The following is a 57,671-nucleotide window of genomic DNA, read 5'->3' as shown; positions in this document are numbered from 1 at the left end:
GCAGTCCTGCGATAATCAAGTTAACCGCAATTAAGTTAAACATGATAATGACAAAACCGATCACCGCAAGCCATGCCGATTTCTCACCTTCCCATCCTCGGGAGAGCCGAAGATGTAGATAGGCTGCATAGAATAACCAGGTAATAAGCGCCCATACTTCTTTCGGATCCCATCCCCAAAATCTGGACCAGGCTTCATGTGCCCAGATCATAGCGAAGACAAGAGCACCAAGGGTAAATACCGGGAATCCGATCAGGACAGACCTGTAACCAATTTCGTCCATAACTTGGGAGTTTGCCTTTTTGGCGAACGGTTGAAATAATGCTGCAATCGGACGACGCAAAATAAGTCTTAGCAATATATAAAGGACTATGCCTGTTGCAACTGACCAAACAAAGGTCGTTAGCGTCTTCGCATTTATGATTGGAGGCATTTCAGCCAGTGGTGTCATCTTGTCAGGAGTAAGTGATTCATACTCATTCATCCCAAATAATGGCGGATAATTATATACTATTTGAGCTGCTTGTTCATTTTTATTAATATATGTGAATTTCGCTTCATACCCCATTATTGCGAAAGTCGAAGACGACAAAATGAATCCGACAACAAGCATAAGAGTGAACATCACTGATTCCAACCAAAAACGTTGTTTGGATTTTTTCGTCAGGTCTATGTTTTTCAATAGAAATACAAGACCTGCAACCGCACTAATCGCAAGTATAGCCTCACCAATTGCAGCTGTTATGACATGAATCGTCAACCAGTATGTTTGCAGCGCAGGTATTAATGGACTGAGCTCCCTTGGGAACATGCTTGCATAACCGATCATTACAACTGCTAGCGGCAACGCAAATAAGCCAAGTGATGGGGTTCGGTAAAGGAAAAACAGCAAGATGAACGCGCCAACGACCATCATTGCAAATGCAGTAATAAATTCAAACATATTACTAACAGGTGCGTGAGCAGAAGCGATCCATCGTGTGATGAAATAACCTAGATGAGTTAGGAATCCCATTATCGTAATAACGATTGCAATTCTTCCCCAACGATTATTTTCATAGGACTCTTGTGTTTTTGCCCCCTTGACCGCGCCACCAAAGAAGAGCGTTGCGACAAGATATGCGATAAATGAAATGAACAGTAAGTTACCACTTAAAGATGCTAGTTGCATTATTGCTTGTCCCCTTTCATCTCGTCCGAACCAAATCCAGAGTCTTGCCTGTCTTCATGTTGAGGCAAGTCAGCATAGATTCTTACTTTATCAAGCTCCTTTTTCAAGCCGAACCAATTTTTATTCGTATGACCCGCCACGAGAAGTGCATTCCCTTCACTCTTTTGAATCCATATTCTCCGATGGTTCCAATAAGAGCCTTGGGCAACACCAATCATGAAAATAATACCCCCTAGGAGCAATATATAGAGCGTTTTGTCCTTCCGTACGACAAGTCCGGTAATGTCGCGTGTTTCCGCGCTAACAAAACTAGCTTTAAGTTCATTTACTTCTGTTTCAAGTGTCTGACGGATAGCGACAAAACTGATTTCTCCTTTCGGCTTAGATGGAGTTACCATTTTAAAAATAAAAGCCGGGTTATTCGGAATCGGTGAATTAGTAACCGGTTCTCCGTTTTCAACTCCATCATAATCCGGAAAATATTCTTTCAGTTCAACTGTTGCCCCTTCGTTCAATTCATATAATCTTTCGGGATTGAGAAGATCAACTGTAAATTCGCCAAATGACATATCCGTTTCCTTTTCAGTCAATTGGAATGTCATCGATTTTAATTCGTCAAGGCGATAGTCCATCTGGTATACATTGAATCCATCAAAGCTAAGTGGATCATTGACGACGATTGAATAATTTTTCACAAACTCCATTTGATCCGTCCGACCCGGAATACCGTCCTCCGCATCTTTATACAAGGTGACGTCCGATTGATAATTTTTCACGATTGTCCCAACCCGATCTATTGCCTGGCCAAAGGCAGCGTCCTCTTCCTTCGAATAAGTCTCTATAATGAACTCATTGTTTTTCAAATAATATCCTGGCGCACCTGGGATAGCACGCGTTTCCCCTTCACGAAGCCAAATCGTTTCATCAACATAAAAACCAGGAAGAGTTCGTAACAGAACAGCGAATAAGAAGATGATCAAACCTGTATGGTTGACATAAGGACCCCATCTGGAAAACCGGCCTTTCTCTGCCAGTAGCGCTCCGTCTTCGGTCTTCACATTGTAACGCAGCTCTTTAAGCTTCTTCTCTGCTTTTGCTAGTGAACTATTTGAATCGGCTACTTCCCCTTCAGCATAGATCCTTTGCTTCTTTAAAAAGGAAGTATGCCGCTTCGTGCGCTGCTTTTTCAACGATTTATAAAGCGGAAAAACCCTATCAACACTTGCGATGATGATGGAGGCACCAAGCATCCCAATTAGTATGATGAACCACCAACTACTGTACATATCATAAAATCCAAGCTTGTAATAAAGGGTTCCAGCAAAACCATAATGCTTTTCGTAGTATGCTAAAATATCAGCCTCAGTCGTTGCTGGAACAAATAGCTTCTGAGGAAAAATTGTGCCGATTGCCGATGTAGCAAGAACAGCTATAATGATATTTATTCCTACCTTAACACTAGAAAAGAAATTCCATATCTTATCAACAATCGACCGTTTATATGTTTGCGATCTTCTTGCAGACCCTTCATACCTCATGTCGATAAGTTTACTTTTCTTCGCATCTTCCGTCTGAGGACGCCCGCATTGCTCACAAAGAACCGTGCCAAATGGGTTTTCATGACCACATTGGCATTTGATTTTATTCATTTATCACGTACTCCTTTACGATTTTACTATCGTGTCAAAACCCCATGAATCCGCCGAAAAATGGACTGAGCCACGCAATAATGAACGTCAACCCATCAAAGAACAGTAGAATCCCAAGTGCAATCATGAGAGCACCGCCGACTTTGGTAATTGTTCCGCTATATTTTCGAATCCACTTAACACGAGTAATGAAAATGGAGAGCAGGAAAAACGGAATAGCAAATCCAAGCACATAGGCAAGCATATACCAGACGCCTGAACCCGGATTTTGGGACGCAAGCATGAAAACGGCTCCCGTAATCGGACCGGTACAAGGCGTCCATCCCGCTGCAAACGCGAGTCCAATAAGAAATGTACCAAAATAGCCAGCCGGCCGGTTTTTAAATTGTAATTTCTTTTCCTTCATCAGGAATTTCGGTGTAAACAGACCGATGATCATCAAACCGAAAAGAATGATAAAAATCGAACCAATTTGCCGAAGTAAATCCTGATATTGAATAAAGAAAGTCCCTACGAAAGAAGAGCTGAATCCAAGAAAGATAAAAATGATGGAAAACCCAACTAAGAACAAAATCGTATGTACCATACCGCTTTTCCTTATTTTCACTTTATCCGATTTCAATTCATCCAGTGACATGCCGGTAATATAGGAAATGAAAGCCGGATACAGCGGTAGCGTACAAGGTGATATGAAGTTAAGCAGACCTGCTCCAAATGCTAGGAATAAATTCAGATCAGTGAACAAATAGGAACACTCCTTACAGAAAAAACATTTTACGAGACCAATCGTTACATCCCCCAATACGTCAACGTATCAAATAACCCGATCATCACAAGCAGCAATCCCGCCACACGTTGAATGGCCCGGCCGATTTTCACACTTTTCTTCATAATTCGGCGATCTGTTTCAAAAAGCCATATCATCAGGAATAGTAGGATAAGGGGAAACGATGTCGCAATTCCAAAGACAGCGGGGAGTACGAGTCCATAAGAGGTCGAGGAAACGATTGGCATGAGCCACACGAAAAACAGAACAAACATTGTCGGACAAAATGCAAGTGAAAAACTCGCCCCTAACAAAAAGGAACCCGCCTTCCCCTCTCGAATCCGTACCGGAATATGCAGCGTCATACGCTGAAAGATCCTCAGTTTCAATACGCCCAATAGAACAAGTCCAGTAAAAACAATAAGAGGGCCTATCGCTTTACGGAAAAGCGGAAAGTATTCCGTCATCTTGGATTCGAATGCTTGACCGAACCCCCATGCCAACAGACCAAATGCGCTGAAAACGACAACCTTTCCTGCAATAAAAGCAAAAATTTCTAGCCAATCAGTCTTGAATTGAACCGTACGATTGCCGTATAGCGTGATGGCACTCATATTCCCTGTCAATTGACAAGGTGCAACAGCGCCAACCACCCCTAACAGTAATGCAAACATGAGTGGGAAATCTGCGTACGAATGAATTAGACCCGTGATCGGCTCCGTGATGACCTGGCTAATTTCCGATAAAAACGTATACATCGAGGATCACTCCTCCTATAATTTCTTCAGCAATTTATCTCTCTGGCCAATAATCACGCATCAGTTCCACTTATATCCGATTCCCCACACCGTTAATAGGAAGTCATTAATTGGGAAACCTGCAACTCTTAGTTTCTCCCTTAAATTCCGGATATGCGAATCCACCGTCCTAATATCCGTGAATGTGTTATAGTCCCACGCTGTACGTAAAAGCTGTTCACGTGTAAATGTCCTTTTCGGGTGAGTGATTAACGCCTCAATAATATAAAATTCCTTTAACGTCAGCTGCACTTCCATGTTTTTGTAATGTAATGAATAAGAATCCCGGTTCAAGGTGAAATCTCCGTACACTGTATTGCTGTTTTCAGTGACTTCGCTTGAAACGCGGCGGAGTAATGCATTCACTCTCGCCACAAGCTCCCTCTCATCAAAAGGCTTCGTGATATAATCATCCGCCCCGAATTCAAGGCCTTTCACGATGTCTGCTTTATCTGTCCTTGCAGTGAGCATAATTACCGGAATGGTCGACAGTTGCCGTATGTTCTTGCACACTTCCCAACCATCCAGATCAGGCATCATTACATCCAATAAAACAAGATCAACCTTTTCGTCCTTTACAATTTCCAGTCCTTTCTTTCCGGTAAGTGCTTTTATACAGTTGAATCCATGGGGTTCCAAAAATAACCCCAATAAATCAAGCATTCTTTGTTCGTCATCTATAAGCAAAATCGTTTGCATTTGTTCAACTCCTTACCGAATTACATCCTGATTGTAAATTTGCTCCCTTTGCCCAACTCACTTTTCACTTCGATCGATCCGCCATGTGCTTCCACTAATTCCTTCACAATAGCGAGTCCAAGGCCTGATCCTCCAAACGTTCTCGAACGGGATTTTTCAACTCTGAAAAGTTTCTCGAAAATCATATCGATTTGCTCTTCCGGGATTCCGATTCCTTCATCCGCAACCGTAATGACCGTTCGATTTTGTTCTTTGGAAATTCTAAACGTAACAGTGGTATTTTCATTTGAATACTTTAACGCATTATCCAAGAGATTCAGTACAACCTGTTCCAGTCTCACCGGATCTGCATAAATCTGAAAATCCTTGTTAGCTATCAAATCCAGATGTACGTTCTTCAAAACAAAAGAAGGTTGGACAAGTCGATAAATATCTTCAGCAAATTTTTGCGCAGAAAAATCCGACTTTGAAACTAGAAATGTCAATTCATCCATTTTTGCTAAATCCATTAAGTTTTTCATTAAATCTTTCATTCGATTCGATTCTTCCGCTATAATCAGTAAATAATGATTTCTCTCTTCTTCAGTCAAATCAGGTCTCATAGCCACTTTCAAATAACCAATCAAGTAGGTTAGCGGAGTGCTTAATTCATGGGAGATCGATGCAAGAAACTCATTTCGCTCCTTTTTCATCCTTTCCAAATCATTGGCCAATTTCCGAATCGCAATCGATAATTCACCAAGCTCATCATTACCTCCTGCCGGAAGGCTAACGTCGAATTTTCCCTCGCTTAATTTCTCTGTCGCTTCTTTCATTCGAATCAGCGGCCGAGTAAGAAATTTGGACAAAATCGAATAGATGATAAACAGGATGACAATAATTGCTCCACCCGCTAAGCCGAAGTGAAGATTCAGCTTGCGCACTAGCTGTTCCAATGGTTCGGTGCTTTGAAACATCAACACATACCCCGAATACTTCTCGTCAATCTTGTATGGATGAGCACTTATGATATAGGGCGAATCTTCCCATTCTTGCTCTATGATCCGATCATCTTGAACCAATGGGTCTTGTAAGAAGGATTGTGACGGAAGGAGATCTTCCAGCTTTCCATCCGAACTTCGAATGATCTCCCCGTTCTTGTCGGTAATGATAACTCCCCTGTCTCCTTCGGCTTCCATTAAAACAATGTGGGTAATCGTCTCATCAGAATAATGATCGATTAAGACGTTTCGGTGATTGGAGCCCGTTGCTAACAGACGAGAATATTCTTCATCCACTCTTGTATGAACAATATTTTGGTGCAAATACATCATAAGAACTGTTTCAAGGACAAGGAAAGAAATGATAAAATATGCAGCCAGCTTTTTCGAAATTTTATTCAATACAGTTCGTTCTCCTCTCCTTATGCAAATAGTATAGAAAATAATTATCAAAAAGGTATGCAGACAAAGGGATAATCCATTCGTTCATAGGAAATGATGACTTCTTTGTGTCTGCACACTTTATCCAAATCTCTTTAGTATAATAATTACTATAGAGGCATTTCAATATACGAACCATGGTAGACACGAAAGGAGCATGTATCATTGAGCAACAAAAAGAGGAATCGCTTTATTTTCAGGGTCATTACTTTATCCCTTCTGGCAGCAGCCACTATCTTTACAATATACACTGGTTTTGCAAAAGAGAAGTATGATGTATTAAAGGTCGGAGATGATGCACCGGACTTCGCGCTTATCGATTTAGATGGAAATGAACATCAGCTATCAGAGTATAAAGGACAAGGGGTCTTTTTAAACTTCTGGGGGAGTTGGTGTGCTCCTTGTAAAAAGGAAATGCCTGCCATGGGGCGGCAATATGAAGTATATAAGGATCAAGGAGTACAAATATTGGCGGTCAATATTGCTGAATCCGATTTTAAAGTGCGTACATTTGCAGAACAATATGGAATGATTTTTCCTACATTAATTGATAAGACGAAAACCGTTATGCAAACATATAATGTTAAACCATTGCCTACCACTTTCCTTATCAACCCGGAAGGTAAGATTGTCAGAATCATTACAGGGGAAATGTCGGAAAGTGATATTAAAGGATATATGGAAGAGATTAAGCCTAGGTGAGCAAATCATAAATGCAAAGACAGGCACTTCAAGTCGTTTGAATTTCACATTGGACAAGAAAGCTCTGTCTTTACTTATGATGAACGATACAAGCTGAAAACAAAGTCAAAATCGAAACTCCATACTTAGATAAAGGGTAAAAAAGCGGATGATATTTTTTGTTAGTGGCAACGAATGAGTCCTTGCTCAACTGATCAATGAACAATCAATACAGGGCATGATGACAACTGTGACACTTTATGGCTAACACTTCCAAGCATGACTCCCTTCACTCCACTAAGCCCTCTGCTGCCAATAATAATCAATTCCTGCCCATGATCTTTTGCATAATCCAAAATTTGATGGGCAGGATCCCCTTTCAGGTGAACCGTTTCTATAGAAGTCCCCTTTGTAAGTACAGTCAACAGTTCGGATTGCACCTTCTCTACTAGTTTATTGCTTTCCTCTTCCACCTTTTCCAGCACACTTTCCAAATAATCCTTCGGAACATATGGTAAACCCATCGTTACATTTTCCTTAATCACATTCACTAAAGTTATATGTGCATCTTTGTTCCGGGCTATGTCTAAAGTGGCTTCTACTATTTTGCTGTTCAGTTCCGACTTATCTATTGCGACAAGAATTTTATGAAACAACATGATCACTCCATTCAATTATATTACTGATTGGCCGAACAGACAGTGCGCTCTCTTCCCGCCCCTAAACCAAATACTAAAATTAGTACGGAGGCAACAACTAAAATCCATAGCGGAATCGTCCAACTATTTGTAACATCATGCAAATAGCCGAAAAGCGTAGGACCCGAAGCCGCAAGCAAATAGCCGATTGATTGAGCCATACCGGACAAATCGGCAGCCTGCCTGGCGTTGGCTGTACGCAATCCGAAGAACATCATCGATAGACTGAATGCGAAGCCTCCTCCTATTCCCAAAACGATAATCCATAGCAAAATTACATTCGTATTTCCATATAACAATCCAAGTGTTCCAGTTAACAACAAAGCCGCCGTTACGATGACTAACGGACGTTGACTGGACATGCGCCCTGCCACAATTGGCACGATGAATGTAAATGGCAGCAACGCTAACTGCATGATGGAAAGCAACCAGCCCGATTGGTCGGAACTGATTCCTTGTTCCACTAAAATTGCAGGCAACCATGCAATTAGGACATAAAATACCATGGATTGCAGTCCCATAAACAATGTCACTTGCCAAGCCAAGCTGGAGCGCCATAGATTCACATGTCTGTCATCGGTTTGATGAGGGGAGACAGATGCTTTTTCCTTATTGCGCTTCATTTGCGGTAGCCAAAATAAAATAGAAATGAAACTAAGCACTCCCCATATTCCAAGAGCGCCCTGCCATCCATAACCTGCCCCGATTGCAATCGGGACACTGATGCCAGAAGCGATGGCACCCATCAGATTCATGGAAATGGAATAGACACCCGTCATTAAACCGATCCGTTCGGGGAACTCCCTTTTTATAAGACTCGGTAATAACACATTGGATACGGCAATCGCTAGTCCAAGAATAGCCGTCCCAATGTACAATACAATTATTCCTGACAATGAACGCAACGTAATTCCAATCAAAAGAAATATGATGGAGATGAAAATGACGGTTTCCATCCCAAATTTCCGTGCCAACTTAGGCACAAGTGGTGAAAAAAGCGCAAAAGCTAATAATGGCAATGTGGTAATCATACCTGCCATTGTATTGGAAATATGAAGATTATCTCTAATGAAACTGACTAAAGGTCCTACCGAAGTTAAAGGCGCCCGTAAGTTGGCTGCAATGAACACAATCCCAACGATAAGTAACCAAACCGCCTGTTTACGGACGATTGCTTTTGAATGTATATCTTGACCGCTCATTATTTTCCTCCTCACTACTCGTCCAAATGTGTAAAGTAGTATTTCTATCTTTACTATCAGCTAGAGTGAAATATAATATAGTATACTATACTTTCACGACAACAATATAAACTATAATATATAATGAGTGTCACGTCCACTATTTCAAAATAAAAAAGCCCAATATCAAGTTTCGCATTGATAAAGGACTTACTTTCATGAAAGTATTTACACTCCATATTTCAATAGTATATGAAGCACAACAACTTCTTCGGAATTATTTTCATATGAATGACTACCATCTGCAGGGAAACTGATTGAATCATATTGATGTAATATGTATGTTTCCTCATTGACCTTAATGGAAATAGTGCCTGTCATGACGGTAGCGATTTCCGTCGTATCGCGGTGATGATTTTCAGGATGATAGGAACTATTCGGTTGCAAGTAGGCTCGATACGTTTCCATTGCACCGCTTGTATGTTGAAATATCGGCTCAATAACCCAGTCTTTATTATCGCCAGAGATTCTTAGGCCCTTCCCTGCCCTAGATAAATCCACACTATTTTCTTTCGAGAATAATGCCATGAACGGTATATTCAAGCTTCTTGAGATTTTCCACAGCAACGCGATTGTCGGATTCGTCTCTCCACGTTCAATATTTCCAAGTGTTAACTTGCTAACGCCGGACAGTTCCGACAGATCTTCTAAACTTAACTGCTTCTCTTTACGAAGTTTTTTTACCACCGCCCCAACTTGTAAAACGACTTGTTTCGAATCTTCGGTTTCACGGTTCATAGTAAGCCTCCTCTGCAATGCCCTATAAATTAAGGTAGTTGTATTTATACTATAACATGTACCTCCAGCAGTCATTTTCAATCAACATGCAACTGTTGCACATCAGAAGTTGGCAGCCGTGTTGCCAAAAAATCTTCGTTAAAATTTTACGAGATATAAAACGACGTGATAAAATAAATTGAATTTAATTCCAAAAGGAAGTGGAACCCTACAAAAAGACCGTTAAAACACGCAATCTCATTACCCAAAAACGTATTTGTTTTGAAAATTAGAGAGCTTATGAGGTGTTGGAAGTTGATAACGGATAATAAAGAGCAAACGATATTTAATCATGTAGGAAGTAAAATCATTACAGACAGAGAGATTGACATAGTCGCTAGACTAGAGGAACCCCTCGTAGTGGTTTTAGGAAATGTGTTAAGTGCCGAAGAGTGCAATGAACTGATCAACTTGTCCACGGACAAAATGAAACGCTCTAAAATTGGAACGACACGCGAAGAAAATGAGCTGAGAACAAGTAGTAGCATGTTTATTGAAGAAAGCGAAAACGATATTGTTGCGAGAGTCGAAACACGAATCTCAACGATTATGAATATACCGATTGCACACGGAGAAGGTCTTCAGATCCTTCGGTATACTCCTGGTCAGCAGTATAAGGCTCATCATGATTTCTTTTCATCAACGAATAAAGTAGTGAACAATAATAGAATTAGTACGCTCGTTATGTACTTAAATGATGTGGAAGAAGGTGGAGAAACATTCTTCCCTCAACTGAATTTTTCAGTATCCCCCAAAAAAGGGATGGCCGTCTACTTCGAGTACTTCTACAACGATCAAACGCTAAACGATTTAACGTTACATGGTGGAGCGCCAGTGATCACCGGCGAAAAGTGGGTCGCCACGCAATGGATGCGAAAACAAAAAGTCAGGTAAAAAAAGACTGCCTTATGCATAAGGTAGTCTGTAGAAACGTATTAGCAGGCCCCCACAAGCGGGATTTGCTCGTTTGATAAAAATAATCCATCTCACTGAAGGATGGATTATTTTTTGTAGAACGACGCCAGCCTTGGAACTACTTTAGTAACCCAATGAGCTGTCTAATTTCTCCATTCATCGGAGAATCCGATACATGCTGCTGTTCTTCATTCTCCATATTTTTAATCACCTTCACTTCTTCATGAAGCCTTTCCATTTTCTTGTCCAACTCTGTGGCAGAGACAGCGGCCTCCTTTAATTCCCTCGTTATCCTCTCGGGAACTTCTTTATTGAACTTATAGTAAATCTTGTGTTCTAAACTTGCCCAAAAGTCCATTGCTATCGTTCTAATCTGGATTTCCACAAATGTATGCTCGACGCGATCCGACATAAATACAGGAATCTTAATAATAAGGTGAAGGCTTTGATACCCATTAGGCTTCGGATTCTGAATATAGTCCTTGCGCTCGATCACGGTTATATCTCTTTGTTTCGTAATCATTTCACTCACTTTATAAATATCGGAAATGAAAGAACAAGTAATCCGGATTCCTGCGATATCTTGAATGTTTTCTTTAATCGCCGCTAATGACAGCCCGCAATTTTTTCTATATGCCTTCTTCAGTATGCTCTCCGGTGATTTTACCCTCGAGATGCTATGTTCAATTGGGTTATAGTCATGAATATATTGAAACTCTTCTTTCAGTATGTTTAATTTTGTATTCACTTCATCGATTGCGAATTTATATGTCATCATAAACCTAGTTAACTCATTCTTAGTCGTCTTCAATTGTTCCAGGTCTTCAAAAGTTGTATTTTCCAATGCTGTAATGCCCCTTCTGTTCATGTAGTTGATCGTTTAGGCCGTTTGCATATCTGCGCATCTATGCCTTGTTGTTGCAGTTTTTTAATGATGTTGTTTAAATGGCGGCTCTCTTTTTTCACTGTTTTACGAGAACTCATTAGCACTGTTCTCTTTCTTACCTACTCCTCTTTTTAACAATTCCATTTGCTCATTATAACTGGTTACAGCCTCTTCTTCCGTCAAGTCCATTACGAACGCTTGAATAAGGTTTTGAAAAGTGACAGCCATGATGATCTTAAAGATATGATGAAGTTCTTGTTCATCTTTCACATTCAAATTTGTGGTATTTATCAAACTGATCATCTTAATATACTGACTTCTCTTATTCTCCTGGTAAATATCATTCGCTAATATATTTTCCATTTTATAATTCATATTTAAAAATGCATTTTTAACGAAACTTTTATGTTCTTCGTTCCCGTGATTTTGAATCATATATTGAAATAAATCAAGCAACGTTTCAAATATATCCCCATTTTTCTCTTGCAAGAAAGCAATAAACCGATCATTATTTTCATCCGCTATTTGGTGTAACAGATAATAATAAAGATCCTCTTTATCATCAAAATATTGATAAAAGCTCCCTCTTGGAATGTCCGCTTCTTTAATGATATTGGCGATTGACGCTTCGTGTAATGCTACTCGAGAAAATTCACTTTTAGCAGCTTGAATGATCGTGCCCTGTTTCTCTTTAGGTAAATGGAAAAATGTTTGTTTTGGCATGCTCGATTCCTCCAGTCCAAAAGTGACGACGTGTCACTTCTATCGATACACTTATTATATGTGACACTGTGTCACTAGTCAATCATAATGATGACACCGTGTCATAAAACGAACAGACTCCCTAAAGAAAATGAACTTTCCATAATGAACACGAGCCGACTTACATATAGTAGGAAAAGCCCTGTTGCAAAACAAAATCTAATGGATGAACATGGAAGGGAAAGAGGCACTGTGATTGATTGAAAAAGCATTGTTACTAATTATCTTGTTGCGGATTTTTTCCGGGAGCGTGGACATCACCGCTGCCATCTTTATGTATAAGTTTAATGATTTAGAAAAAGCCTTTTACATTAACACACTATTAGCTCTCGTAGGACCTAGTGTATTGATCATCACGACAGGGGTTGCATTATTCGGTCTAACTGAAAAAATTTCCCTCACACGAATGGTCTGCCTCTTTGCCGGAATCACGCTCATCCTCATTAGCTTGAAATCCGACTAAATAGAATGGCCGATGCCCGTGCAGGAGACAAACCTTCTCCCTGCACCGCCATTGGCAGTTACAGCGAACTTAATAAAAAATCGAGTATGCCCCCATCAGACAAAAACCAATGAATGCAAGTAGAAAGCTATACATATTTGATGATCGCCTGGTTGATTCAGCTAGGATTTCCGTTATGGCAACCATGTAAATAATGCCGACAGTCGAACTCATTAAGAACGCCCATAATAATGGATTTTGCATACCGATGAATTCGCCAATGAAAGCACCAAATCCAACAGGCACAGCAACAATAATCGAGATTGAGAATAGCAGGGAAGCACTGAATCCTGCGATAAACAATGGGGCAAACAGGATCATACCTTCTGGAATATTGTGCAATAGTAACGTCTGCAAAAGAGCTATACTCAATTCTGATGCGCCGCCGGTCCCTAGAACAATTCCCATGGGAAGATTGTGGATAGAGATCATTAGAGCCAAAAAAAATCCTAACTTTCTATTATGGAGTTCATTTGTAGTTACAGCGTTTTTACGGACGACGATATGTAGAAGCTTAAATAACATAATCCCAGTTAAAAATCCAACGAAAACAAACTTCCAATTACCTAGTTGCAAGGCTTCCGGTACTAATTCAAAACTGATTAACCCTAAGATTAAGCCCGTACATAGCCCATAGATCGTACCGATACTCCTTTTTAAACCTTTTATGACCCATACAAGCAAACCGCCTGCGCCAATTCCAGCAAAAGTGGATAAAAAACCGATAAACCAAACAGGAGCCAATAAACCATCCTTTATTATTTTGTCTTTATTTTATATGGGTGTAGATCTTAAATTATGCTGGACACAGGATATATTCAATTTGAGTCTACGTTGTTATTTCTCGTTGTTTCACAAAATGATTATGCTGATAATGCTCCATGCAGAACATCTTCATTAGGTAGTTGTCGTTTTCATATGTTCAACGATATGTTTTGCATCGTCACCTACACCCTGAAGTAAAGAAGATCCCCTTCGAGATTGCCATGGTAATCCTAAAAAGTAGAGGCCATCTACTGGGCTAATCCCCCTTTTGTGAATAATCTCTTTCTGCTGATCAAAAACACCATCCACTTTTAGCCATTCAAACTCTTGTTGGAATCCGGTTGCCCAAATAATATTATTCACTTCCAGGATAGTCGCATCGTCGAATATGATTTGATTGTTCTTGCCATTTACGACCCTTGCCTTTACCCTAACCGATTCGTTTCTAATGGCATTTTTCAATTCACTTCCAAATAGTGGATCCCCCTTTTTCTGTATCAATTCCCCAATGCTCGATGTGTTTCTTACATTTAATATTCCCAATTTATCTAACCACCAAAAGACACTCATTCCACCAATCGTTAATGGAAAATATCTTGGCTTTTGACTTACAGCCAAATACGTTTCTCTTTCTTTCGACAACTCAACCGCTATTTGGGCACCACTATTGCCCCCTCCAACAACTAGGACATTTCCTTGTTGAAGTTGATTAGGATTCTTATACTCAGAAGAATGCAACTGTAAGACATTTTCACTGAGAGAACTCGAAAATATGGGAATCCGCTTCGTTTGAAAAGGACCTGTCGCAACCACAACGTTCCTTGTTAAATATTTCCCCTTTGTTGTCTCTACACAAAAACCCCCATCATTTCTTGTCACGGACAGAACCTCAGTATTCAGTTCTACCGGCAGATCAAACGCTTCTGCATAACTTTTCAAGTAATCGGCGATTTCATCTTTTGTAGGAAACCCATGCTGCTTTCCATTTAAGGACAGACCCGGCAGTGAACTATACAACCTAGGTGTAAACAATTGTAAGGAGTCATATCTTTCTTTCCATACTTCCCCCAGTTCCAGCCCTTTATCTAAAATTAAGAAGTGCTCATTCCTTTGCTTTAAATAAAATCCCATCGCAAGTCCAGCTTGACCTGCGCCAATAACAATGGTCCCATGCAGCATGCTCTCTCCCCCATTAAATAGATTTCCTCAAACAAAGAAGCTAAAGATTTACAACTATATACACTTTTGCTAATTGTAACAAGTAATCAATAAAATGAAAAACGGCTCGTAGTTGGCGCGTGAATAGTTTTGATTGCGGAACAGCCGCAAATCATGATAGGACAACTGTTCAGATGAACGCAAAAAGACAGACATCCAATTCCTAGATGCCTGTTCATAGTGTAAAAGGAACCCTATTTACAACTCAAAATTGTACCTCTTCTATCCGATACCTCAACTCAATGATCCGGCATTACAGATCTATTAGCACGAACTTGAATATTCCGCTCTGCAAGTCTTTGCACCGCCTGCGCAAAATGCTTCGTCGGCGGCACATCGGTGAACAGCTACTTCTCTGCAGCTAAGTCCGACACCGGCAAGCTGCATGCGAGCAGCAATGTGCCAAGCGCTATCATGATTTTTCTCTTCATCTGATTTCTCCCCTTCTATTCTAAAGGCAAACCAGTTCCACCCCGGCTGCCATCTAAATTTGGCAGAGTACAGACGAAGGAAACTGGGAAAAGCTCCAAATGTCTTTCTAGGTATTTAGAACCGTTTTCATTTTCCCACTTTGTAAAGTATCCTTTTTGACCCCTCCCCTCTATATAGAGGGCAAAGGGGGAATTATCAATGACACACTACTTGAAAGAATACGCACGACTCAACACGATCGAAGAAATGGACGCTGCAGCTGAGCAGCATGTGCTGGCCCACTGGGATGAAATGACAAAGTCTGATCGTCAAGTGCTCGACGTCATCCGACGCTACTCAGTCAAATACGGCGCAGCACACCTGAAACACGGAACAATCGAAGCAGCAATTGGGAAATCCAACGTGACGGTGAGACGTGCGATCCGCAAACTCGTCAACTTGGGAATCATCGAGAAAATTCATTTCATCCGACCAGTCATGAGCGGGCTTGGCGCCAACATTTATATCATTTTACCTTACGATGACCAGGGGAAAATGAACGGCCGGGATGATGAGGATAAACCGCATGAGGACGAGGAAAACGAGCAACTTCCAGCAGACGAAGCTCCTCTTTCTAAATCTCTATTAAAATCTAAAGTTCTTAACTACACGTCTCCTACGGAATCGCCAAAGTTATCCACAAGTCTATTCAGTCGGATGAAAGACTTGTTTGCCAAGACAATTGGAGACACAAAACTATCCCGTGAATTCTACGGAATTCATAGAGCTATATCAGGACGCATGTTGAAGTACGACATCTATAAAGATGATCGCGATATATTTGAGGACCTTGCGTATCGTGCATTGACGATTACAGTTATGGCAACGAAGAAGAAGGCAATCCGTAATTTGCCGGGCTATTTCAAGGGAGTGTTGGACAAGTTGGTTGATGAGGCGTATTTCAAGGACATTTTCATGCTGTTTGATAAGCCGGTGGAAAGGTTTTATTGTCCGTAAGAATTTTTCAGACCAGGCACCCGGTTACTTCTAATTCTTTCCCGTACCTAGTACTAACCCTGAGGCTATGGATTAGACCGATAATAATGGTGAAACATGGTATGATTGAATAGAGAACAATCAAACAATTATACTTACTTGCTAAGGGGGCTGGAATTTCATATGTTTACAAAAGAGCAAACGGTATTTGTACTAGTAGACGTTCAAGGGAAATTGGCTAAAATTGTACATGACAGTGAGGCGTTAATCGAAAATTTGAGGAAGCTGATCAGCTGTTTGCGGATTTTGGATGTGCCGATTATTTGGCTCGAACAGTATCCAGATGGTTTAGGACCTACTGTGGAAAAAGTGGCTGAACAATTGGATGGACTTGCACCTATTCCTAAAATGACGTTTAGCGCCTGTAAAACTGAGGAGTTTATGAATGCGCTGCGGGCGACACAGAGGCAGAAAATCCTCATTGCAGGCATCGAAACGCATATATGTGTCTACCAAACAGCTGCCGATCTAAAAGACTCTGACTTTGACGTACAAGTCGTTGAAGATGCCGTATCTTCCCGCACGTTGGCAAATAAACAACTTGGACTAGAGAAGATGAAGGCCCTTGGCATTCTCGGAACAAGCGTGGAAATGGCCATTTATGAATTGTTGGAATCAGCAAATGCGAAAGAGTTTAAACAAATCTTGAAAATTATAAAGTAGCACATAATTGGTTCCAGGCATCTTTACGGGTGCCTGGTACATCAGCAATATTTACATTCAAGTACCAGGCACCCATTTAATTGTGAATTGTTTCGATACCTGGTACTAAACGGTACAAACTTTGATTACTAAAACTCAATAACAGGTCTCTTTAAAAGTCTTAAAATAATCACATGTATGATGGCTGCCGGAAACAACGGAATCAAACTTAAAAGCATTCTTATCTCATAAAATAAACTCGACTTTTTAATCGGCACACCTTTCATTCGGCTTTTATACGCACTTAGCGCAATTCCATAACTATTCCCAAGCATAATCATTCGGATTGCACCTAGTATACCCAACGCTGTTTGCTCTCCGTAAACGCTAAAAAAATCATCCCATGATTCCTTCGTCGGGTCTCCTTTCGTATCAGCATAATGTTGCGCAAATAGAATTGCCTTTATTTCATCAGCAGGGATATCATTCATCACTCCAGTTAGCAGCTGTTGTATTTCCTTTTCTTCCATACCCATTTCTAAAGCCGTCTTCGTATGTGCATAAGAACACACTTCACAGCCATTCACTTCAGTAACAGCGAGCATAATCCTTTTCACAAATTGCTCAGACAGTTGCCCACTTTTTTTACTTTTCTTTAAAAACTTAAACGTCCAAATTCCTTTGTAAAGTGCGTTATAAAACTCTTTCACTGTAAATTTTTTCTTATAAAGAACTTGCTCCATTTGTTCTGCTCCTTTTTCATTCAATAAAACAGTTATTGTTTAAGCAACACATGTTGTTTATACTTAGTGTAATAAGAAATAATAAGGTTTACAATCATTAAAAAGTCTAAAATGTTGTGTAAGCAACACTTCCAATCAACTGTCTAAATAAGGAGTGATCATCAAATGGAGCATCTACAAGAGGACCCGCGAATTGTGCGAACAAGAAATCTAATTATCGATGCTTATCTTGAATTAATTAATGAAAAAGACATTGAATCGGTCACCGTAAAAGACATTACGGTACGCGCGACCATCAATCGAGCTACATTTTACCGCCACTTTTCTGACAAATACGTACTGCTTGAAAAGATATTACACGAAATGATGGGAAACAAAGGATTCGAAAAAATTAAAGATCGAACGGATCTCAACGAAAAAACCTTTCGTTTACTAATCGATTCTTTCGATAAATTAATTGAAGAACTTAAAGCAACGTTCGGGCGCAATTACCAAGCTGTGCTCCTCTTAACAGAAAATACTATTAAAGATCAATTAATCGGTATTATTAGTTCGCTGTCCCCGCTAAATAAGATGGAGGAAAATAAAATAATCGCAACGATGCTTGTTATGTCCATTCATAGTGCTACCTGCTCTTGGATTGGTGAAAACAAACCAATCTCGCGCGAAGCATTCCTTGAAGCAATACTACCTTTTCTCATGGGCTCCATTAGCCAACTTAAGCACTAAGTGCCAAGTACCGAATTAATTAATTATTTCACGGATACTTGTACATCCTGATGTTTCTGCAAGCGGCACAGTCAGAGGCTCGAAGAAGCGGAGGCCGTCATCCTGGAAACGGACGGCTGCATCTCGGTGATCAAGAATCGGTAAAGGCAAATCAATCTACATTGACAAATGTCAGGCAGCCATCGGATGGTATCAAAAACTGCCGACGGAAAACATGCGGTCCCGTTGGCAGTTTTTTAGAATCACCCTGTAATTTCAGTCATCTCCTTTCCTGTTTCCAGCCGTTCGGCACATAAGACCGCCAGACATTCCACAAAGTCAAAACCATCGTTCAAATAGTCGGTTTGCACGAAGTCCATCTGCCTCGAATGGGCAAACTGTTTCGCTTCCCTGCCGATTTCCTGGATCACTTCCGCATTAGCGATGATTGAAAGGAGTTCGCAAGCGACAATCGCCTTCCTCCCTTCATCCGCTTCATCGGCAATGACCTCCAACACATCGGGGCCGAGCCATTTTTGAGGAGACGGTCCGCCGCTCCGATAGGCGATCCGGTAGTCTTCCACACCTGCCGCATTACATAAAGACGAAGCCAGGGTTTTATATTGTTCAATGAATTCGGAGTGAACCCGGTCAACGCCCGGCATGCTATGGGCTGTGAAAACGACTGTCGTTTGCCCCTTCACTTCCTGCGGCAGCCACTCAATGGCATCGTACAACCGTGTCACCAAAACGTCGACGAACAACTGCTTTCCACCGTATGCGCCCAAATGTAGCACATCGATGCCTGTTCCTTCCGCCGCCTTTTCCACTTCACGTTCATACACCTTTGTCCCCGTTATGGATGCAAGCGGTGTGAGGGGAACCGTCAAAATTCTTGTTACGCCTTCCATCGCGCATTGTTGGACAGCATCTTCAACAAATGGAGGTGAATGCTTGGCGCCAATATAGAACATCCATTGCTCCCCTGTTTGATCTGACAGCTGCTTGCTAAGCGCGCGCCCGATCCTCTTCGTGATGGACGTCAGGGAATCCGGCGTACCTAGCGACTTGAAAAGTTCTTTCCCACGCTCCAATGACGCTTCCGAATAATGCTTACGCAATAAATGCTTATAGAATGGTTCCAAATCATCAATGGACGTCAAATGGCCATAACTGAAGAGAATAACTGCATTCATTCCAATGCCTCATTGATTGTTTCCGCCATCAACTTAAGCCCGTGGACAATTTCCTTATTCGGATTCATGATGTATTTCACTTCGGTAATTGTCACATGGCCATTTTGCACAGCCTTTAATGTGTTCCAGCCAGGCGCATCCATCAATTCCTTGTACGCATCTTCGCCGTTCCCCTGCCAATCGAGCAAAAACAAGAAGTCCGGATCCATCTTGATGACCTGCTCCACCTCTGCTTTCGTCGTCCGATCGAGACCAATGAGATTCACTGCAGGTTCACCGCCCGCCTTTTTAATCAGATCATAAGAGATATTTGTCGGCCCCAGCATATATGGCCCTGTTCCCGGTCCAACTTCCGATAGGACAAGAATCGTCGGCTTTTCCGCTTGTGCTGGAAACTCGGATTGAATCTGCTCCATCTCCACTTTCATGCTGCTGATCAACGCGTCGGCTTTTTCCTTTTCCCCGACCGCTTTCCCGATCACGGCAATGTTTGTGAATAAATCATCGACCGTCTTCACCGTATCAAATGAAAGGATCGGAACACCGGCCTGCTGCAGCAATTGATCTGCATCGGCTTCTTGACCATGCATTTTGGTCAGCAGCAGCAGATCCACGTCATAGGATAGAATTTGCTCCGGGTCGATGTTTGTTGCAGACGCAAGTCGCTCATCGATCAGCTCCGCCTTCTCGGCCTGTGTCGAAATCATCGGGTCCGCCACACTTTTCGATACGGCCACGACGCGGTTTGTCTCCACTAAATCGAGGACGATCTCCGCACCATCAAGCGAAAGGGGCAAGATGCGCTGCGGCTTCTCCTGGATCGTCACTTCCTTTCCATCTACGTTGACCGACACAGGAAACCCAGTCTCTTCCGCATCATTATTTTCCGCATCGGACGTTTCCTTGAGATCCGCCTTGATGGTATCTTCCTCTATATCGGCATTGTTAACAGCACACGCACCTAATACAAAACAGCAGATAAACACTATCATACTAAACTTGATTTTATTCAATATGAATCCTACCCTTCTCTGTTGTTGAAATTGCCGTCACTGAAACGGCGTCTACGACTGCATTCATACGGATGTCGGACGTGACATCATACGTCGCATCGACAACCCGCTGCGACAACACTTGCTCCGGCGTTCCGAACTGCTTCAGCCTGCCCTCCGATAGCAAGAGCATCTTGGAACAATATCTGGCTGCCAAATTTAAATCATGCAGGACGACAATGATCGTTTTTCCTTGATCCGCCAACCGCTTCAGCATGCTCAAGATACTCAGCTGGAAACGGATATCGAGCGCGGAAATTGGTTCATCGAGAAAAAGGATCGGCGTGTTTTGCGCAAGCGCCTTTGCGATGAACACAAGTTGTCGCTGACCACCGGACAAGGACAACACCGACCGGTTTTTCATATGCAAGACACCGGTCATCCGCATCGCTTCCTCGGCCTCCCGCACATCATCGAGCTGATCCGACGAAAAAAGCGAACTATAGACATGTCGCCCCATCTTCACGATGTCGATCGCTGTAAAATCGAAGTCAATCGCCGTATCCTGCGGGACATAACTGACGAGCTTGGCAAGCTGCTTCGGTTTAAACAATTGTATATTCTGTCCTTCAATCAGCACCTTGCCCGACGTCGTCTTCAATAAATTCGCCAATGATTTCAACAAGGTTGATTTGCCGCTCCCATTTGGCCCGATCAACCCGATGAATTCCCCTTTTCCGATTTGCAGCGTAATATCGCGCAAAATCTCCTTCTGCTGAATACGGACCCCAAGCTTATCCACCTGAATCATACGCGCCCCCCCTATTTGACCTGAGAATCAACACAATGAACAGCGGAGCGCCGATAATGGCACAGACGACACCCACTTGAAGCGTAATCGGCTGGATGACCATCCGGGATACAAGATCTGCGAAAATCAGGAATGCCGCTCCCCCGATGGCGCTTGCAGGCAATAAAAACCGATGATCCGGCCCGGCGACGATACGAATCATATGCGGCACGACCAATCCGACGAATCCGATAATGCCGCTTACGGCGACCGCCGCTCCTGTTATAAGGGCAGTCAATGCTAAGACGAGATTCCGGGTCCATCTCACATTGACACCTGCACTTTTCGCCTGGTCCTCCCCCAACAGCAGAAGATTCAACTCACGTCCAAAGAGCGACAGACAAACTGCCCCGCCAATCACCGGCAGGCCGATCAGCCACACATGCTCCCACGTGCGGGCCTCCAATCCGCCTTGCAACCAATAGATGATGCTCCGCAGCTCCTGTTCATTTTTAGACGTCGCCACCATCACATTCATAATGGCAGAAAAAAAGGCATTAATGCCGATTCCAAGTAGTAACAGCATGGCGACGCTCTTTTGCCGGCTCGACTTCCAAACTGTCAGCATCGTCACCATCGCAACAATGGCGCCGATAAATGCTGAAGCAGGGAGGAACCAGGAGCTGACCGCCGTCCACCCGAAAAAGATAGCGCATACCGCGCCGAGTGCAGCGCCGCTTGAAACGCCGACATACCCGGGTTCAACGAGCGGATTCCTGAACAACCCTTGCATGGCAGCTCCGGAAACCGCAAGCGCCGCACCAACAAGCCCGCCGACCAACACCCGTGGCAAGCGCACCTCCGTAATGATGACCCATTGCTGATTCGCGAACTCCGCCTCTATCGGCAATCCCATGAAGGCTAACAAAATCCGGACCGTCTCTGTAAATGGCACAACGACCGGTCCGAGCGAAACACCGACAATAAGAGCCACAAGAAGGACGGCAAAAAGCAAAGTCATCCCAAGAGGGTGTTTACTAAACTTCCAAACTGCCGAAAAGGTGTTCCTTTCCTTTGCCGAAGCCTCCTCTTGAACATTCTTCATACCATTTTCCCCCTCCAAAGTTTCCTTAAGGAAACTTTTACAACAAAAAAATTTCCCTCGCGCAACTTTGTTTCCTTAAGGAAACTTTTAAATCCTCCCTCATCTTAAATAATCTGAATTTGGAAGTCAAGAGTTTTTTATTTTATGTATCGTAGACGGATCCGAGAAACACACAACCCAAAAGGCTGCATTAAGTGCCACACTGCAGATGGTTTAGGACTTGGCGAACGGACAGGCCCTCCATCCGCAATGTTACATCAGACCGGTCATGAGCGGGCTTGGCGCTAACATTTACATCATTTTACCATTCGATGACCAGGGGGAAATGAACGACCGTGATCACGACGACAAACCGCATGAGAACGAGGAAAACGAGCAACTTCCGGCAGACGAAGCTACTCTTTCTAGATTTCTATTAGAATCTAAAGATCTTAACTACAAGTCTCCTATGGAATCGCCAAAGTACTACACAAGTCTTTTTAGTCGGATGAAAGACTTGCTTGCCGCAACAATCGGAGACACAAAAATGGCCCGTGAATTCCACGGAATTCATAGGGCCGTATCTGGACGCATGTTGAAGTTTGATATTTACAAAGACGATTTCCATGTATTCGAAGACCTTGCGTATCGTGCTTTGCTGATCACTGTTATGGCAACAAATAAGACAATCTTTTATTATGTTAGTCCCAAATGTTCACGCAAGGTATGACCTTCATAATCGTTTTTGAAAAGACCTCTTTTTTGCAGCTCCGGTACTATTAATTCAACAAAGTCTTCTAAACTACCGGGCAATGTGGGAGGCATAAGATTAAATCCATCGGCTACCCCAGCTTCAAACCAAAGCTCCATCTTATCGACAATCTCTTCAGGTGTGCCGATGAGCGTGAAATGTCCTCCTCCAGCATTTAAATATCCTAATAACTCCCTTACTGTAGGGTTTGTATCATTAATAATTTCTATTATCGTCTCATACCGGCCGACTGGTCCAGTAAATTCCTCCACAGGCGGCAATGGAGGAACCTTTTCATCAATTGCCCAATTGGAGCAGTCTTGCCGAATAAAAATACTCAGCTGTTTTAAAGCTGTTTCAATAGGTAATTGCACATCTAATGCCGCTTTCTTGGCTAAAGCCTCTTCACGACACTTGCCGACATAGGTTACTAAGCCCGGGAACACTTTAATATGTCTGTTGCTATTCTCGCTTTGTTGAACTTGTTCATTTATTTTTTCTCGAAATCTTTTTGCTTGCTTGAAATTCCACGACACTGAGTAAACTGCATCAGCATGCTTTGCGGCTAATGCAATACCTTGTTTGGACGCCCCTGCCTGCATTGCGACCGGTTTACCTTGAGGACTTTTAGGCGTAGTGGACGGTCCACACACCTTAAAATAGGTTCCTTCGTGATGAAATGGCGAGATGTTTGAAGGATTGATCAACTTTTTCTCTTCACGTTGATGCAGGAACTCTTTACTATCCCATGAAAGAAATAACTGATTCATTAAAGTGGCAAATTCATCTGCTTTTTCATAACGTTCATCATGAGACGGCAGTTTATCCATACTATGATTCTTCGCTTCAAAATCAGTCATTGAGGTAACAAGATTCCAACCTACACGACCTTTTGTTATATGGTCTAAACTCAAAAGCTGTCGAGAAGCTGTAAACGGATTAGAAAAAGTACTTGAAATGGTTGGAACTAGCCCCACATGGTCTGTCACTTGGGAAATGGCTGTTAAATTGATTAGTGGATCAAACCAAAATGCCGGCATATCACTACAATCCTTGCCTACAAAAGATTGATTATCCGCAAAGAATACGACGTCTAGTAGGCCTCTTTCCGCCAACTTGGCCAAGTTTTGATAATAGGAAATATCACCAATACACTCAACACTTGAGTCGGGCATTAGCCAAGCAGCTTGGTGGTGTCCGCAACCATACAGCAAAACACCTAAGTTTAGTTGTTTCCCTTTGATTTCAGCCATTTTTCACACCCCAAAATATAGCATTATAGTTAAGCCTTAGTACTCTTTTAAAAGAAACTTAACGATCAATCGACTTGTCAGTTCATTGTTAAACCGCCATCAACTGTAAAATTCTGACCAGTAATACCACTTGCATTTTCTGAAGACAAATAAGCGACCATATTCGCTACGTCTTGAGGCGTGGTGACCTTCTTCAACGGCGTTGAGGTTGCAATTAAATCGAATACTTCTGGCGTTGTAACAGCACTGGCGTTAGTTGTTTTCAATAATCCTCCTGAAACGACATTCGCTTTTATGCCATATGCCCCTAACTCGGCAGCTATATTACGTGTAAAACCGATTAATCCGGCTTTCGCTGTTGTATATTCATGATAAGGAACGACAGGATTTTGAAATAGGTTCGTACCTATATTGATAATACTTCCATTTTGTCGTTCAATAAACTGAGGGATGACACTTTGAACTACGTTAAATGCCGCTTTTAAAGTACCATCTAACTGTCTTTGATAATCATCCCAAGATAGTTCTGCGAAAGGTTTCTGCTTCACCGGATCAAATTTAAAATCGATCAATGCATTATTCACCACAACATCAATTTGCCCAAAATAGTCAGTTGCCTCTTCTACCATACGATCCACTTCTGTACGGTTGGTTACATCAGCCTGAATGGCAACAGCGTGATCCTTTCCAATCTCGGAAACAATCTTCTCGGCTGCCTCTTTGCTCTTATTGTAATTGACTACTACCCGAAATCCTTGGTTTGCCAGTGTTTTTACGATCGTTGCCCCTAATCCTTGACTACTTCCTGTTACCAATACTACTTTAGTCATTCTAACAGCTCCTATACGTATAATATTTGAATATGTAAATGGCAGCTAAATGAAAAATACGCAACCTTCCAAAAGGAAAGTTGCGTAAAACAATAACTACACACGAAGAAGAAGACAGAGTCATCCCTCTTCGTCTGTATGAATGTTTACACTTTCCTACGCTAGTTTCAGCTAGATCAGGTTCAAAGGGTTTGAGTTACTACTCATCTCAGTTAAATAACACCCCTAGTGCATACTATTTAGTTTTTAGAGTTTTTGTAAAAGATCATTCAGCCATTTATAATATTTCTATTAGTTTGTACTTTACACCATATCATATTGTATTATCTATTACAACTGGACCATTTATTTCCTCAACCGTTCAAGGAATAAATCAGTTGCCAGCTGGTTCTTATTTTTGAGATAAATAACGTACGTATTGAATCTAGGCAACGTCGAAGAAAACTTATGATCCAGCTCTTGCAGTTCCCCATCTTTAAGATACGGAGCAACGAATGATTTCGGGACAAATCCAAAATAATCCCCGCTTTTTAAGTACTTTACCACGAGCGCTGTTTGATTGATTTTAAATGCAGGAATAAAATGGGGTCCTACGATTTCATTAAACCACGTCATGAAAGGCTTACCCCAATCGAGGAATAGAAAATTACCGCCTTTTAATGCATTCAAATCAATCGTATCCAAATCATTTCTTCCCACTAAAACAAAATAATCTTCTTGTAACAACTCATATTCAACCATTGGATGGCGTGGTTTCGAATAGATGATTCCTATGTCAATCGTTCCATCAATGACTTTTTGAATCGTATTTTCATTCGTATGCGCCATTAAGTCCAAAGCAATCTCGGGATGATTCGACTTGAAATTCAATATGTCGGTGTGAAGTGTGTAATTCCATATCGACGAAGGACCCCCGATCACTAACTTATCCGTAAATCGATTTTCCAGCAGAATCGTTTCCATACTTATCTGGACTAGTTCATTCAAACGTTCCGCATAGGGGACAAACAACTCCCCCGCCCTCGTCAGAGTTACTTGTTTATTATTGCGCAGCAACAATTGCTTTCCGATCTGTTGTTCCAGCGTTCGTATTCTTGCTGTAATGGTCGACTGGGCAATATGAAGAATTTCCGCTGCTTTCGTAAAATTTTTCGTTTCATTAATAATTAAAAAAGCTCTGATCTGCTCTATATCCATTAGTGATCCTCCAATTCAATGATCTATTTTTCCGATTGTATACATTCAATAAATCAATTTTACAGTTTCATAGTAGTGGTTTACGATTGAAATTGCTAGGATATTTATCTTTAATTCATAAATTTACGATAATAGGAGGATCACTATGGGTTCAAGAATTATGCATGCAATCATTGCACATAAAATAGCGGATAAGCTATCGATAGAGGATAAGGTTCCATTTCTGATTGGTGGCGTAGCCCCTGACGCCGTTTCATCCAAGGATACACCCCACTTCTTTGCGGGAGACTTGCAAGACTATTCAAGACACGTTGATTATATAGCTTTCTGGGAGAAATACCACGATGCAGCAGAAAATTTTTATGTATTGGGCTACTTCATACATTTAATAGCGGACGACATGTGGCTGAAGGGCTTCTACCTTCCATGGCTTAAGAACAGAATGGAGGCTGACAATGAATTATTCAAACGCTATCATAATGACTTTCAGCTACTTAACGGAAAATTGCTGGAGTATTATGGGCTTAAGGATGAGCTCAAAAATAGTCTTTCCCATATTGCAACCGTTCCAGATTTAGAAGAAGTAGCGTCCATGGAAGTGACGGGATTCCTACCATCTGTTCTCGGAGATATGGAGTATGATAAAGACTACGTTTTAAATGAAAGGCTGCTTGTATTTACACTTGAGCAGATGATTGGGTATATAGAGACTTCTGTTGATAAGGGGGTTGTGGAAATAAAGAAGTTGAAATCAAAAGCAGCGATGAATTATTAACTTTCGATTTTTTTCAATGTACTCTTGCGCAGTGAATATATGACAATTCAAGCAAACGGGCATACCTATTTGTAGTAACTTAAGCCAAAGCGTAGAAGATATAGAAAAGTATTTCGGGTTTATCTACAGTGACAAATTGATGGAGTATGGGTTTACGATCACTTAAAAGGAGAACGGCTCCATTCTGAGGTTGGTGGAGCTTGAACAGTTCTTTTTAGGTGTTGTTATAAACTATTAAATACGATAAAAGAGAGTCCGTATATGTGCCAAGACTCTCTTTTGTTCGATTTACCTTTTTCATACTTTCTTCCAGATTGTAATGGTGAAAATTTTCTTAGGGTAACTGACTGTCAGCATAAGGCAATAGATAATCCTTAAAATAATATAAAGGTCTTGATGAATCATCTTTAATACTGCTTGTCATAACTACTACCAATTGATAATCAGGAGCGAGAATAATATATTGTCCCTCATATCCAACCGCCAGTGCAATCCTACCTATTTGATTGTCGAATTGTTTATTCCACCAGTGGTACGCGTAAGAAGTACCATCATCAACTTTGACTTTTGGATTTGTAGATTCCTCAATCCAATCAGGGGTCAAAATTTGTTTGGATTTCCAACGTCCTTTATTCACATAAAGCGTACCGATTTTTAACATATCAACCGGTTTCATCGTTAATCCAAATCCACCAATAGCTATACCTTGAGCATCACTGTTCCACTTATAATCTGTTATTCCTAGAGGAGTAAATAAATGCTTTTTAGCGAAGGCTTCTGTATTTAATCCGGTAGTCTTTTGTAAGATTGCACTTAACAATTGTGAAGAACCACAACTGTAGACCATTTCTTTACCGGGAGGATGATCAATGTCCTGCTGAAGTACAAAATTGACCCAATTTTTGCTAGGTATCATACTACTATTCCCCGGCCATTGCAACCCAGAAGTCATTGTCAGCAGGTGTTTAATTGTGATTTTCTGGTTCTCTTTATCTTCATTAAATTCCTGAAAGAAATTACTAATTGGTGTGTTAACATTTTCAATATACCCTTTGTCTATCGCAATCCCGATCAATGCGGATAGGATGCTTTTTGTGACAGAATATATTTTGTGTTGCTTTTCTTTCATTTTATTGTTTCGATAGTATTCAAATACCACAGCATCATTCCTCTGGACAATGACGCTATCAATTTTATCTTTTTTTATGACTTTTTCAAACTCCGTTAAAGATTTCATTCGCCTATTAATCCCCCTCGTACCAATTATAAGCTTTAATATCTAAGCAATACTATCTTCTATTCTCCCAATAAAATCTTTCGTATGACGTTAAAGTGAGAGACTTGCTATAAGAGATCAGAATTCATAGTCGAAATAGCTTTTCACAAATTTTGACATGCGGTTGCTGTCATCTGGTTCGCCGATTGTGTCCAAATCAAAATCGTAGAAGTACAAATACGCGATGCGTTGGTGTTCATCGGATGTGCCAATCATTCCAAACGACTTCGGAAAGCCATCTCCTTCCAACACTCGAAACACATAACTGTTGAGTGAGAACTCCTCATTCGTGCGACTCGTATTATCCGTCGTTTCAGATGCGGATTCCAGTTTGGAGGCTGCGAAATCTTCCGCGAGTTTCCCTTTTTCGCTTTCATAGGTTTGCGTGTCATATTCGACCACTAGCGCTACCGAGTTGGCTTCGAAGAGGAACATTTTCTTTTGCGTATGTCGGTAGTCGATGGCCCTGTATGTTGGTAAATCCTCAAGAACGGGCATCATGTCTTTTGCTTCCGCATCAATGGCGGTGCCCGTGTTCAGGTACTCATTAATATCCGTACTTGTCTTGCCACAGCCCGCCAGCAGGAGTGCAAAGGTTATCATTACCAAGAGTTTAATAAGCCAAACATGCTGTCGCTTCGAAAATCCCACCCCCCTTTTGCGTTAACCCTCATAAGAGCCCGTGAGCTGTGCAATTTATTGGACAAGAAAATTACAATTCGTGACGCTCTTCTGTTCTATCCCTTTTCTTTTTATCTCCAAAATACTTCCACAGGTGGTATGTAGTCCAGAATAAAGCTGCACCTATAAGCATTGAAAATGGGGCAACGTATGGTTTTCCAAGAATATAATCCGGGGTAAAAACTACGTACAATACTAAAATAATTATTGCTGGTATCAAAAGAATCCAATACCGTTTGTCTTTAAAAGTGCTGAAACTCCACATACAATTACCTCCCCGTGTATATATGATTAGTCAATCTGATCCTTTTGTTGAAAAACGAGCAGGATGACCCACCAAATTAATAGACTTACAATAAACATAAAAACGAATTGATTCATGCCACCGTTTACCGTTTCGTAGAATTCCCTGCAAATTTAAACGAATTCTATTTGAGAAGGTTACAACTTATATCATGTCGGCTATTGTGTTTTGTCTAAAGCAAATTTAAATTAGCCGTTTGTTCATTCATTGATCGATGCAAAAAAGAGTACGTCCTCTTCAAACGGAGTGAACATGCTTCTTCCATACTTATTCTTAACGGTTTTACTCGCTAGGGGTAAAGTTCAGATTTTTAACAAAGGCTATTAGCATTGCCTCTTCATCAAGAAACCATTTTTTCTTTAATTGCGGAGAGAGATAAGAACTATCGCTATGGAGATATGGTTGTGAAATAATACTTTTAGCAACTGGAGCCATATAAATTTGATTGAGGATTTCCAAAGGTTCCGGATATTCAAAGTACACATTTAATCTAGGCTGTGAATTATCATTTCTCCATTTTGCAAATCCTTGAGAAAAGTTTTTGTGTTCTGGCATTTTTATTTGTTGAAATACCTCTGAGGGCAATATGATTTTTGCCAAACAATAAAGACCATGTGCAGGCACACATAGCTGTTTGATCGCTTTACTAAAATCTGCACGCATGTATCCTGAACAAAAATTTTGTAAATGTTCCCCCATTTCCTCGGCATCTTCTTTGTGTAATGAAAGTAGAAATGCAACTCCTGAACATTCCCATTGTGGTTTCTTCGTGCCAACAAATTTCTCGGCAGCCTCAATCGCTTTTGGCAACAGTGTTTCATCTTGATACCACATTGCAATCAAGAGGTTGCTCATCACAACATAGAATGGGTAGCCATTTTTAGTTAAACCCAGTTCGGATGAAAGAATGCGCTCCATTGTTTCATAATCCCCGCAAGCGAATGCCTCTAAAATATGTAAGAAATTTCGACAATGGTCATAGCCTCCGCTACTTCCCGGAAGTAAATTATGACGCATTTGCTGGAAAATTAAATCATTCCACTTTTGCCAGTCTTGATGTAAAAAGCACTCATCTAACCAACTATCATAGTTAGTTTTTATGAGTCCAAATGACATTGATTTGACGATTGTTGCTAATACCTCATTATCTTTTGCCTTATTTATAACTATTTCATATTTATTAATACATTGCTCAATGTATTGACTTTTATCTGTATCTATCACACTTCACAACCCCTTTTTATATCCCCGTTACAAATCAAAAGTTATTTTATATTTATCCGCATTAGGTTTACACATGTCAACTCCGTAACTTTCTCGCTAGTGCATATCCATTCACTTGTCAGAACATGTGTATTCTCCGTATGGTTGTGGTAAACTGAACATATAATAAAAGAGACCGGGTGCACTAACACCCAGTCAGTACAGCTGACATCCGCATGAAGTGCGGTCGGCCATTAGCACGAGAGTTTTTACAAGAGTAACTGCCCTGCTTACTTGCCGGTTAGCGGAGGGCAGTTACTTTTTTCTTTTGGTGTATAGAGCAATCATCGCTACAATGGCTGTTGCCGTTGCTACGAGGAACATTCCAAACTGGAACATCATTGTCATCGCTTCATATGTCACCATATAAACACCCCCTTTCTCAAGGGAGTGCCAACCGCCCATCCGCCGTATGTCGCTGTACCTTCCATTCTATCACTTATTCTCTAAAATACGACTAGGAATTCTGAATTAAAAAAAGAAACATAAATCTCCAATACAGAGAATTTGTGCTTCTTTTTTTGTTGCTTTCAATAAGATCTTATTAAGACAGTGTTAGTTGAACCTGTGTCCAATTGCCTGTTTTTCGATAAACGCTTTTCTACGATAGACGCTTAAGACTAAGCCGATTAGAAAAGCATTCATCAGTAATGGTGTAATCCCGTAACTAATAAATGGTAACGGCACGCCTGTTAGTGGTAAGAAGCCAAACACCATTAAAACGGAGTAAATACTCTGGCAGCTGTATAATGTTCCTGCTGCGATAACGAGTAATTTACCAAATGATTGCGGCATTGTAGTAACAAGCCTCAAAATGCGTAGCGCAACTGCGAGTATGATACCAATGACTGCGATTCCTGCAACATAGCCGTGCGATTGAATAAGTTGTACCAAAGCATAATCAGTGTGGGCTTCAGGAATGTAGTGAAGCTTATCCGCTCCGAACCAGCCAGCCCGTGCGAGTGCTTCATTTAATTGGAGCATCATGTAGCCTGCTGAATCCGCATATAATTCAGGATGTAAAAACGCTCTGATGCGTACTGTTTGATATGGCTCAAGTAAATAGTGATATGCATAAACACTAAATGCCGCTATCGCTAACCCCATTCCCCCTACTATTAAAAATACAATAAGCTTCACTTTTCGGTTGAAATAGCTAAAGCTAAACAAGACAGCCATTACTGCCATATATAGTAGTGCTACAGAAAGACTCCCTAGCATCATAAATAAGAATAATGGAAGTAGAAATAATCCAGTCAGTTTCCACCCTTTCCGTTTACGTTCAGTGAAAAATCCTGCAAAGGCTAATAATAACAACGGAAGTGACATCCAAGCCTGAAAACGAATTGGTCCTATTTTATACATTGCTTCTCCGTTAACAAAGATGTTCGGCATAGCCCAGAGAACGATTAATAACAGCAGTGCACCCCTATAAAACGACATACTATAGCGTTGCAGTTTACGATAATCAAAATACATGATGACGGCTATCCCTGCAACGGCTAGTATAATATGAATGATTTTATTTTCAACAAAATAACCCGTCATATCTACACCAAATCGATGGCTGAAATCTGTCGTTAAGATCGGTGTAATGCTTACGGCAATCAATAGCAACACTGCGCCAATTAGCCAGAAATCCCAGTTTGGCCGGTGAATTTTGTCCATTGATTTTCCGATCTGGGAAGCAGAGCCCATTTCCGCAATCGCTTTTTGCTCAGCTTCTATTGGGGAGTAGCCTGAATTCACCCAGGCTTGTTTGGATTTCGTCAGATGGTGGTGCAATTCTTCTTCTACATAGCTACGTGCCTCTTTTGAACGGATATAGCTTGTAACTTGCTGTAGAAACTCCTTAATCGACATTCATGCGCACCCCCAAAATTAGTTCCTTAAGAGATAGATTTTCATGCGCATTGTCTTGCAGTAATTGCTTTTTCCTGAGCTTCGTTAATTGATAGTACTTCACACCACTTTCCCATCTTGCAGAAAGCCAACCGTGCTGCTCTGCTTCATGTAAAATTGAATAAATCATCCCTTCATTATGAACAATTTGCTCGACACCACGTACATGCAGCATTTGTGTTATCTCCGTGCCTGATTTTGATTCTGTGAGCATGGATAGAATTGTTTGTTGTAGGGATAATACTTGTAACTGTTTATGTACTTGCTGTCGATGTTTTGGCCTAAATTCTACTTTAGTAAAGACAGTTTGATCGACTGCTTTTTTAAAACTTTTTAAGCGTTCTTCCACTCCTACTCACACTCCAATCGATTTTTCAATAATTGTTTTGCTTTACGCAATCTCGTTTTCACGGTACTTTCGTTTAGCTGCAGGACGTCTGCTATTTCCTTCATCGATTGCTCCTCGTAATAGCATAAATAGATTACTTCACGATACTTCACTGGTAGTGCGAACACAACGCGTGCCAGTTCTTCATCTTGTTGTTGCCTAATAACTTGCTGCTCGACACAATCCCCACTTTTCACTTGTGCGAATCGATTATCTTCAGTCGCTTCTACATTTTTTGCATACCAGCTTTTCAAATAATCTTTTGTATGATTAATCGCAATGCGCCATAACCAAGTTTTCATTGAAGAATTAAACTGGAAGGTTGGTAATGCCCTATAGCTCTTTACAAATATCTCTTGTGTTAAATCTTCCGCAACGGAGAGGTTATGTACGTATTGCATAACAAGCTGTAATATATCTTGACCATAGTCAATCATTAGTTCATCGATAATCGTTTCATACGAAAGTAGTTTCGTTTGTTCAATTGAATAGCTATCCACTTCATTCCCCCCTCATAATATTAGACGAGTGCCGATTGGCAGAAGTTTTTTTATTTGTAATATATAGCACTATATCTAAACTTCTAATAATAGCGATAGACGGCTTTGTATATAGCATTAGTGGGATATTTCTAGAATCCTTTATCTCCAAATGTTACTATTACTTGAATGATAAAGGCTACCAACTATTATAGATATCATTGGGAGGAAGAAATGGAAAAAAAGCGTATAGATAACGAGGGGAATAAAGTAGACGAATATCTATTTTCCGATATGTTTTTAGCAGATTTTTGGGAGGACAGCGAGTATGCAATAGAATCATATCAATCCGAGCCGCCTACGGTTGATTTAATTGATTCGATTGAGAAAGAGCTTGGTTACAAACTTCCAACCTCTTATATTCAACTTATGAAGCATCGAAATGGCGGGGTGCCGAAGAATACCAACTTTCCAACAGAGGAACCGACTTCTTGGGCAGAGGATCATATTGCCATTACAGGGATTATGGGAATTGGTCGCGAGAAAAGCTATTCACTGTGTGGGGATTTAGGTAGCCCATTTATGATTGAGGAATGGGGATATCCTGACATCGGTGTGGTGATCTGTGATTGTCCTTCAGCTGGTCATGATGTCGTCATGTTAGACTACCGGGCATGCGATACAGATGGTGAACCAGCAGTTGTTCATGTCGATCAAGAAGATGATTATAAAATTACCTTTCTTGCTGATAATTTCGAGGAGTTTATCAAGGGCCTAGTGAATGATGAACAATATGATACTTCTGAAGAAAACAAAGAAGAAGCTTTGGATAAAGTAGCGCACGGCAAATTTTCTCCTATGCTGGAGGAGCTATGCTCTCGGGTAACCGAATTGGAGCAGGTGGAACAAAAAATCCGCAGCATCTGTACACGGATTGTCGAAGAGAAAGGCCATTTTTCATTTCACGCAGACAAATTATCGTATGTCATGTACGATGTGCAGTTTTGGTTATATACGAAGCCAAATCCAGACACCAGTCGCGATCAATATGTAGCTGCTTACCCGAACATCATCGTATTTGGGGATGAATTCGGCCAAGGCGGATATGCCCCTTCCTTCATTACGGATTGGCTTGACCACCGCATGCAGGAAGGGCGGATTGTACAGGAGAACGGGATGATCCACTTTTCTGATTCCTATGCGGAGGAAGTAATTAAGACGTTGCAAGAAGCTTAATAAGGTTTATGAAGAGCTCGCTGTTAAAGCGGGCTCTTCTTCATTCACTGTTAGTAACGGCACTCACTAGCAGCATTGCCAATCATACACTACCTTTGAAAAGTCCCTATTTTTCAAAGCGTCCTTCGGAATAGATAAAACACAATTCCCGGAATCCCCAAACATAATGCCGCATTCGTCATCGATATCCAGTTGCAGTAAAAGAAAATCGCCATCATCAAAACCGATATCGTCATTCTGAACAAAATAAGGATAACCGCCAACTCTGCTATCGCTGCTATAGCAATCATCACTCAGTTTCTCGTATTCTACTTCTGATAACTTCTTCATGAAAATTTCTCGAAACAGATCTAATGAGGAAGACATAGGCATCTCCCTTGATGTAAAATACATTTTACCGCTATGTGTAAAAGGAAGATTCCAGTTATATTCTTCATTTTCATAAGGATGCTTCTTTACTAAACGGTCTTCATTTTCCTCGTAATCTTCAATATATTTTACTAAAATCGGATCCTCCAAACCATACATATCATCGTTTACAACAAAAAATTGCAGTAATCCCTTTTCTGGCAATTCATCTAGATTTTCAAGATCAGCCAAATTGATTTGTGCAAGAAACAACATAGGGTTTCCCTTTTCATCGAAAGGATAATCTTCACTGCTTTTCAAATAGGGATACCCACCTAATTTACTGTCCCATGGTTTTGTTTCTTGACGCTTCAAACTGATCTCGTTGCTATACCTAAAGGTGCTTTTAATTAGGTTTTCATGTCCTTTCAAGAGCTCAGGAATTTCGTATGTCATCATTGGAAGCATCCCCCATTCTATTGTCTACTAATGAACATAATACTTCATAGGGTTCAAATAAATAAGTCGTACATAAGTTATCGCTTATAGCCGGGCTGTTCCAACGTAATTGGATTCGGATTGCTGAGAACCCATTCAACTGCCATTTCGCATAGTCTCGCAGGTTCATCATTCCCATTGCCGTTGTGTAGTTCTTTCATTAATGTCGCTGCCTCCTGAAGTGCGGCGGGATGTAATGACTTGCCTAAGCTAAAGTAATGGATCAAACTATTAAGCATTTGACGAAATTGATTATCCCAATTGATACCGCCATTATCTAAAACTTCGTAGGACACTTTACCAGTAATGCGGATCACCTCACCCTGCACGGTTTTCGCATGTCCTTGTGAAGGAATTAGGAAATTCCATAATTCATGGTGCTGCGCCTGCCATCCCTTTGTTGAAACTGTTATTGGAGATATACCATCGTGCGTCTTCCGTTTCCCTACCGGGGGAACATCAAATAGCTCATAGAGACGGTAAAGTGCGTCATCGGTTTCATTCAAAAAATCTTTATTAAACCCTTCTCTATGAAATTCAAATTCATTTCCGATCCGCTTAACCGAGTCTCTCATTTTCTGCGTTACAGTTGCTCCAGCGTTTAGCAAAATATCGGCAACCTCTGCCATATGAACAATATCTATATTTCTACACATGGCCAAAGCTTTTTCTAAAGGAGTTTGTTTCATCTTATTTTCCGCGCTGATATTTGCACCTTTAGCAACCAACGTATGAACTGCATTCGGCTTAAATGAACCTGCAGCGGCAAATAAAGGCGTCTCATTTTGATAATCAAGGGCTTCTAGATCCGCACCTAACCCAAGCAGCAATTCAGAATTCCCCCACCAACTCATCGCATGTTTATGTAATGCCGTTCTTCCGTAACTATCTACAGCATTTATATCAGCCCCCTGTTCCACGAGCCAGTGAACCAATTCATTCGGAAGGTTAAAGCTCAAGGCTGTTGATTTACTGTAACCGCCTCGGGCATCCAACTCGCATTTGGCAAATACCTCTTTTAAAGCTGCTATGTCACCCGCTTCAATTAGTTCATCGAAATTTTTCGGTAAGGTTTTTCTCTTTCTGCCCATCTCCACTTCTCTCCCTACGTCATTTTTACATATTGTTGCATTGTTACATAAATCCGTCCTCTGGTTCACCGACAGCAAATCCTAATACTTGTGTCGCTTCCACTTTAAATCTCTCTATCCAAGAACGCCAATCATTATCAATCATCTGTGCATAAAATGATAATCCGCTTGGTTCAACGGAAGCTGTGATGAAAACATCATCATCTTCATCCCCGAACCAATAAGGAAGTCCATTTTTATATCCTATCCACCCAGGCATACTCTCATATATAGTAGCTACTTTATCCCATACATCATCAGACAGGTAATACCATATATTTAGATTGCAATTTTGAGAGTTGTTGTCACTCACTTGTGCCCCTCCTTTGCGGAATTCTTTTTCTCATTGTACCATTGTCAGCTCCAAGTTCGTTTTATTCACTTGAAACAGCAAGCCGCATTGCCAATCGTATTGCTGTTGCTGGATTTGCAGCTTGGTTTACATCACCTACAAAAAAACAGATCCTTCTCTGGATAATAAAAAGCAAAAGAACCTGTCGAGCCCGAATGCCCAATCAATTCCCCCTTACCCATAAAAAGCACTGAAAGTCCGCCTAATGGGATTCGCATATAGCCACCGCCATATTGAATGGGATAAAAAGTGATTTGCAACTTTTTATAGTTCTCCAACTGATGGAAAATATCTTTATTAAATAATCCACCTCCAAAAAACGCTTTAATAAAGACCATCATTTCGCGGGCAGTGCTAATTGCCCCTCCACTCGCAGGACAGCTTTTTAAATACTTCGGAAGGGAAAGTGCTTTATTTTTATAATAAACATTAGGAATGAAATCATCCTCATCTATTGGTAAATATGTTTTCTTAAGTCCCAAAGGTTTAAAAATGAACTCCTTAAAGACATCTTTCAATGAGGAATTTGTAGCGGATTCGATAATCTTGCCAAGGATATCAAAGTTGATATCCGCATAATGTGATTTATTCAATGTGTCAGGTGCAAAGTGTGGTTTCATCTCTTTAGTCAATGCTATTAATTCATCAATTGTGATGTTCATATCTTCCTGGAGTACAAGTTTTCGAAGATTATTTTTACCTTCCTCAGATACATCCGGTAACCCACTTGTCTGAAACAACAAATGGGCTATTGTTAATTTCGGAGTATATTCCTGTCCTTTATAATGGTGGAGTCCACTAAGATTCCCATGATCGAAAAAACGTGTCACTTTATCATCGAATGACAGTTTACCTTGCTCGAGCAATATTAAAATGCATGTTGTTGTAAACAACTTCGTAATACTTGCCATGAGTAATGGTTCATCTATGCTCTTGCCCCCGTACTCATTTTTGTATGAAAAATCCCCATTTCCATTTTGGATAAATAGAACAGACTCATGTATTTTCTTTGATTTCACTACACGGCTAAATATTTCATCGTATTTGTTAGTCACCATTCGTTTCTAACGTCCCTTCTAATAGACTGTTTGATTATATTAATTGATGTCTATTTGCATGCAGAAAAAAAGGCTTCCCAAAAGTTCATCGAACTAATGGGAAGCCTTCAATTAACAATCCAGATTTCTAATATCTTCAATCAATTGTTCAACATTTTCCTTTTTCGTAGCCCAACTCGTACAAAATCTCACAACACTATGCGTATCATCGAATTTCTCCCAATAGGAAAATGAATACTTCTCGCCCAATTTACTCAACACATTATTCGGCAAAATAGGGAATTGTTGATTTGTCTTGGAGTCATATCTTAATGAATACCCTTTTTCAACAAACGCTTCTCGAATCATCATCGCCAAGTCTACAGCATGCTTAGAAATCTCATAGTATAATCCATCTTCAAACAAAGTTTCAAACTGAATCCCTAATAAACGCCCCTTAGCGAGCAATCCTCCTTTTTGTTTGATCATATACCGAAAGTCTTTTTTAAGGTCATCATTTAAGATGACAACAGCTTCCCCAAACAATGCTCCGAGTTTCGTTCCGCCGATATAGAACACATCACAAAGTCTTGCGATATCGCTTAGAGATAGATCGTTGTCTTTTGCAGCCAGGCCATACCCTAATCGAGCGCCATCCATAAATAATGGCAAGCCACATTCCCGGCAGACTGTGCTTAATTCCTCCAGTTCAGATTTACTGTAAGTCGTCCCATTCTCGGAAGGATGTGAAATGTAAACCAAACCCGGCTGTACTATATGTTCATGAGTGGCATCGTTCCAGTGGGCATCATACAATTCTTTTACTTGTTTTGCATTAATCTTCCCATCATCACTCGGCAACGTAAGCACTTTATGTCCAGTCGCTTCAATTGCTCCCGTTTCATGTCCTGCAATATGACCAGTTATCGCTGAAATGGCCCCTTGATGCGGGCGCAATATGGAAGAGATAATCGTAGTATTTGCTTGTGTTCCACCAACTAAGAAATGTACATCTGCATTCTCCATATTACACGCTTTTTGAATATACCCCCTGGCCCTTTCACAATAGTCATCCATCCCATATCCAGGCGTCTGTACTTCATTGGTTTCCATTAGTCGATTCAGAATTTGTTCATGTGCACCTTCTAAATAGTCACTTTCAAAACGTATCATTTATTATCCATCCACCTTTGCAGTAGTTTCGTTAAAACCTAGTTTTAAGTATATCTTCTTCTGAAAATAAAATTAAGTATATCTTTGTCATAGAGACAAGCGTATCATTCTTTTCCTTGATGTATGTACTTTACTCCTCAAGAAAAAACCTTCTCCAATCATCTTGTTTAATGATTAGAGAAGGTTTTTTAGTCTTCACTTGTCTTCTTTATTTTTCTTTTTCTCGCTTCTTCTTTTCTTTCTTTTCCTTCTTCTCTCTCTTTTTCCGTTCTTTCTCTCTTTTCTTCTTGTCCTTCTTCTCTCTTTTTTTCTTTTCCTTCTCTTCTTTCTCCTTCTGTTTCCTTTTCTCTTCTTCTTGCTTTTGTTTTCTCTCCTTTAACTTATTTTTCTGTTCCTCTAGATTTTTTTTCATTTTCGCGATTAATGGTAAATCAAATTTCTTCGTAGGGTATTCACTCATTGATCTTGATAAGACTTGCCCGAAAATTGGAGGTGCTGTGAAACTACTCGTAGAAGTCAAGTAATGTTCGGCATCCGTTTTATCATAACCTAGCCAAACCGCACCCACGATGTCTGGCGTATATCCGACGAACCAATGATCCTTCGATCCATCCAAACCCGTGAATGGCAGCTGAGTAGTACCTGTTTTGCCGGCAACTTCCATTCCTGAAATCTGAGCTTTCTTGGCCGTACCTTCTTCGACTGCGCCTTGCAGCATATAAGTCATTTGCTGGGCAACTTCAGCATCTGTTACTTCTTCAGACTGTTCATGCCATTTTCCAATGACTTTGCCTTCTGAATTTTTTATTTCGATAATCGCATGGGCTTCCATCATGATCCCATCATTCGCGAATGTAGAAAAAGCTTGAGCCATACGCAGGGGTGAAGTACCTTTGTGCAAGCCCCCTAATGCCAGGCCAAGATTATGATCTTGTTCTTCCAATGGGATTCCGAACCGCTCTACGGCGCGCACACCATTTTCAATTCCGATGTTATTCAAGAGCCAGACAGGAGGGATATTATACGATTGAGCGACTGCATCGTACATCGTCACTTGCCCTCTAAATTTATGATCGAAATTTTGCGGGGAATATCCATTAATGTTAATTGGTTCATCAACGAGCAAATCCGAAATATGATAGCCTTGCTCCAACGCAGCAGTGTAGACAAGCGGTTTCAAAGTCGATCCCGGTTGTCTAACGAGCTCGGTCGCATTATTAAAGCGTGCATACGTATATTCCCCTCTGCCCCCAACCAAGGCACTAATTCCACCCGTTTTAGGATTCAAGAAGACTGAAGCGCTTTGAATGAGTTGATCCGGCTTACTCTCCGGAAAATAACGATCATCCTGATAGACTTCTTCAAGGGCATCTTGGATGACAGGATTTAACGCTGTATATATATGTAATCCTCCAGACAGCACTTCATTTTTCGTTAGTCCGTACTTGTTAACCGCCTCATCAATGATATGGTCAATATAATAAGGATACTTCCCTTCATAATTCGGCAGTGTTGAATCAGCTAACACAATTTCTTGTCCGACCGCTTCATCGAACTCCGCTTGACTAATATACTTTTCATTTTTCATTAACGATAAAACAATGTTACGTCGTTGCACCGACTTTTCCATGTTTTTATAAGGTGATAAATGGGAAGGTGCTTTAATTAAACCCGCCAATGTAGCGGATTCGCTTAACGATAACTCGCTTACATCTTTTCCAAAGTAAATTTGCGCAGCTCGTTGAACACCCCATGCCCCTTCGCCTAAATAGATTTGATTCAGGTAGCGTTCCAGTATGTCATCTTTTGAATACGTTCTCTCAATTTTCCTCGCTATAAGCAATTCTTTGAATTTACGAGAGTATGTACGTTCCTGCGTTAAAAATGCATTTTTGGTAAGCTGTTGAGTGATTGTACTCCCACCAGCCACAACCTCACCTTTTAATAGGTTTTGAGTAAATGCCCGCGCAATCCCAAAATAATTAATCCCATGATGTTTATAAAATTGTTGATCCTCAACAGAGATCACTGCTTCAATCAACTCTTTTGGTATTTGGTCTAGACGAACTCCTTCAATGTTGGAATTCGAAATCTTACTAACGATCTCTCCGTTTTGATCGTAAATAAATGTCGGTCTTGGTTCAGGTTCTTCTAGTTTACTCACATCACTTGATGAAATTAAGTGATTCACCATTAATAATCCACAAAGGACTACAAGTAGCATTACGAATAATAGTATTCGGAAAGGTTTTTTAATGTTTGACCATTTCTTCCCTTTATTCAATCGTTTCTGTTGCTGCTTATGTTCAATTCTTCCCATATGAATTCCACCTTCTTGATTGCCTTTCGGACAACAAGTTTAGCATATTGGAAAGGAGAAAACTAAATGAATTACAACATGAAAAATCTACCACCCCATAACGATAACCGAGGTTTCGCATTTCTTTATCCTTCTATTGTTTCAGAAGATCGTTAAAACACGGAAACCATGACATAAAACGTATTATTTTCAAAATCTAAATAGTTTAAGAGGTGTTTGAAATTGATAGCTCTATATACAGATGCACGATTATTGAGTGGTCGGTTTCTGTCAGTCCTTTCACAATTCCTTCTTGAACGGGTTGGATTTACTTTTGCTGCTTACGTTATGAACCATCATTTTGACGGCCATAATATCTGCGGGTAACTCATATATGCGTCCACACGTATGCTTTGGGATTTGGCGCACAATGGGAAAGCGCCGAAGTCCTAAGGGTTGGATGAAGAGGCTTGCCGGTTCAATTCGTTGATCGCCTCAAAATAGTCGGCTCCCTTGCCTTCCTATCCACATTATTCGGGGACGGTATAGTTTGGTGCTGGTTATTAAACGCATGGGGGATGGCTGGATTTTGACTTGACTTGGGATTGCAATCAGTCTTTACCGTTTTAGAAAACCTTATATTGCGCAAGGCGGTAATCTGTAGGATCTTCCTAATCGCGAAAAATGGTTTCTATTCGGTCCTTTGTTGGTCCAGGTCCTATGTATCTTCATCATTGCCGAACAAAAAATCCAAGCCTTTACGAGCGATGAAATCGATTGGAATAGCGCACTCGTTTCCTATATCGGTCTCCCCCTTTTCTCGATCGTTTGGTTGATTTATGAAGTTAAGCATAAAAATAAAGTTGATTCCATTAATGATTGTGACTTTGAAAGTAAATGATGATATGAAATACAGCTGGATGGAAGAGGTGAACCTCTCCCATTGCCATTTTTTTATTATATCTTACTGATATAACGAATTTTATTGAGCCCACTACGGAGGGAAACTTTCCCTTTGTCAAAACCATGATGTCTTTATAGAACTGAAAGGGCCTTGTCTAGTTGATGTCCACCATAACTTTGTCCAACACTGGAACGAAGCAAGCGAAAGACACTTTGCCGATGGGTATGATGGCAAGGAAGCGAATATGCCCAAGAGAAGAACCTAAAAAGAAAAGGCGTCGCTTATGTACAGATTGAAAGGACAGGCCAAAGCGGCAGGTACGTGAATGGCCAAGCATTCCCAAAGGCTAATGCCTTCGACATTCAACATGGCGAACAATCAAATTTCGATCAAAACTGTGCGACGATTAAAGTTGCCCACCATTCTAACAACTTTGAGCACCAGCAAATTGGCGTTCATGGAATTGTCTCCAACCTGAGTTGAGCTTTTCTGCGTGGTGTGGAAGTGGTAGCAGTCGTCTTCGTCAAAGGACAATGACCGCACAATTGCCCCCTCACCTCTATCTTTTAAAGTTTGAAGAAGTAATGTTTTTATAACTTTAAATTAAAAAAGAAGGCTTTCGCCCCCATTTATTTTAAAATTAGTTTTAATTGATCATTCTCTTTGCTATAGCCCTTTTTTTCATACTTTTCAGCAGGTAACATTTCATAATCACTATATTTAATTGAAATGTTGCTTATTACAGGAGGGACATCTTTATCAAATGCCGATTCTAATCCATCAGATTGAAGTAGTAAAATTATCTTATCTAATTCAACTTTAGAATGTTCATCTGAAGTATTACCATTAGAATATAAACTTAAATTCGTTGGTAGAGTATGCTTAAACTCAATTAACCCATCTATGGTAATTACATTTATGTTAGTAATCAACCCATATTTAGTGAATGGAGCTTTTGAAACAATATTATTAATTTGAGCTCTAGCCCGCTCTAATGTTTCTGAATCATTCCAAACAAAATAATAATCTATTTTTCCAGTTGTTTTATTCTTTAAAACAACTTCATTTTCTGGAAGTTCCTTTTCAATAGCGATAATTAAACCAAAGTCATTAGGAACTAAATCAACATTTTTTTTATTCTCATTTCTAAGTCTTTTTACAACCGCCTTTGGATATTTTAGCACCCTTAATTTATAGATAGATTCTTCTAAAATTGTTTTTAAACGTTCCTGGTATTTATAATAAGTGTCAATTTCTACCCACTTTTCTTCAATCAATTGCTTAGTTACAACTTCAAATACTTTTTTGTAATCTGGGTTAGTATCAAAACCTAAATATCTACGATTCATTTTTTCAGCAGTAGCAAGGAAAACTCCTGTGCCAGCAAATGGATCAAATACAACATCATTTTCATCCGTTGAAAGTAAAATTAATCTTGCCATCATTTCTGGTGGGAATGGGCAAGCATGTCTAAATTCCTCTTCACCAAATTTTTTTTTACTTCCCCAGCTACCTTGAGTTGGAATGTAAAACTCCCAAATATTATCAGGTACTTTTCCTTGTGGACTGTATCTTTCAGGATAATCTATCCACCATTCCTTTAATTGTTCAGTAGTTTTAATTCTATCGATATAATATTTATAAATTGTAGAGTTTTCTTTAGTAAACATTAAGACATACTCAAATACATTCCGCATTTGCCCTTTTCTAGACCAAGGCAAAGTTTTTCCTTTATCCCAAATAATAGTATCTTGATGTATCCAACCAATACTTTCAAGCTCTCTAGCTATATCATCTGGCAATCTTACCATTTTTCCGTCCCGTTTCATTGTGTCTACAATAACAAACATCGTAGCACTATCTTTAGAAATATGATGTACTCCTTCAAAAATTTTTCTTATATCCGCCAAATAAGCTTCATATTCTTGACCAAAGCCTGTTTGTTCTTTTACATCTCCGTATTCTTTCATATCCCAATATGGCGGGGAAGTAACAATTAAATCAACAAATGGCTCGTGATTAGAGAAGTATTCTTTTATAAATAATGAACTAGCATTTATATATTCATTTAAATTTACCATATCTAAATCATTAACAGGATTTAACATTTTTACGAAAACCTCCAAATGTGTGGTTATAACACATTTTAACATTATTTTTGTACTAAAATCAAATATACATAACTTTTAAAATAGGGTGTCTTAAATATGATGAGTATAAATAACCGAAATTTAATAGGTAGAAACCTAAAAAGAATTAGAAAAGAAAAGCATATCACACAAGAAGAACTCTCTGCACGATTACTTACTTCTGGGACTAACTTAGATAGACCTATGATATCAAAAATAGAAAATCTAACAAGAGAAGTAACTGACATTGAATTAGTAGCAATTGCAGAAATACTATCTGTTTCAGTTGACGGGCTACTAAAGAAAAAGGATGACTAATAATGGGTGCAGTGTATTCGTTTGTAAACAACTACTCAAAGGAATTTAAAGAGGTCTATTGAACTACACAACAAATAAGCACCTATAACTATATAACTTACTAGTATTAAAACCACTTGTATGGGATAAGTAAAAACACAATGCAATCTATAATCCTTCCCACCCAGAAATGTCCGTAACAAAAGCATTTCGAGGAAGGATTTCGTAAAAACAAACTAGGTGCCCAGGTTCAATCTGGAAAGTACGCTTTAGATGCAGATTTTTCATCCACAAGGATATATTAATTTAGGAATTGAAATTATCCCTTTGAAAACTTCTTCAGATGTGTCTACAGGAGTTTCCATGAACAAATTATTTAGGACTTAAAAAATCGAGGAGTTTCTAATTTAGATATTCCAGTATTAGTAGTTGGTATAGACGTAGATTAAATTCTGGAGGGACGAATTATGGCAACATTAAATGACTACAAAATTGTTCGAGACAATAGTAAAAAGTTAATTAAGCTTTTATTGAAAGAAAGACTTGATGAATTAAATCTTGATGATATAAATACCGCTAGATATGGGTTCTATCATCTTATAATGGAAAATGTATTAGGGTTCCAAGCTGATTTAGAAAACAATGATTTTGAAATCATTGAAGGTAAACTAACACAAATTATCGATGTAAATTATTTAAACAAGATTCGCGACTTGAATTTCCAACAAATGGATGACTATGGGATAGATATTGTAAATATATCTGAATTATCTAGTTCTGAGGTAGATATTAATTTATTTAATTTTAAATATAGAGGAAACTTTAGTGACGGTCATATTGGTGATAGAGATATAAATAGAAGTATAAAGTTTTTAGAAATTTTATTTGCTGATGATAATAATTTAGATGAAAGTGTTAATACATACACACACAAAATACTAAACATACTAAAAACATATACTAATAGTGAAAGTAAGTATATTTGTAACATAACTTTATATATGGTTTCAAATGAGAATAATGGTATTCATGAAAATAGCCTTCACTATATTGAAAGCTTAAAAAAACTTTATAACGTCCATATTAAAAGTATTACTTTAGACGAAATAATGGGCTTTTATGATTATAGAAATCAAAACAAGAGAGCTGGATTTATTATCCCCCAAGAAGACTTAATTTCATTTAATTTAGATGCTCAAACTACAAGTCTTTCTTTAATTGTTAAGCTTCCTATTAATGAACTCATTCGAATAACTTGTGATAATAGCGATTTCCCTAATGAGAAAAATCCTTTATTCGAAAAGTGGAAAAACACTCATAAATTAAAAATGGATCAATCTTTACTTTACGATAATGTCCGTGGATTTCTAGGAAAAACACCTTATAATAAAAAAATAATAGATACCCTTAAAGAATCACCTGATAATTTTTTCCTGTTTAATAATGGTGTCACTATGATTGCTGAAACAATTGAATCTGTTAGGCAAGTAAATAAATTCGATGTAAGCTTGTCTAATTTCCAAATTGTCAACGGTGGGCAAACTGTTTCCTCAATTTTCACTTTTATTAACAGTATTGAATTGGATAATAAAAGTGATGAGGAAATTAACAGCATTCTAACTCCTATTTTCACATCTTTTGTTCTACTCAGGTTATATAAAGTTCCTACTAATAGTGATCTTAAGAATTTAATCGCTGAATATACTAATAGTCAGAATTCAATTTCAGATATGAATCTGAAATCCATTAGTAAAATTCAAATTCAAATAGAACAACATTTAAAACAACATAATATCATCTATGCACGTAAAGCTGGAGATATTGGAAATGAAATTGAAAATCCAGAGCTTCGAATTGATATGGCAGAATTGGCTCAAATCATTTATGCCTCTAAAGGAAATCCAGAAAAAGTTAGTAGTCAAAAGAAAAAATTGTTTAACGAGTTTTATTCAGATATATTCCCAGATGACTTAAATCTTGATACAGTATTAGAGTTAATTAAATCTACTGAAAGAATAAAAATGGATTATAAGTCTTCGAATTATTCAGTTTCAGACCAAAAAGCATTTTATATACTTCATATGGTGAAAAATCACAATTTAGAAATATTACATAGTATTGATATACTAGAATATGCTCTTCGTACTTTCCGGAGTTCAACTGCGCTTTCTAATACAAGAAAGTTGATACAAATAAAATTTAAAAATCATCTTGAAGATATACTCCAAAATAATTATTAACACTTGAAATAAATTATCATTTTATTAATTGAGTGTTTTGATTAAAAATACTTATAACATTATACATTAGAGAGAAATTGCCTGATAAAAAGGAATGATTGAAAAATCATTCCTTTTTATCTAGTTTATTTAACTCTTTCAGCGAAAAGGTTATCTTTACATTCTCCCAAGAACCATTACCTAAGTTAGTTGGTATATGATTAACCATCTCGTTTTTATCCAAAATAAATAGCTCAGGGGTATCACTTAATAACCATAAATGAAACAGAAAATTAGTAGATACTTCAGCTACATCCCATTCATTTCTTGATAGATAAAAGCTAAATGAATTTGAAACCCTAGTTGACGTTTTTACTTCAATTCGCAATGGTGTCAAATCTTCCAAGCTAACAACTGATAATATATCAAATCCAGATAAATTTGATTCAATAGATTGCCAAATTGGTTCTTTCTTCACTCTGTTTCTTTCATATTCCAAAGACAATTCTTCACCAGTTCTTCCTATTTCCATCAGTGTATCTTTTTGCTGTCCCCTCACTGCCAACGAGAGAATATCCCACCATTTTATTACATCTTTATTATATGAATTGATTAACTCGGCTTCTTTGAAACATTGCTTAACATCGGAAGGGAAATATTGAAAGGCTTCTTTTCTCCCTTTATGAATAAGGTATGACCAAGATGGTTTAACCATTTCAATTAAATGTTTTAATTGTACTCTTAAAGCATAGAGCATATCCCTTTGTGTTAGAATTTCCTTTCCTTTTGCAGTAACGGAAAGATTGCCTTCTAAATCAAGTTGAATCCATTGACACCCTTCAGCTACTTCCAATACCAATTGCGAAGAAGTCGATTCATACCTATTGAAAGCGATGGAAAATTCCGTTGCTTTAATTTCCGTTTCGTTAATGAAGAACAAAAATTTCTGAACAGAATAGAGAATACCAACTGAAAATGACATAACTATTGTCCTCGCAAATGATTGATAAAGTCTAGAATATCATCATCGTTTAATCCATTATCTATCTCTTCGTCTGCATACTCAGGCTCTATCATAATGGAATCGTCATTTAGTACATCAGACATTACGTGTATTTTATTTTCTAACCTCCTATGAACTGAGACATCTACACTATCTGGTGAAACAATCATTTCTACAATTGTTTCTTGATCTGGAGATAATCCTAATCGGTGTATCCGGTCAACTGATTGTAGAAAATGCGCCGCATTATAACTACGATCTAAATAAATAGCATAATGGCAAACTTTGTGGAGGCTTATCCCTTCCCCAGCTGCTGCTGGATTTGCTACCATTACAAAGCAGTTTGGATCGTCATGAAACCTTTTTATTTTCGCTTCCCTTGTATCGCTAACATCTTCGCTACCAGAATCAACTCCACCGTGGATATAATCAGCGCCTAAGTCTCTTAACCTATTTGATATTTGTTCGATACTTTCGACAAAGGTTGACCAAATGATTACCTTTTTACCTTCACTCGCAAGCTGTCTTGCACGAGAACAAATGTAATTTATTTTCGGGCTATCTCCTTCCAGTAAAACATCTTTTAATAATTCATGGTGTTGGAAATCGCTGTTTGCTAGTAAAGATGGATTGGAAGCTACTTGTAGTAACCGTAATGCACTCCTACCCATTGTCCTTAATTTGTTCCTATCCCGAGCTAAATAAATTTCTGCTTGACGTAATTCTTCATCTCTCATTAAATTATACAACCTACGTTGTGCTAGACTCATTTGTATAGGGGTAAAGTAATATCTTGGAAGCGGCAGACCTAATTCGTTCTTGGTTGTTCTTACATAAACTGGACGTATATGTCCCACCACAGAATCCTTATCAACTTTCACTTCTGGATACAGAAAGTTAAATTGTGAAACAAGGTCTTCTGTTGAATTTGGAAGCGGTGTTCCCGACATTATTAACTTTTGTTCTGGTAAATGGGCTAAACTTAAAACAGCTTTGCCATAAACTCCACTATTACCTCTCTTAATTCTATGACTTTCATCTAAATACATAAAAAATGGAACTGTACTTAAATAAGACCCCACTTCTGTTAAAACATTAGGAAGTTGCTGATATGTAATAACCATAATTTCTGGGTTACCTTGCAATAATTGAGCTACGTTTCTTGAGCCCCCTCGTAATCGAACTACATTAGAGCTTTCAGGCATACATATACTTAGTGTTTCCTCCCAAGCCGTAAAGGCGTTCTTTGGTGCAACGATAAGAAGTTTTGTATTTTCTTCTTTTTTTATACAGTATAAAGCTAGCCCTTCAGTTGTTTTACCAGCACCAGGAACTGAAAATGTTGCCCCTGCTGTAAGTGATGCTAGCCTCGTCACATTACGTAATTGTTGGGGTGTAAGTCTCCGCTGAAACCCCTTCTCAGTTAATAAGCGCTTTACTTCTTCCTCGGAAAACTCTTGAACTCCTTCACTTGCTTGTTGATACGTTCTTTCCCTAGCCAATGATAACCTTAACAACCTAGTTGCTTCTTCATCTGCAGTAAGTTTTATTTTATTCTTACGCACAATCCTATTAATTGAGGGGCGTGTAGATAAAAACGACCACCAAGGCATTGTAATTGTTTTTGTAGTGTCAAAAGAAACATCTTCTCCATTTTCCTTACAAGTTCTACATAATTCATGCCATCCAATATGTTGCTCATCATCAGTTATTATTCGAGCTGAATGTATATCCGCTAAATATTCAATATGCAACATTTACAGCTTCCCCTTCAACTCTGCAACATGCGTTTCAATAGATTCTAATTGCAAATCTATGCCCTCACGTTCAGTATCATCATCAAACATATTTATTGCATCTTGTAATAGAGTATTTGCACGTTGAATTTTTTGAATTACAGTATACCGTTGTCTTCTATCATCCTCAGCGTCAATGACATCCTTTACTACTTGTACTACGTTCTCACGATTTTCTTCCTTATTCAGAGTTTGTGCTAAGTTGATTAAGTCTTCTTCAAAATAACTATCACCAAGTAATCCATCATCTAAACCGACATCATTCAATTCAATTTGTTCTTCTGAAGGAAACTCTAGCTGTGCTTTTTCAATAATAGTATCAATATTTTCGGCAATTTTAGGAATGAATCCATGTAGTCTACCCATACCTGGTAAACGATGATCTGGATCTAAAACCGAGAAGGAAATAGTTTGGAAAATATCCTTCTTATCTTCGTCGTCTAATTTTTTCCTACCTTTAACAATTGCTTCAAAGGCAAATTTATCATCCTGAATTTGATGGTATTGTTTTGGAAGGTTACGTGATTCAAGATACTCATCCACATAAGTTAATAAAAGAATTAAATCCTCAATGTATTCTTTTTTCTTATCGTAAATACCAGCAATTTTTTCAGTTGAAAAATGCTTTTTATCTCGGAGGGCTCGATACATACACCCTTCTGAAGTCCAATCATAATCAGCTTTTATATCCTCGGTGATTTGTAATTTACCTTCAAGTTCAAGAATATCTTCTTCCGAACATGGTGGAAGAACAATAACTTCAATATGAGAAAATTTTGGTGGCAGTATTCCATTACCACTATCTATTTGATGTAATTCCCTCATTGCACGTAATCTGCGATTCCCATTAACAACAAAACCGTTATTATCCAATATTAACGGTTCCTCCTGGCCATTCTTGGTAAAGTAATCAAGTAAATCTATGCCAGTATGTTTTAACTGTGTTTTTAAAATATCATGCTGTGCTATGTGTGCATCTTCAGATTCAATATCTCTCTCAAAGAAATCTTCTGGCAAATCATGCATAGTGTAATATTCTTCTTGTGCCGCTTGCGTTCGTCCATTTGACAAACGGTATCTCGGCATATCTATAGATACTTTAAATATAGGGAAAAATGTTCTTTCATTTTGAAAGTTAATAGGATGTCTATTTTGATCTACCACTACATTAGCTCTCAATTTATCAATTATTTCTCTTCTTCTAGGATAGGACCAGCCTAACTCCATTCTAATTTCCTCCCTTAGTCTTCAATCCCAATTACATGTATGGGTATTGTTATAATCTTTTTATATAAATCCAATTCCCTTATAAAACGCTCATAATTTGCTAAATTACCGCCCATTTTTTTAGCCGCATTATTTGTTGGAATTATATATATTCCAGCATCAATTTTCCCGTTTAAATAAAGTGTCTGAAGCTTAAGCATATCAGCATAGAATCTTCCTACATTACCAGTTTGTAAACATAAGCCAATATTATCTTTCATTGAAGTTATTGTTATATTGTTAGATTTATCAACTCTGGTTTCTCCTGACCAACCTTGTAATTGAATCTGGCGCTTTATAGTTTCACGCAAGCTGGAAGCGCATCCCTTGTTAATTTCAAAAGGAATAGATTCCAATGATTCAATTAAAGGTTTAAGTATTTCATCTCGTATTGCTTGTGCTCCCAATGGATGATTAAATATGAATAATTTCATAGTTGGTTACACCTCAATCAAATGGGATCTAATTACTTAACAAGATTTTACCATAATTTTTCTAAAACTTGTTAGACTGAAATAATTAATATTCTATGAAATACATTGTGAAGCTATACAATAACAGATACTGGATGTTAAAGTCCCTATAGAAAGTCTCAATTATGAACAATAATCAAACGCACTAGGAGGTGTTTGATGCAGTTAGGTGCATTACTACGCTCAATCCGCATCTCGCACCATTCTATCTTTGTAAAAGAGATAGCGGAACTTACTTTAATGCAGATTAACAATGGGGCCTAACGACTGTTACTGGTAAATTTAAAGGTACGCTATGAAAAACACAGGCTCTATACTAATAATTGTGAACGACAAAAAGCTACAGTCCCCATTACGTATGCTATAGCTCATATATATCCATTAATATATAGTTTTCTTTTCGTCGTTTTTCTATGATTTTATTAGCAAATCAATGCTTTTTATTCCCATACCCTTACTCTTACTCTTACTCTTACTCTTACTCTTAAAAAGTCTAGTAATAGCATTAGAATAGATATCTGTCTTCGCAAATGACATAAACATTTCTTTTATAAAAGTCACCTTTACTTGCGATTTATTCCTTTGAAAAAGTGAATAAGTGTACTGCATGGGGTGGAGTCCAGCCAGGATATTTCCAATTTGTTGTATATTTACTACTTCTCTATTAAACAGAATTCTACTATGCTAGAATTATTATATAAATAACTTTCAGTTATTTGGGAATAGACCAAATAACTAGAGAGGAAATTATTATACCTTGTTAGCTCAAGAAACGTGTGGAGGGGATAGCAATGAGTAATAGTTGGTTAAAACGTGCAATGGAAAACCTATTTAAAAAGAGCCAAGAAAAAGAGGACTTCCATAAAGCACGTCAAGAATGGCTTTATAATGGATTAGAAGACAATCAATATTGTGAAGCAGAGTGTGAATTATGTAACCATGAAGAAATCCGCTATGAATACACCATTGTGAATAGTTCGAACAGAAAAATAATGGTTGTCGGCTCGGAATGTATCAAGAAATTCACAAACGATTTTAAAAATGATTTCTATGACACAAAGGGAATCCTTGTTGATGGTAAGCGTTTGGCCAAGGATAAAAACGAATATCTTAAAAAGATTTTGAGTGAAGCACTAGATAAAAGATTAGCTAATTCAAACAACACATTTTATAAAAGTATTGCAGAACAAATTAAAAAAGACGGTAAGTTAACACCTAATCAATTAAAGCATTTACACAACTTTTACCCAACACTCGATGATATGGGAAAGCAAGCATTTAAAAGTGTTGTTAAGGTGAGTTTAAGAAAAGAGAGAGAACAAGAACAAATCGCCAAACTTAGTCCAATTGATCTAAAGTTTGTGTCAAAATTTATGACAACGGCACAACGGAAGCGATTCGGTATCACATAGCAATTGTAAATTAAGATATTCTTTAAGCATCAACAAAGGCTTACAACTTAACTATTCTCAAAACAATGGCCATCACACATTAATAGAGGGTCTTGTGCGTATTATCAACTTATACATGTAATCCCTTTTGTTATTGTTATTCTCTCCAATAGATTCAAACAGACAACATGTTTCACTGCTTTCCTCTCTTCATCCTCAACGCCCACAGGCTCGGTAAACACTTCTAAGGACTAGATACATATCCGCTCGGGACTTGTATACAGCTCTTGCAGGGAGGTATTAACGGTAACGTTGTCCCCATTAAGATTCCTTAGGCAACAAGATGTCATATATAACATGGTTTGAAACGCTAACCCCTTCAAATTGAACCAGGAGGAAAACTTGCTTGTAAGCCAGATCCCCTTAAAAACTGATGTAAGCGACGCATTGACGAAGGGTGTCAGTTTTTTGGGGGACTTACGCAAATTACGAACCCTAATATATATGAAAGCTAAAGTGCACCAATATTCTTTACAGATAGAGGAGGTTTTCGGGTTAATAACTAAAGCGCCAAATCCTCTCTCCTCTCTTCTAGATTAAATATACTATGAAAGTCAGCAATATATATTTTAATAAGTTCAACGTTTTTGACAATAGCTATAGGGGATATACAACAATTCATAAATAAGTGGTGTCAATCGAATCAGTCAGCTCACTCAGGATCCATTTTAGATAATAAGTAAAAGAAGCATAAATCTTCTTTAAGGGAATTTATGCCTCCATTCGATTTAGTAATATCTTTTCCATTTCTTCACTTTACTGTTTGATATATTGAAAATTACTTTTCGCTTTCCTTGTAAATTTCACACCGTTTCCAATTGAGTTGCATAAAGTGAATATGCGATCATAGTTGCTATAAATATAAAAAAATATTAATTATCAAGTTGTTTTGCAAGCGTTTCTAGCTTGGCTTTATCTTTTGATGATATGTTATCTTTAATAGAGTTTGAATATGGTTCCATTCTTTGTTTTTTATCAAAAACTGAAGGTTTATCTGGTTTACTCTTATTAATTTTAGCCTTTTTTATTTCTCCTTTTAAAGATTTCAGCCTATCGTTGTAAGGTTGGCATCTTAGACCCCTTTCACATTCTTTTAGTGCATTTTCCAAATCATTGATTGAATATAAAAACTTACTAAATGCATGTGCATTAATTGCATTTGCCTGCTGTTCCTCAGAAACTATATTACGTTCTTCATGATAACCTAATTCAAAATGTTCTCTTGCCTTTTGAGCATCATTTAGTGATACTCGTCCCTTCTTATACAAGGTTGCTAAAGTCTTTGCATAACCATGGTTAGCTCTAGTCGATTTTGAATCAAGTCTTAATGCTTCCTCAAAGTATTTTTTACTCTGGAAATATTGCTTTTCATCATAAGCAAAGTAGGCCCATTCAATCCAATAAAATATTTGATCTGGACTTAATCTTGTAGCCATACTAAATGCTTTATTTGTCTCTTCTTTATAATTTGTAATCTTTGCTTCTTTTTCTATAAAACCCTTTTGAAAGTACAGATATCCAAATTGAGGTACTTCACTAATTAATTTATCAATTATTTTCATTGCTTCATTATAACCATGATTATAATAAACCATCATTATATTAGCCATCTTTGAAGCTGCCATTTTTTCGCTATGGTTTTTTGCACCAGTTTTCTTTATATATTGTTCACTGTGTGATGCAATTTGAATAATTTCACGTGAATATTCACTATACCTTTCTATCAACAATTTAGCGTTTTCAAACTTGAAATCCCTTATATAAAGCTTTGCTAAATGGGGTGTTGCATAACTAGCTCGCTCATCTTCTCGCTTTTCCTTATAGCAAAGTGAGAAGTTTGACAACTGTTGTAAAGCTAACATAATATCGTCATCCGTGTAATTAGCTATTAAATTTATGTCTTCTATAGTAAAAAAATGTTCAACTTCTGGAAGGGCTAATATATATAACACGCTTTTTTGAACTTCATTTAACCTTTCTATTACGCCCATAAAACAAAACTCAAGAAGCGAGTTGTATGTATTACCCCTAGAAAGGCTCCGTATAATTATTTTAATATCTGCGTTTAAAGATAATTGATTAACTACTAGCTGAATAGCTAGCGGCATTCCTTTGGTATACTTATAAATTTCCGATGCGTATTTACCGTATAATTCGGAAAAAGAATCTTCAGTTCTTCTTGAATATTCTCTTTCAAGAAAATCAATAAATTCCTGATCTTCTTCAAACCCTTGTAAAGTTATTATACTCATTTGAAAATCAGCAATAGATTCTCTAGTTGTTAGTATTACCTTACTATTCGAAGGTATATTAAATAAAAAATTGATAAGCTCTTCTTCTATTAGTGTCTCTAAATTATCTACTACCAATAGTATTTTATATTCTTCTAATAATCTCTGCACTTCAATTAAAGTATCACCATAATCATCCGAATTTTCATCATTTATTTTATCTCTGTGAAAAAAGTTATAAATTTCGCTTATTACATCTTGATATGAGGATATAAAATCACTAATTTTTCTCTCGCCATTCGGTGTAAAATAAGTGCGTTTTCCACTCATCCAAATAATAAATTCAAAATCATGATTAAACTCTTTTTTCTGTAGCAATTCACAGTAATAATAAACTAAGGATGTTTTACCGATTCCTCCTATTCCATTAACTTGTAATAATCTGGTGTTTTTATGCATCAACAAGTCATGAAGTTTATCTATCTGATTATTCCGACCGATAAAATCATGATAAGGCGGACTTGGTAGATTATGGAGCAATTCGAAATTCATTTTTTTTTGTTTAAAGAAGAGTGAGTTAGCTTTCATACTTCGGCTACCACGTCTACAAAAAACATCACCTTCTCGAAAAACAATTTTGTCTTGTTGTTTATTTTTTCGATTACTCTTTACGTATTGACCAATAATTTTAAAAGGTAAAATTTCTGAAGAAGCTTCAATGTACATTATTAGAAATTCCAACTCTTCGATCTCATATAAACCCATTGATAGATTTACTTTTCCGTCTATATACTTTTCACATAGTTTATTTATTTCGGCCTCATCAATATCTGAGTCACTGGATTCTCCGAGTCCAATCCACTCAAAATCATTTGTAACACCGAATATAATTGTTCCTCCTTTACTATTTGCAAAGGCGGCTATATCCTTGACCATTTCTATACCTGAACTACCTTTAACACTAAACTCTCTTTTAAAGTCAAAGCAATCGAGTTCTGTTTTGGGTTGAAGATTATAATACTTAAGAAGTTGCTCTTTTGATACTAAATCTAATAGATTCATTTTTACCTCCGTATATATAAGTAATTAATATGTATATATTAACATTATAATCCTACATAAGTAATATATATCCTTATATTCAAAATAAACAAAATTTATTTTATCCTATGAAGCTTTAGCTCTTATATGGGATTACTTGAACTTTACAGCAAATGAAATACACAATAAGCCCCCTTACGAGGTAAAAATAACGAATTGTACCACAAAAAGAAATAGATACATGACGAAAAACTGGCTGTGTTAAAAGAGTGGAAGAAAAAGCAAAACAAGATTATTTAAAACTTGGTTTCTATACACTATAGCCAATACAGCTTCTATATAGCAATGAACGTAATGTGCTGGTTCAGCTTCAAAACATTGAAATAATTACACATGTGCAGAAAAAATACGGGCCAGGCACAATCACAACACATGGATTACGTCTTCTACATTGTTTCATTATTATTAGAAGCTGGTACTCTAAAATAAGTTCAAGATAGATTAGGACACAGTGATATGAAAATGACACTAAACAACAATACACACATTAGAAAAGTAGCTTATAAATTTGTACCAGTTCGCTGATTTAATGAGAATGTAAATTGACAGATGCGCATTGAATACGCTTTTGACTAAATTCGATAAATAAAATATGAAATCAGATGAAACAGAGAAAAAGAAAAAACCCTTGATAATCAAGGGTTCAGACTGTAGACAAACACCTTGAATTTTGGTGTTGCCTGCAGTCTTTTTCCTTTTAAAATAGAGATAAAGTTAGAAATGTTGATTTCCACTGCGATCGGACGCGTTCCGCAGGCACGGCTTCAGCCGCTTCCTTCGCTGCGCTCAGTCCAGGGTCTTCAGCTCACGCTGTTCCCGCTGGAGTCGCCGCTCTCCGCTCCAATCAACAGTGTTTCCCATTAAATGAATGAGGTGATGGATATGATGACGAAGAATCAAATTAATGAACGCGAACAGTTGGAAATGCTGACCATAGAACAGTTGGTTCCTCAAGACCATCTGGTGCGCAAACTGGATGCGGCTCTTGATTTCTCCTTTATCTATCCATTAGTTGAATATCTTTACTCAACCATTGGAAGACCGAGCATAGATCCTGTA

53 protein-coding genes, 2 pseudogenes and 1 riboswitch (1 of these 56 cut by a window edge) are annotated in these 57,671 nt (G+C 38.7%); of the genes and pseudogenes, 14 read left to right on the top strand and 41 right to left on the bottom strand.

Going from position 1 to position 57,671, the window contains the following annotated elements; all coding sequences use genetic code 11:
- The 6 genes in view from ccsB to AWV70_RS18250 are tightly spaced (at most 60 nt apart) and all read right to left on the bottom strand, a layout consistent with a single transcriptional unit that may run on beyond the window.
- Positions 1–1,171, bottom strand: the 5' portion of a protein-coding gene (ccsB, locus tag AWV70_RS18275; RefSeq protein ID WP_060209969.1) for a c-type cytochrome biogenesis protein CcsB. Its footprint begins 14 nt before the window's first position; only the first 1,171 of its 1,185 coding nucleotides appear in the window; it begins with the start codon at positions 1,169–1,171; its stop codon lies beyond the left edge, outside the window.
- On the bottom strand, positions 1,171–2,820 hold the full coding sequence (gene resB / locus AWV70_RS18270) for a cytochrome c biogenesis protein ResB (protein ID WP_060209968.1): 1,650 nt from the start codon (positions 2,818–2,820) through the stop codon (positions 1,171–1,173). Before resB ends, ccsB begins: the two co-directional genes overlap by 1 nt.
- Before the next feature lie 34 nt (positions 2,821–2,854).
- Positions 2,855–3,565, bottom strand: a complete 711-nt coding sequence (locus AWV70_RS18265) for a cytochrome c biogenesis CcdA family protein (protein WP_060209967.1) — start codon at positions 3,563–3,565, stop codon at positions 2,855–2,857.
- 44 nt (positions 3,566–3,609) lie between these two features.
- On the bottom strand, positions 3,610–4,344 hold the full coding sequence (locus AWV70_RS18260) for a sulfite exporter TauE/SafE family protein (protein WP_060209966.1): 735 nt from the start codon (positions 4,342–4,344) through the stop codon (positions 3,610–3,612).
- Between the two features lie 60 nt (positions 4,345–4,404).
- Positions 4,405–5,082: a response regulator transcription factor gene (locus AWV70_RS18255; protein ID WP_060209965.1), complete on the bottom strand. Its 678-nt coding sequence runs from the start codon at positions 5,080–5,082 to the stop codon at positions 4,405–4,407.
- A 20-nt stretch (positions 5,083–5,102) separates the two neighbouring features.
- Positions 5,103–6,464 carry a sensor histidine kinase gene (locus tag AWV70_RS18250; protein WP_060209964.1) on the bottom strand — a complete coding sequence of 454 codons (1,362 nt, stop codon included), beginning with the start codon at positions 6,462–6,464 and terminating at the stop codon, positions 5,103–5,105.
- 204 nt (positions 6,465–6,668) lie between these two features.
- On the opposite strand from AWV70_RS18250, the gene resA reads away from it, so the two are divergent.
- On the top strand, positions 6,669–7,205 hold the full coding sequence (resA, locus tag AWV70_RS18245) for a thiol-disulfide oxidoreductase ResA (RefSeq protein WP_060209963.1): 537 nt from the start codon (positions 6,669–6,671) through the stop codon (positions 7,203–7,205).
- Positions 7,206–7,399: 194 nt separating this feature from the next.
- Here the strand turns inward: resA and AWV70_RS18240 are convergent, their stop codons facing one another.
- From AWV70_RS18240 to AWV70_RS18230, 3 genes are all read right to left on the bottom strand, one after another.
- The gene (locus AWV70_RS18240) at positions 7,400–7,843 is read right to left on the bottom strand and encodes a universal stress protein (protein WP_235588741.1); all 444 of its coding nucleotides are present in this window, start codon (positions 7,841–7,843) and stop codon (positions 7,400–7,402) included.
- A gap of 20 nt (positions 7,844–7,863) precedes the next feature.
- Positions 7,864–9,084 (bottom strand): CynX/NimT family MFS transporter, encoded by a 1,221-nt coding sequence (locus AWV70_RS18235; protein ID WP_060209961.1) that lies wholly within the window; start codon positions 9,082–9,084, stop codon positions 7,864–7,866.
- Between the two features lie 207 nt (positions 9,085–9,291).
- Positions 9,292–9,861: a helix-turn-helix domain-containing protein gene (locus AWV70_RS18230; RefSeq protein ID WP_060209960.1), complete on the bottom strand. Its 570-nt coding sequence runs from the start codon at positions 9,859–9,861 to the stop codon at positions 9,292–9,294.
- 294 nt (positions 9,862–10,155) lie between these two features.
- Here AWV70_RS18230 and AWV70_RS18225 point away from each other — a divergent pair, with 294 nt between their 5' ends.
- Positions 10,156–10,794, top strand: a complete 639-nt coding sequence (locus AWV70_RS18225) for a 2OG-Fe(II) oxygenase (RefSeq protein WP_235588740.1) — start codon at positions 10,156–10,158, stop codon at positions 10,792–10,794.
- A gap of 139 nt (positions 10,795–10,933) precedes the next feature.
- On the opposite strand, the gene AWV70_RS18220 is transcribed toward AWV70_RS18225, so the two are convergent.
- Both AWV70_RS18220 and AWV70_RS18215 read right to left on the bottom strand, forming a co-directional pair.
- Positions 10,934–11,683, bottom strand: a complete 750-nt coding sequence (locus AWV70_RS18220) for a GTP pyrophosphokinase (RefSeq protein WP_060209958.1) — start codon at positions 11,681–11,683, stop codon at positions 10,934–10,936.
- Between the two features lie 102 nt (positions 11,684–11,785).
- Complete coding sequence (locus tag AWV70_RS18215) at positions 11,786–12,424, bottom strand: TetR/AcrR family transcriptional regulator (RefSeq protein ID WP_060209957.1); 639 nt, start codon at positions 12,422–12,424, stop codon at positions 11,786–11,788.
- A 235-nt stretch (positions 12,425–12,659) separates the two neighbouring features.
- Here AWV70_RS18215 and AWV70_RS18210 point away from each other — a divergent pair, with 235 nt between their 5' ends.
- The gene (locus AWV70_RS18210) at positions 12,660–12,926 is read left to right on the top strand and encodes a YqhV family protein (RefSeq protein ID WP_153010046.1); all 267 of its coding nucleotides are present in this window, start codon (positions 12,660–12,662) and stop codon (positions 12,924–12,926) included.
- A 69-nt stretch (positions 12,927–12,995) separates the two neighbouring features.
- On the opposite strand, the gene AWV70_RS18205 is transcribed toward AWV70_RS18210, so the two are convergent.
- Positions 12,996–13,709, bottom strand: coding sequence for a ZIP family metal transporter (locus AWV70_RS18205; protein ID WP_060209956.1), 714 nt, complete (start codon positions 13,707–13,709; stop codon positions 12,996–12,998).
- A 153-nt stretch (positions 13,710–13,862) separates the two neighbouring features.
- A complete protein-coding gene (locus AWV70_RS18200; RefSeq protein WP_060210048.1) occupies positions 13,863–14,906 on the bottom strand; it encodes a flavin-containing monooxygenase in 1,044 nt (347 codons plus the stop codon).
- 672 nt (positions 14,907–15,578) lie between these two features.
- Here AWV70_RS18200 and AWV70_RS18195 point away from each other — a divergent pair.
- Both AWV70_RS18195 and AWV70_RS18190 read left to right on the top strand, forming a co-directional pair.
- Positions 15,579–16,376 carry a hypothetical protein gene (locus tag AWV70_RS18195; RefSeq protein WP_060209955.1) on the top strand — a complete coding sequence of 266 codons (798 nt, stop codon included), beginning with the start codon at positions 15,579–15,581 and terminating at the stop codon, positions 16,374–16,376.
- Between the two features lie 162 nt (positions 16,377–16,538).
- On the top strand, positions 16,539–17,078 hold the full coding sequence (locus AWV70_RS18190; RefSeq protein WP_060209954.1) for a hydrolase: 540 nt from the start codon (positions 16,539–16,541) through the stop codon (positions 17,076–17,078).
- A 128-nt stretch (positions 17,079–17,206) separates the two neighbouring features.
- Here AWV70_RS18190 and AWV70_RS18185 read toward each other — a convergent pair whose 3' ends face one another.
- Entirely contained in the window at positions 17,207–17,800 is a 594-nt protein-coding gene (locus AWV70_RS18185) for a carboxymuconolactone decarboxylase family protein (protein WP_060209953.1), read from the bottom strand.
- 165 nt (positions 17,801–17,965) lie between these two features.
- Between AWV70_RS18185 and AWV70_RS18180 the strand changes: the two genes are divergently transcribed.
- Positions 17,966–18,529: a TetR/AcrR family transcriptional regulator gene (locus tag AWV70_RS18180; RefSeq protein WP_060209952.1), complete on the top strand. Its 564-nt coding sequence runs from the start codon at positions 17,966–17,968 to the stop codon at positions 18,527–18,529.
- A 242-nt stretch (positions 18,530–18,771) separates the two neighbouring features.
- On the opposite strand, the gene AWV70_RS18175 is transcribed toward AWV70_RS18180, so the two are convergent.
- From AWV70_RS18175 to AWV70_RS18160, 4 genes are read right to left on the bottom strand one after another with little or no spacing between them, the layout of a single operon-like run.
- Positions 18,772–19,704 carry a ferrochelatase gene (locus AWV70_RS18175; protein ID WP_060209951.1) on the bottom strand — a complete coding sequence of 311 codons (933 nt, stop codon included), beginning with the start codon at positions 19,702–19,704 and terminating at the stop codon, positions 18,772–18,774.
- Entirely contained in the window at positions 19,701–20,717 is a 1,017-nt protein-coding gene (locus tag AWV70_RS18170; protein ID WP_060209950.1) for an ABC transporter substrate-binding protein, read from the bottom strand. The genes AWV70_RS18175 and AWV70_RS18170 overlap by 4 nt, the downstream gene beginning before the upstream one ends.
- A complete protein-coding gene (locus tag AWV70_RS18165) occupies positions 20,710–21,507 on the bottom strand; it encodes an ABC transporter ATP-binding protein (protein WP_060209949.1) in 798 nt (265 codons plus the stop codon). The genes AWV70_RS18170 and AWV70_RS18165 overlap by 8 nt, the downstream gene beginning before the upstream one ends.
- Positions 21,491–22,591 (bottom strand): FecCD family ABC transporter permease, encoded by a 1,101-nt coding sequence (locus tag AWV70_RS18160; RefSeq protein WP_082713700.1) that lies wholly within the window; start codon positions 22,589–22,591, stop codon positions 21,491–21,493. The genes AWV70_RS18165 and AWV70_RS18160 overlap by 17 nt, the downstream gene beginning before the upstream one ends.
- 220 nt (positions 22,592–22,811) lie before the next feature.
- Here AWV70_RS18160 and AWV70_RS18155 point away from each other — a divergent pair, with 220 nt between their 5' ends.
- Positions 22,812–23,300 carry a hypothetical protein gene (locus AWV70_RS18155; RefSeq protein WP_060209948.1) on the top strand — a complete coding sequence of 163 codons (489 nt, stop codon included), beginning with the start codon at positions 22,812–22,814 and terminating at the stop codon, positions 23,298–23,300.
- On the opposite strand, the gene AWV70_RS18150 is transcribed toward AWV70_RS18155, so the two are convergent.
- From AWV70_RS18150 to AWV70_RS18140, 3 genes are all read right to left on the bottom strand, one after another.
- Positions 23,267–24,574, bottom strand: a complete 1,308-nt coding sequence (locus AWV70_RS18150) for an LLM class flavin-dependent oxidoreductase (RefSeq protein WP_060209947.1) — start codon at positions 24,572–24,574, stop codon at positions 23,267–23,269. The genes AWV70_RS18155 and AWV70_RS18150 overlap by 34 nt on opposite strands.
- Positions 24,575–24,651: 77 nt before the next feature.
- On the bottom strand, positions 24,652–25,404 hold the full coding sequence (locus AWV70_RS18145; protein WP_060209946.1) for a 3-oxoacyl-ACP reductase: 753 nt from the start codon (positions 25,402–25,404) through the stop codon (positions 24,652–24,654).
- A gap of 136 nt (positions 25,405–25,540) precedes the next feature.
- A riboswitch (TPP riboswitch) is annotated at positions 25,541–25,641 on the bottom strand.
- Between the two features lie 108 nt (positions 25,642–25,749).
- Positions 25,750–26,601 (bottom strand): LysR family transcriptional regulator, encoded by an 852-nt coding sequence (locus AWV70_RS18140; protein WP_060209945.1) that lies wholly within the window; start codon positions 26,599–26,601, stop codon positions 25,750–25,752.
- 145 nt (positions 26,602–26,746) lie between these two features.
- On the opposite strand from AWV70_RS18140, the gene AWV70_RS18135 reads away from it, so the two are divergent.
- A complete protein-coding gene (locus tag AWV70_RS18135) occupies positions 26,747–27,376 on the top strand; it encodes a hypothetical protein (protein WP_060209944.1) in 630 nt (209 codons plus the stop codon).
- 334 nt (positions 27,377–27,710) lie between these two features.
- On the opposite strand, the gene AWV70_RS18130 is transcribed toward AWV70_RS18135, so the two are convergent.
- The 8 genes from AWV70_RS18130 to AWV70_RS18100 form a co-directional block, all read right to left on the bottom strand.
- Positions 27,711–28,613, bottom strand: a complete 903-nt coding sequence (locus AWV70_RS18130) for a serine hydrolase domain-containing protein (RefSeq protein ID WP_060209943.1) — start codon at positions 28,611–28,613, stop codon at positions 27,711–27,713.
- 117 nt (positions 28,614–28,730) lie between these two features.
- Positions 28,731–29,303, bottom strand: a complete 573-nt coding sequence (locus AWV70_RS18125) for a hypothetical protein (protein ID WP_060209942.1) — start codon at positions 29,301–29,303, stop codon at positions 28,731–28,733.
- Positions 29,304–29,364: 61 nt separating this feature from the next.
- Positions 29,365–29,598: a hypothetical protein gene (locus tag AWV70_RS18120; RefSeq protein WP_060209941.1), complete on the bottom strand. Its 234-nt coding sequence runs from the start codon at positions 29,596–29,598 to the stop codon at positions 29,365–29,367.
- Between the two features lie 321 nt (positions 29,599–29,919).
- Positions 29,920–30,861, bottom strand: coding sequence for a hypothetical protein (locus tag AWV70_RS18115; protein WP_060209940.1), 942 nt, complete (start codon positions 30,859–30,861; stop codon positions 29,920–29,922).
- Positions 30,862–31,155: 294 nt separating this feature from the next.
- Entirely contained in the window at positions 31,156–31,266 is a 111-nt protein-coding gene (locus AWV70_RS24850) for a putative holin-like toxin (RefSeq protein ID WP_235588739.1), read from the bottom strand.
- A gap of 189 nt (positions 31,267–31,455) precedes the next feature.
- Positions 31,456–32,763, bottom strand: a complete 1,308-nt coding sequence (locus AWV70_RS18110; protein ID WP_060209939.1) for an FtsW/RodA/SpoVE family cell cycle protein — start codon at positions 32,761–32,763, stop codon at positions 31,456–31,458.
- Positions 32,753–33,151, bottom strand: coding sequence for a helix-turn-helix transcriptional regulator (locus AWV70_RS18105; protein ID WP_060209938.1), 399 nt, complete (start codon positions 33,149–33,151; stop codon positions 32,753–32,755). Before AWV70_RS18105 ends, AWV70_RS18110 begins: the two co-directional genes overlap by 11 nt.
- Positions 33,152–33,153: 2 nt before the next feature.
- Positions 33,154–33,690: a sigma-70 family RNA polymerase sigma factor gene (locus AWV70_RS18100; RefSeq protein WP_060209937.1), complete on the bottom strand. Its 537-nt coding sequence runs from the start codon at positions 33,688–33,690 to the stop codon at positions 33,154–33,156.
- 255 nt (positions 33,691–33,945) lie between these two features.
- Between AWV70_RS18100 and AWV70_RS18095 the strand changes: the two are divergent.
- Positions 33,946–34,905: pseudogene (locus tag AWV70_RS18095) on the top strand (SMI1/KNR4 family protein); the annotation flags it as partial.
- Between the two features lie 66 nt (positions 34,906–34,971).
- Here AWV70_RS18095 and AWV70_RS18090 read toward each other — a convergent pair.
- The 6 genes from AWV70_RS18090 to AWV70_RS18065 form a co-directional block, all read right to left on the bottom strand.
- Positions 34,972–35,712: a YwqG family protein gene (locus AWV70_RS18090; RefSeq protein ID WP_060209935.1), complete on the bottom strand. Its 741-nt coding sequence runs from the start codon at positions 35,710–35,712 to the stop codon at positions 34,972–34,974.
- A 77-nt stretch (positions 35,713–35,789) separates the two neighbouring features.
- Positions 35,790–36,842, bottom strand: a complete 1,053-nt coding sequence (locus tag AWV70_RS18085) for an ankyrin repeat domain-containing protein (RefSeq protein WP_060209934.1) — start codon at positions 36,840–36,842, stop codon at positions 35,790–35,792.
- Positions 36,843–36,885: 43 nt separating this feature from the next.
- On the bottom strand, positions 36,886–37,194 hold the full coding sequence (locus AWV70_RS18080) for a hypothetical protein (protein ID WP_060209933.1): 309 nt from the start codon (positions 37,192–37,194) through the stop codon (positions 36,886–36,888).
- Positions 37,195–37,325: 131 nt separating this feature from the next.
- Positions 37,326–38,144, bottom strand: a complete 819-nt coding sequence (locus tag AWV70_RS18075; protein ID WP_235588753.1) for a serine hydrolase domain-containing protein — start codon at positions 38,142–38,144, stop codon at positions 37,326–37,328.
- 258 nt (positions 38,145–38,402) lie between these two features.
- Positions 38,403–39,443 carry a threonine aldolase family protein gene (locus tag AWV70_RS18070; protein WP_060209932.1) on the bottom strand — a complete coding sequence of 347 codons (1,041 nt, stop codon included), beginning with the start codon at positions 39,441–39,443 and terminating at the stop codon, positions 38,403–38,405.
- A 208-nt stretch (positions 39,444–39,651) separates the two neighbouring features.
- The gene (locus AWV70_RS18065; RefSeq protein WP_060209931.1) at positions 39,652–41,763 is read right to left on the bottom strand and encodes a transglycosylase domain-containing protein; all 2,112 of its coding nucleotides are present in this window, start codon (positions 41,761–41,763) and stop codon (positions 39,652–39,654) included.
- Between the two features lie 1,204 nt (positions 41,764–42,967).
- Between AWV70_RS18065 and AWV70_RS23910 the strand changes: the two genes are divergently transcribed.
- Entirely contained in the window at positions 42,968–43,129 is a 162-nt protein-coding gene (locus AWV70_RS23910; RefSeq protein ID WP_160327684.1) for a hypothetical protein, read from the top strand.
- 146 nt (positions 43,130–43,275) lie between these two features.
- Here the strand turns inward: AWV70_RS23910 and AWV70_RS18055 are convergent, their stop codons facing one another.
- Complete coding sequence (locus AWV70_RS18055; protein WP_060209929.1) at positions 43,276–44,754, bottom strand: DNA-methyltransferase; 1,479 nt, start codon at positions 44,752–44,754, stop codon at positions 43,276–43,278.
- A 99-nt stretch (positions 44,755–44,853) separates the two neighbouring features.
- Here AWV70_RS18055 and AWV70_RS18050 point away from each other — a divergent pair, with 99 nt between their 5' ends.
- Positions 44,854–45,093 (top strand): helix-turn-helix domain-containing protein, encoded by a 240-nt coding sequence (locus AWV70_RS18050; protein ID WP_060209928.1) that lies wholly within the window; start codon positions 44,854–44,856, stop codon positions 45,091–45,093.
- A gap of 446 nt (positions 45,094–45,539) precedes the next feature.
- Positions 45,540–47,312 (top strand): AIPR family protein, encoded by a 1,773-nt coding sequence (locus tag AWV70_RS18045; RefSeq protein ID WP_060209927.1) that lies wholly within the window; start codon positions 45,540–45,542, stop codon positions 47,310–47,312.
- 106 nt (positions 47,313–47,418) lie between these two features.
- Here the strand turns inward: AWV70_RS18045 and AWV70_RS18040 are convergent, their stop codons facing one another.
- Genes AWV70_RS18040 through AWV70_RS18025 form a run of 4 tightly spaced genes read right to left on the bottom strand, consistent with a single transcriptional unit; the run spans position 47,419 to position 51,790 of the window.
- Positions 47,419–48,273: a DUF3883 domain-containing protein gene (locus AWV70_RS18040; protein WP_060209926.1), complete on the bottom strand. Its 855-nt coding sequence runs from the start codon at positions 48,271–48,273 to the stop codon at positions 47,419–47,421.
- Positions 48,274–48,275: 2 nt separating this feature from the next.
- Positions 48,276–50,051 carry a DEAD/DEAH box helicase gene (locus AWV70_RS18035; RefSeq protein ID WP_060209925.1) on the bottom strand — a complete coding sequence of 592 codons (1,776 nt, stop codon included), beginning with the start codon at positions 50,049–50,051 and terminating at the stop codon, positions 48,276–48,278.
- A complete protein-coding gene (locus tag AWV70_RS18030) occupies positions 50,052–51,317 on the bottom strand; it encodes a hypothetical protein (protein WP_060209924.1) in 1,266 nt (421 codons plus the stop codon).
- 14 nt (positions 51,318–51,331) lie between these two features.
- Positions 51,332–51,790: a BglII/BstYI family type II restriction endonuclease gene (locus tag AWV70_RS18025; protein ID WP_060209923.1), complete on the bottom strand. Its 459-nt coding sequence runs from the start codon at positions 51,788–51,790 to the stop codon at positions 51,332–51,334.
- 830 nt (positions 51,791–52,620) lie between these two features.
- On the opposite strand from AWV70_RS18025, the gene AWV70_RS18015 reads away from it, so the two are divergent.
- A complete protein-coding gene (locus tag AWV70_RS18015) occupies positions 52,621–53,241 on the top strand; it encodes a hypothetical protein (RefSeq protein WP_082713697.1) in 621 nt (206 codons plus the stop codon).
- A 911-nt stretch (positions 53,242–54,152) separates the two neighbouring features.
- On the opposite strand, the gene AWV70_RS18005 is transcribed toward AWV70_RS18015, so the two are convergent.
- Entirely contained in the window at positions 54,153–56,573 is a 2,421-nt protein-coding gene (locus tag AWV70_RS18005) for an NB-ARC domain-containing protein (RefSeq protein WP_060209920.1), read from the bottom strand.
- 921 nt (positions 56,574–57,494) lie between these two features.
- Between AWV70_RS18005 and AWV70_RS23535 the strand changes: the two are divergent.
- A pseudogene (locus tag AWV70_RS23535) lies at positions 57,495–57,671 on the top strand (IS5/IS1182 family transposase); the annotation flags it as partial.

Source organism: Sporosarcina koreensis, assembly GCF_001531445.1.
GTDB lineage: Bacteria > Bacillota > Bacilli > Bacillales_A > Planococcaceae > Sporosarcina > Sporosarcina koreensis_C.
This window is presented reverse-complemented; position numbering and strand designations above follow the sequence as displayed.

Coding starts and splice junctions, on each gene's coding strand:
- AWV70_RS18175 (WP_060209951.1), bottom strand. CDS start 19,704: ATGAATGCAGTTATTCTCTTCAGTTATGGCCATTTGACGTCCATTGAT.
- AWV70_RS18085 (WP_060209934.1), bottom strand. CDS start 36,842: ATGGGCAGAAAGAGAAAAACCTTACCGAAAAATTTCGATGAACTAATT.
- AWV70_RS18015 (WP_082713697.1), top strand. CDS start 52,621: ATGAGTAATAGTTGGTTAAAACGTGCAATGGAAAACCTATTTAAAAAG.
- AWV70_RS18220 (WP_060209958.1), bottom strand. CDS start 11,683: ATGAACAGAAGGGGCATTACAGCATTGGAAAATACAACTTTTGAAGAC.
- AWV70_RS18160 (WP_082713700.1), bottom strand. CDS start 22,591: ATGAAGAATGTTCAAGAGGAGGCTTCGGCAAAGGAAAGGAACACCTTT.
- AWV70_RS18005 (WP_060209920.1), bottom strand. CDS start 56,573: ATGAATCTATTAGATTTAGTATCAAAAGAGCAACTTCTTAAGTATTAT.
- AWV70_RS18035 (WP_060209925.1), bottom strand. CDS start 50,051: ATGTTGCATATTGAATATTTAGCGGATATACATTCAGCTCGAATAATA.
- AWV70_RS18070 (WP_060209932.1), bottom strand. CDS start 39,443: ATGATACGTTTTGAAAGTGACTATTTAGAAGGTGCACATGAACAAATT.
- AWV70_RS18120 (WP_060209941.1), bottom strand. CDS start 29,598: ATGTGGAGTTTCAGCACTTTTAAAGACAAACGGTATTGGATTCTTTTG.
- AWV70_RS18130 (WP_060209943.1), bottom strand. CDS start 28,613: ATGAAATCTTTAACGGAGTTTGAAAAAGTCATAAAAAAAGATAAAATT.
- AWV70_RS18030 (WP_060209924.1), bottom strand. CDS start 51,317: ATGGAGTTAGGCTGGTCCTATCCTAGAAGAAGAGAAATAATTGATAAA.
- AWV70_RS18090 (WP_060209935.1), bottom strand. CDS start 35,712: ATGATGACATACGAAATTCCTGAGCTCTTGAAAGGACATGAAAACCTA.
- AWV70_RS18065 (WP_060209931.1), bottom strand. CDS start 41,763: ATGGGAAGAATTGAACATAAGCAGCAACAGAAACGATTGAATAAAGGG.
- AWV70_RS18045 (WP_060209927.1), top strand. CDS start 45,540: ATGGCAACATTAAATGACTACAAAATTGTTCGAGACAATAGTAAAAAG.
- AWV70_RS18135 (WP_060209944.1), top strand. CDS start 26,747: ATGGGTTCAAGAATTATGCATGCAATCATTGCACATAAAATAGCGGAT.
- AWV70_RS18180 (WP_060209952.1), top strand. CDS start 17,966: ATGGAGCATCTACAAGAGGACCCGCGAATTGTGCGAACAAGAAATCTA.
- AWV70_RS18025 (WP_060209923.1), bottom strand. CDS start 51,790: ATGAAATTATTCATATTTAATCATCCATTGGGAGCACAAGCAATACGA.
- AWV70_RS18215 (WP_060209957.1), bottom strand. CDS start 12,424: ATGCCAAAACAAACATTTTTCCATTTACCTAAAGAGAAACAGGGCACG.
- AWV70_RS18240 (WP_235588741.1), bottom strand. CDS start 7,843: ATGTTGTTTCATAAAATTCTTGTCGCAATAGATAAGTCGGAACTGAAC.
- AWV70_RS18055 (WP_060209929.1), bottom strand. CDS start 44,754: ATGTTAAATCCTGTTAATGATTTAGATATGGTAAATTTAAATGAATAT.
- AWV70_RS18140 (WP_060209945.1), bottom strand. CDS start 26,601: ATGGATATAGAGCAGATCAGAGCTTTTTTAATTATTAATGAAACGAAA.
- AWV70_RS18145 (WP_060209946.1), bottom strand. CDS start 25,404: ATGACTAAAGTAGTATTGGTAACAGGAAGTAGTCAAGGATTAGGGGCA.
- AWV70_RS24850 (WP_235588739.1), bottom strand. CDS start 31,266: ATGGTGACATATGAAGCGATGACAATGATGTTCCAGTTTGGAATGTTC.
- AWV70_RS18195 (WP_060209955.1), top strand. CDS start 15,579: ATGACACACTACTTGAAAGAATACGCACGACTCAACACGATCGAAGAA.
- AWV70_RS18050 (WP_060209928.1), top strand. CDS start 44,854: ATGATGAGTATAAATAACCGAAATTTAATAGGTAGAAACCTAAAAAGA.
- AWV70_RS18260 (WP_060209966.1), bottom strand. CDS start 4,344: ATGTATACGTTTTTATCGGAAATTAGCCAGGTCATCACGGAGCCGATC.
- AWV70_RS18190 (WP_060209954.1), top strand. CDS start 16,539: ATGTTTACAAAAGAGCAAACGGTATTTGTACTAGTAGACGTTCAAGGG.
- AWV70_RS18150 (WP_060209947.1), bottom strand. CDS start 24,574: ATGGCTGAAATCAAAGGGAAACAACTAAACTTAGGTGTTTTGCTGTAT.
- AWV70_RS18185 (WP_060209953.1), bottom strand. CDS start 17,800: ATGGAGCAAGTTCTTTATAAGAAAAAATTTACAGTGAAAGAGTTTTAT.
- AWV70_RS18165 (WP_060209949.1), bottom strand. CDS start 21,507: ATGATTCAGGTGGATAAGCTTGGGGTCCGTATTCAGCAGAAGGAGATT.
- resB (WP_060209968.1), bottom strand. CDS start 2,820: ATGAATAAAATCAAATGCCAATGTGGTCATGAAAACCCATTTGGCACG.
- AWV70_RS18110 (WP_060209939.1), bottom strand. CDS start 32,763: ATGTCGATTAAGGAGTTTCTACAGCAAGTTACAAGCTATATCCGTTCA.
- AWV70_RS18040 (WP_060209926.1), bottom strand. CDS start 48,273: ATGTCATTTTCAGTTGGTATTCTCTATTCTGTTCAGAAATTTTTGTTC.
- AWV70_RS18235 (WP_060209961.1), bottom strand. CDS start 9,084: ATGAGCGGTCAAGATATACATTCAAAAGCAATCGTCCGTAAACAGGCG.
- AWV70_RS18075 (WP_235588753.1), bottom strand. CDS start 38,144: ATGGCAAGTATTACGAAGTTGTTTACAACAACATGCATTTTAATATTG.
- AWV70_RS18255 (WP_060209965.1), bottom strand. CDS start 5,082: ATGCAAACGATTTTGCTTATAGATGACGAACAAAGAATGCTTGATTTA.
- AWV70_RS18230 (WP_060209960.1), bottom strand. CDS start 9,861: ATGAACCGTGAAACCGAAGATTCGAAACAAGTCGTTTTACAAGTTGGG.